The 56,763-nt window shown below is 60.1% G+C and carries 55 protein-coding genes and 1 pseudogene (1 of these 56 only partly in view); 31 read left to right on the top strand and 25 right to left on the bottom strand.

Going from position 1 to position 56,763, the window contains the following annotated elements; all coding sequences use genetic code 11:
* Positions 1–875, top strand: the 3' portion of a protein-coding gene (locus tag GR212_RS25270; protein WP_163990699.1) for an APC family permease. Its footprint begins 586 nt before the window's first position; 875 of the gene's 1,461 nt are visible here — the last part of the coding sequence; its start codon lies beyond the left edge, outside the window; it ends in the stop codon at positions 873–875.
* A 281-nt stretch (positions 876–1,156) separates the two neighbouring features.
* On the opposite strand, the gene GR212_RS25265 is transcribed toward GR212_RS25270, so the two are convergent.
* The 9 genes from GR212_RS25265 to GR212_RS25225 all read right to left on the bottom strand — a co-directional run bounded on the left by GR212_RS25265 (position 1,157) and on the right by GR212_RS25225 (position 10,613).
* Complete coding sequence (locus GR212_RS25265) at positions 1,157–1,690, bottom strand: NADH-quinone oxidoreductase subunit B family protein (protein WP_163990697.1); 534 nt, start codon at positions 1,688–1,690, stop codon at positions 1,157–1,159.
* A 12-nt stretch (positions 1,691–1,702) separates the two neighbouring features.
* Positions 1,703–3,217, bottom strand: coding sequence for an NADH-quinone oxidoreductase subunit C (locus tag GR212_RS25260; RefSeq protein WP_163990695.1), 1,515 nt, complete (start codon positions 3,215–3,217; stop codon positions 1,703–1,705).
* Positions 3,218–3,229: 12 nt separating this feature from the next.
* Entirely contained in the window at positions 3,230–4,693 is a 1,464-nt protein-coding gene (locus tag GR212_RS25255; RefSeq protein ID WP_163990692.1) for a hydrogenase 4 subunit F, read from the bottom strand.
* Entirely contained in the window at positions 4,690–5,355 is a 666-nt protein-coding gene (locus GR212_RS25250; protein ID WP_163990690.1) for a hydrogenase-4 component E, read from the bottom strand. Before GR212_RS25250 ends, GR212_RS25255 begins: the two co-directional genes overlap by 4 nt.
* Complete coding sequence (locus GR212_RS25245; RefSeq protein WP_163990688.1) at positions 5,355–6,311, bottom strand: respiratory chain complex I subunit 1 family protein; 957 nt, start codon at positions 6,309–6,311, stop codon at positions 5,355–5,357. The genes GR212_RS25250 and GR212_RS25245 overlap by 1 nt, the downstream gene beginning before the upstream one ends.
* Positions 6,302–8,323: a hydrogenase 4 subunit B gene (hyfB, locus tag GR212_RS25240; protein ID WP_163990686.1), complete on the bottom strand. Its 2,022-nt coding sequence runs from the start codon at positions 8,321–8,323 to the stop codon at positions 6,302–6,304. The genes GR212_RS25245 and hyfB overlap by 10 nt, the downstream gene beginning before the upstream one ends.
* Positions 8,320–8,634 carry a helix-turn-helix domain-containing protein gene (locus GR212_RS25235; protein WP_348643531.1) on the bottom strand — a complete coding sequence of 105 codons (315 nt, stop codon included), beginning with the start codon at positions 8,632–8,634 and terminating at the stop codon, positions 8,320–8,322. Before GR212_RS25235 ends, hyfB begins: the two co-directional genes overlap by 4 nt.
* A gap of 651 nt (positions 8,635–9,285) precedes the next feature.
* The gene (locus GR212_RS25230; RefSeq protein WP_163990682.1) at positions 9,286–9,549 is read right to left on the bottom strand and encodes a hypothetical protein; all 264 of its coding nucleotides are present in this window, start codon (positions 9,547–9,549) and stop codon (positions 9,286–9,288) included.
* A 767-nt stretch (positions 9,550–10,316) separates the two neighbouring features.
* Positions 10,317–10,613 (bottom strand): hypothetical protein, encoded by a 297-nt coding sequence (locus tag GR212_RS25225; RefSeq protein WP_163990680.1) that lies wholly within the window; start codon positions 10,611–10,613, stop codon positions 10,317–10,319.
* 381 nt (positions 10,614–10,994) lie between these two features.
* Here GR212_RS25225 and GR212_RS25220 point away from each other — a divergent pair, with 381 nt between their 5' ends.
* The 11 genes from GR212_RS25220 (at position 10,995) to GR212_RS25175 (ending at position 19,271) form a co-directional block, all read left to right on the top strand.
* Entirely contained in the window at positions 10,995–11,204 is a 210-nt protein-coding gene (locus GR212_RS25220) for a cold-shock protein (protein ID WP_163990678.1), read from the top strand.
* A 146-nt stretch (positions 11,205–11,350) separates the two neighbouring features.
* The gene (locus tag GR212_RS25215; RefSeq protein ID WP_163990676.1) at positions 11,351–11,536 is read left to right on the top strand and encodes a hypothetical protein; all 186 of its coding nucleotides are present in this window, start codon (positions 11,351–11,353) and stop codon (positions 11,534–11,536) included.
* Between the two features lie 221 nt (positions 11,537–11,757).
* Positions 11,758–12,015, top strand: coding sequence for a hypothetical protein (locus GR212_RS25210; RefSeq protein ID WP_163990674.1), 258 nt, complete (start codon positions 11,758–11,760; stop codon positions 12,013–12,015).
* Between the two features lie 79 nt (positions 12,016–12,094).
* Positions 12,095–12,235, top strand: a complete 141-nt coding sequence (locus GR212_RS36925; RefSeq protein ID WP_204326745.1) for a hypothetical protein — start codon at positions 12,095–12,097, stop codon at positions 12,233–12,235.
* A 313-nt stretch (positions 12,236–12,548) separates the two neighbouring features.
* Entirely contained in the window at positions 12,549–12,794 is a 246-nt protein-coding gene (locus GR212_RS25205; RefSeq protein WP_163990672.1) for a hypothetical protein, read from the top strand.
* 59 nt (positions 12,795–12,853) lie between these two features.
* Positions 12,854–13,753, top strand: coding sequence for a transglutaminase family protein (locus GR212_RS25200; protein WP_163990670.1), 900 nt, complete (start codon positions 12,854–12,856; stop codon positions 13,751–13,753).
* 67 nt (positions 13,754–13,820) lie between these two features.
* Positions 13,821–14,636, top strand: a complete 816-nt coding sequence (locus GR212_RS25195; RefSeq protein ID WP_163990667.1) for a transglutaminase-like domain-containing protein — start codon at positions 13,821–13,823, stop codon at positions 14,634–14,636.
* Between the two features lie 192 nt (positions 14,637–14,828).
* Complete coding sequence (locus GR212_RS37560; RefSeq protein WP_163990665.1) at positions 14,829–15,065, top strand: DUF4167 domain-containing protein; 237 nt, start codon at positions 14,829–14,831, stop codon at positions 15,063–15,065.
* On the top strand, positions 15,062–16,099 hold the full coding sequence (locus GR212_RS25185) for a fatty acid desaturase (protein ID WP_163990663.1): 1,038 nt from the start codon (positions 15,062–15,064) through the stop codon (positions 16,097–16,099). Before GR212_RS37560 ends, GR212_RS25185 begins: the two co-directional genes overlap by 4 nt.
* Before the next feature lie 232 nt (positions 16,100–16,331).
* Positions 16,332–18,689 carry an Orn/Lys/Arg decarboxylase N-terminal domain-containing protein gene (locus GR212_RS25180; RefSeq protein ID WP_163990662.1) on the top strand — a complete coding sequence of 786 codons (2,358 nt, stop codon included), beginning with the start codon at positions 16,332–16,334 and terminating at the stop codon, positions 18,687–18,689.
* Positions 18,690–18,710: 21 nt separating this feature from the next.
* Positions 18,711–19,271, top strand: a complete 561-nt coding sequence (locus GR212_RS25175; protein ID WP_163990661.1) for a GNAT family N-acetyltransferase — start codon at positions 18,711–18,713, stop codon at positions 19,269–19,271.
* A gap of 76 nt (positions 19,272–19,347) precedes the next feature.
* Here the strand turns inward: GR212_RS25175 and GR212_RS25170 are convergent, their stop codons facing one another.
* The 7 genes from GR212_RS25170 to GR212_RS25140 all read right to left on the bottom strand — a co-directional run bounded on the left by GR212_RS25170 (position 19,348) and on the right by GR212_RS25140 (position 27,665).
* The gene (locus GR212_RS25170) at positions 19,348–20,382 is read right to left on the bottom strand and encodes a DUF1254 domain-containing protein (protein WP_163990660.1); all 1,035 of its coding nucleotides are present in this window, start codon (positions 20,380–20,382) and stop codon (positions 19,348–19,350) included.
* Positions 20,383–20,393: 11 nt separating this feature from the next.
* Entirely contained in the window at positions 20,394–21,791 is a 1,398-nt protein-coding gene (locus GR212_RS25165) for a DUF1254 domain-containing protein (protein ID WP_163990659.1), read from the bottom strand.
* Between the two features lie 20 nt (positions 21,792–21,811).
* Entirely contained in the window at positions 21,812–22,642 is an 831-nt protein-coding gene (locus GR212_RS25160; protein WP_246725946.1) for a hypothetical protein, read from the bottom strand.
* 432 nt (positions 22,643–23,074) lie between these two features.
* Positions 23,075–24,586, bottom strand: coding sequence for a sugar ABC transporter ATP-binding protein (locus GR212_RS25155; RefSeq protein WP_163990658.1), 1,512 nt, complete (start codon positions 24,584–24,586; stop codon positions 23,075–23,077).
* A gap of 1 nt (position 24,587) precedes the next feature.
* Entirely contained in the window at positions 24,588–25,544 is a 957-nt protein-coding gene (locus GR212_RS25150) for an ABC transporter permease (protein WP_163990657.1), read from the bottom strand.
* On the bottom strand, positions 25,541–26,554 hold the full coding sequence (locus GR212_RS25145; protein ID WP_163990656.1) for an ABC transporter permease: 1,014 nt from the start codon (positions 26,552–26,554) through the stop codon (positions 25,541–25,543). Before GR212_RS25145 ends, GR212_RS25150 begins: the two co-directional genes overlap by 4 nt.
* A gap of 76 nt (positions 26,555–26,630) precedes the next feature.
* Positions 26,631–27,665 (bottom strand): sugar ABC transporter substrate-binding protein, encoded by a 1,035-nt coding sequence (locus tag GR212_RS25140; RefSeq protein ID WP_163990655.1) that lies wholly within the window; start codon positions 27,663–27,665, stop codon positions 26,631–26,633.
* A gap of 175 nt (positions 27,666–27,840) precedes the next feature.
* On the opposite strand from GR212_RS25140, the gene GR212_RS25135 reads away from it, so the two are divergent.
* The 7 genes from GR212_RS25135 to GR212_RS25105 all read left to right on the top strand — a co-directional run bounded on the left by GR212_RS25135 (position 27,841) and on the right by GR212_RS25105 (position 35,178).
* Positions 27,841–28,806 (top strand): alpha/beta hydrolase, encoded by a 966-nt coding sequence (locus GR212_RS25135; RefSeq protein WP_163990653.1) that lies wholly within the window; start codon positions 27,841–27,843, stop codon positions 28,804–28,806.
* Position 28,807: 1 nt separating this feature from the next.
* The gene (locus GR212_RS25130) at positions 28,808–29,824 is read left to right on the top strand and encodes a GntR family transcriptional regulator (protein ID WP_163990652.1); all 1,017 of its coding nucleotides are present in this window, start codon (positions 28,808–28,810) and stop codon (positions 29,822–29,824) included.
* 502 nt (positions 29,825–30,326) lie between these two features.
* Positions 30,327–31,622 (top strand): hypothetical protein, encoded by a 1,296-nt coding sequence (locus GR212_RS25125; protein ID WP_163990651.1) that lies wholly within the window; start codon positions 30,327–30,329, stop codon positions 31,620–31,622.
* 723 nt (positions 31,623–32,345) lie between these two features.
* Positions 32,346–33,470, top strand: a complete 1,125-nt coding sequence (locus GR212_RS25120; protein WP_163990650.1) for a helix-turn-helix transcriptional regulator — start codon at positions 32,346–32,348, stop codon at positions 33,468–33,470.
* Positions 33,471–33,663: 193 nt separating this feature from the next.
* On the top strand, positions 33,664–34,023 hold the full coding sequence (locus GR212_RS25115; RefSeq protein ID WP_163990649.1) for a hypothetical protein: 360 nt from the start codon (positions 33,664–33,666) through the stop codon (positions 34,021–34,023).
* A gap of 61 nt (positions 34,024–34,084) precedes the next feature.
* Positions 34,085–34,399, top strand: coding sequence for a curli-like amyloid fiber formation chaperone CsgH (gene csgH / locus GR212_RS25110; RefSeq protein WP_163990648.1), 315 nt, complete (start codon positions 34,085–34,087; stop codon positions 34,397–34,399).
* A 365-nt stretch (positions 34,400–34,764) separates the two neighbouring features.
* Positions 34,765–35,178 carry a hypothetical protein gene (locus tag GR212_RS25105; protein ID WP_163990647.1) on the top strand — a complete coding sequence of 138 codons (414 nt, stop codon included), beginning with the start codon at positions 34,765–34,767 and terminating at the stop codon, positions 35,176–35,178.
* A gap of 111 nt (positions 35,179–35,289) precedes the next feature.
* Here the strand turns inward: GR212_RS25105 and GR212_RS25100 are convergent, their stop codons facing one another.
* Entirely contained in the window at positions 35,290–35,463 is a 174-nt protein-coding gene (locus tag GR212_RS25100; protein ID WP_163990646.1) for a hypothetical protein, read from the bottom strand.
* Positions 35,441–35,635: pseudogene (locus GR212_RS25095) on the bottom strand (hypothetical protein); the annotation flags it as partial. The gene GR212_RS25100 and the pseudogene GR212_RS25095, both read right to left, overlap by 23 nt.
* Positions 35,636–35,903: 268 nt before the next feature.
* Between GR212_RS25095 and GR212_RS25090 the strand changes: the two are divergent.
* Genes GR212_RS25090 through GR212_RS25065 form a run of 6 tightly spaced genes read left to right on the top strand, consistent with a single transcriptional unit; the run spans position 35,904 to position 41,224 of the window.
* On the top strand, positions 35,904–37,469 hold the full coding sequence (locus GR212_RS25090) for an FAD-dependent oxidoreductase (RefSeq protein WP_163990645.1): 1,566 nt from the start codon (positions 35,904–35,906) through the stop codon (positions 37,467–37,469).
* Entirely contained in the window at positions 37,466–37,804 is a 339-nt protein-coding gene (locus GR212_RS25085) for a 4Fe-4S dicluster domain-containing protein (RefSeq protein ID WP_163990644.1), read from the top strand. The genes GR212_RS25090 and GR212_RS25085 overlap by 4 nt, the downstream gene beginning before the upstream one ends.
* A 12-nt stretch (positions 37,805–37,816) precedes the next feature.
* Entirely contained in the window at positions 37,817–38,869 is a 1,053-nt protein-coding gene (locus GR212_RS25080) for an ABC transporter substrate-binding protein (protein ID WP_163990642.1), read from the top strand.
* Between the two features lie 12 nt (positions 38,870–38,881).
* The gene (locus tag GR212_RS25075) at positions 38,882–39,724 is read left to right on the top strand and encodes an ABC transporter permease (RefSeq protein ID WP_163990640.1); all 843 of its coding nucleotides are present in this window, start codon (positions 38,882–38,884) and stop codon (positions 39,722–39,724) included.
* Positions 39,717–40,493 carry an ABC transporter permease gene (locus GR212_RS25070; RefSeq protein WP_163990638.1) on the top strand — a complete coding sequence of 259 codons (777 nt, stop codon included), beginning with the start codon at positions 39,717–39,719 and terminating at the stop codon, positions 40,491–40,493. Before GR212_RS25075 ends, GR212_RS25070 begins: the two co-directional genes overlap by 8 nt.
* Complete coding sequence (locus tag GR212_RS25065) at positions 40,490–41,224, top strand: ABC transporter ATP-binding protein (RefSeq protein ID WP_163990636.1); 735 nt, start codon at positions 40,490–40,492, stop codon at positions 41,222–41,224. The genes GR212_RS25070 and GR212_RS25065 overlap by 4 nt, the downstream gene beginning before the upstream one ends.
* A 100-nt stretch (positions 41,225–41,324) precedes the next feature.
* On the opposite strand, the gene GR212_RS25060 is transcribed toward GR212_RS25065, so the two are convergent.
* Entirely contained in the window at positions 41,325–42,038 is a 714-nt protein-coding gene (locus GR212_RS25060; RefSeq protein ID WP_163990635.1) for an SDR family NAD(P)-dependent oxidoreductase, read from the bottom strand.
* A 135-nt stretch (positions 42,039–42,173) separates the two neighbouring features.
* Here GR212_RS25060 and GR212_RS25055 point away from each other — a divergent pair, with 135 nt between their 5' ends.
* Positions 42,174–43,097, top strand: coding sequence for a LysR family transcriptional regulator (locus GR212_RS25055; RefSeq protein ID WP_163990829.1), 924 nt, complete (start codon positions 42,174–42,176; stop codon positions 43,095–43,097).
* 127 nt (positions 43,098–43,224) lie between these two features.
* Positions 43,225–43,875 (top strand): glutathione S-transferase family protein, encoded by a 651-nt coding sequence (locus tag GR212_RS25050; RefSeq protein WP_163990633.1) that lies wholly within the window; start codon positions 43,225–43,227, stop codon positions 43,873–43,875.
* Positions 43,876–43,890: 15 nt separating this feature from the next.
* On the opposite strand, the gene GR212_RS25045 is transcribed toward GR212_RS25050, so the two are convergent.
* Entirely contained in the window at positions 43,891–44,493 is a 603-nt protein-coding gene (locus tag GR212_RS25045) for a TetR/AcrR family transcriptional regulator (protein ID WP_163990631.1), read from the bottom strand.
* A gap of 135 nt (positions 44,494–44,628) precedes the next feature.
* Here GR212_RS25045 and GR212_RS25040 point away from each other — a divergent pair, with 135 nt between their 5' ends.
* On the top strand, positions 44,629–45,852 hold the full coding sequence (locus GR212_RS25040; RefSeq protein ID WP_163990629.1) for an MFS transporter: 1,224 nt from the start codon (positions 44,629–44,631) through the stop codon (positions 45,850–45,852).
* Between the two features lie 60 nt (positions 45,853–45,912).
* Here the strand turns inward: GR212_RS25040 and GR212_RS25035 are convergent, their stop codons facing one another.
* The 3 genes from GR212_RS25035 to GR212_RS25025 form a co-directional block, all read right to left on the bottom strand.
* Positions 45,913–46,698 carry a class I SAM-dependent methyltransferase gene (locus tag GR212_RS25035; RefSeq protein ID WP_163990627.1) on the bottom strand — a complete coding sequence of 262 codons (786 nt, stop codon included), beginning with the start codon at positions 46,696–46,698 and terminating at the stop codon, positions 45,913–45,915.
* Between the two features lie 149 nt (positions 46,699–46,847).
* Positions 46,848–49,922, bottom strand: coding sequence for an efflux RND transporter permease subunit (locus tag GR212_RS25030; RefSeq protein WP_163990625.1), 3,075 nt, complete (start codon positions 49,920–49,922; stop codon positions 46,848–46,850).
* Positions 49,923–49,931: 9 nt separating this feature from the next.
* A complete protein-coding gene (locus GR212_RS25025; protein ID WP_432444404.1) occupies positions 49,932–51,053 on the bottom strand; it encodes an efflux RND transporter periplasmic adaptor subunit in 1,122 nt (373 codons plus the stop codon).
* Here GR212_RS25025 and GR212_RS25020 point away from each other — a divergent pair.
* Positions 51,031–51,261: a hypothetical protein gene (locus GR212_RS25020; RefSeq protein ID WP_163990531.1), complete on the top strand. Its 231-nt coding sequence runs from the start codon at positions 51,031–51,033 to the stop codon at positions 51,259–51,261. The two genes, GR212_RS25025 and GR212_RS25020, sit on opposite strands and share 23 nt — an antisense overlap.
* 363 nt (positions 51,262–51,624) lie before the next feature.
* On the opposite strand, the gene GR212_RS25015 is transcribed toward GR212_RS25020, so the two are convergent.
* Entirely contained in the window at positions 51,625–52,098 is a 474-nt protein-coding gene (locus GR212_RS25015; RefSeq protein ID WP_163990621.1) for a VOC family protein, read from the bottom strand.
* Positions 52,099–52,298: 200 nt separating this feature from the next.
* Between GR212_RS25015 and GR212_RS25010 the strand changes: the two genes are divergently transcribed.
* The gene (locus GR212_RS25010) at positions 52,299–52,997 is read left to right on the top strand and encodes a GntR family transcriptional regulator (RefSeq protein WP_163990619.1); all 699 of its coding nucleotides are present in this window, start codon (positions 52,299–52,301) and stop codon (positions 52,995–52,997) included.
* A 103-nt stretch (positions 52,998–53,100) separates the two neighbouring features.
* Here GR212_RS25010 and GR212_RS25005 read toward each other — a convergent pair whose 3' ends face one another.
* Complete coding sequence (locus GR212_RS25005; RefSeq protein WP_204326753.1) at positions 53,101–54,573, bottom strand: amidohydrolase family protein; 1,473 nt, start codon at positions 54,571–54,573, stop codon at positions 53,101–53,103.
* A 160-nt stretch (positions 54,574–54,733) separates the two neighbouring features.
* On the opposite strand from GR212_RS25005, the gene GR212_RS25000 reads away from it, so the two are divergent.
* Complete coding sequence (locus GR212_RS25000; RefSeq protein WP_163990617.1) at positions 54,734–56,299, top strand: ABC transporter substrate-binding protein; 1,566 nt, start codon at positions 54,734–54,736, stop codon at positions 56,297–56,299.
* Positions 56,300–56,763 lie beyond the last annotated feature (464 nt).

The raw sequence follows: 56,763 nt of genomic DNA, 5'->3' as shown, positions 1-56,763 counted from the left end.
GGCCAACGGATTTCCTGGCACCGGGCATTGGCGTCGTGATCGTCTTCGTCGTCGGGGCCTTCATCGGTTTCGAAGCGACGGCAATTTTCGGCGAGGAAGCCAAAGATCCCGCAAGAACCATTCCCCGCGCAACCTATCTGGCAGTCGGCATTATCACCGTATTCTACGCGTTTTGCAGCTGGGCTATCGTGCAGTATTACGGCGCAGAGAAGATCATGTCCATTGCGGGAGCCAATCTCGATACATTCTACATGACGGCCTTGCAGGACATTCTCGGAAACTGGGCCGGGTATGCGATGAATATCCTTCTTCTCACCAGTTATTTTGCCGCGCTGCTTTCGTTTCACAATACGTTGAACCGGTATTTCTTCGCCTTCGGCCGCGACGGGCTGGTTTGGAAAGGTCTGGCAAAGGTGCACGAGAAGCACAAGTCGCCCTATGTCGCCGGGGCGGTTCAAGTCATCATCGTGACTTCGGTGATTGCCATTTTCGCTTTGATCAAGGCCGACCCCTATACGACGGTGTTTTCAGGAATGGTTACCGTCTGCGGATTGAGCATTCTTCTTGTGCAGGTGCTCGTGGCCGTTGCGATCTTCGGCCTGTTCAGCAACGGCCGCCAGGGCAAGTCGATATTCCGGGTGCGTGTGGCGCCGTTACTTTCCGGAATAGCGCTCGCAGGGGCGTTCCTGCTGGTATCCGTCAATGTCGACCTGATGACCGGGAGCACGAACCCGCTCGTATACGGGCTTCCGGCGCTCGTCATCTTGCTTGCCGCTGGGGCGGTTGCCATGGGGCTGCGTATCCGCACGCGCAATCCGGCTCTCTACAAGACGCTCAGCGCCGCTTTCGATGATGCCGAACAGGCGGCGCAATGAGCATATGGTCGTAACGACCCCATGCTGAGCCGGCACGGCGCCGATTGCTTTGTCGTGCCGGCTCGACCTCGGAGATTGGGCGCCTCGCCTTCATCGAGCCGGTCGCCGGCGATGCATTCACTCCTCTTGCCGCCCAGCGCAATGTCACGCCTCCGGCGTGGCGGTGGTCTCGATGGTGCGATCCGGTGCCGAATGGCCGCAAGCAGCCTCGCTGCTGCCCCGGTCAGCGTGGCAATGGCTACGATTCCAGCCCGCAGAAGTTGAACCATCGAACCTGCCCGTCACGGAACGCGGCCCTCCTTACTCACATCTTCTAGCAGCCCGAGCAAACCCTTGAGGATTTCCATCGGTGAAGGCGGGCATCCGGGAATATGCAGATCGACGGGCACGACTTTCGAAACCCCGCCGAGGACGGCATAGCTGCCCGCGAAGCAACCTCCATCACGACCACAATCGCCGAGGGCTACGACCCATTTGGGGTCGGGTGTGGCAATGTAGGTCCGTTCGAGCGCCTGTGCCATGTTTCTCGTCACGGGGCCGGTCACCAGCAGAACATCGGCATGGCGCGGCGAAGCGACGAAACGAAGCCCGAAGCGCTCGATATCGTAGAAAGCGTTGCTGAGGGCGTGCATTTCGAGCTCGCAGCCGTTGCATGACCCGGCGTCGATGGCACGGATCGACAGGCTGCGCCCGAGCCATCGTCGCGCGCTCCTTTCGATGGCGGCGGCAAGCTCTGTCATCGCAGCGTCGGAAACCGCCGGCCTAGCTTCGGTCAGTGGCGGCCGGATGAGACTTTCGAAGAGAAGCTTGCGCATGACGGGTCGCCTTCAGAGATCGTGACCGGAATAGGAGCAATTGAAAGACTTGTTGCAGAGTGGAAAGTCCGCGACGATATTGCCTTCGATCACGACCTCCAGCAGCGGCCATTGAAACCAGGATGGATCGCGTAAATGGCAGCGTTCGATCCCGCCATTTCGTGCCAGCCGCAGCCAGACCAGCACATCGCCACGAAAGCCTTCGACGAGCGCCATGCCCTCCCGGTTCTCATCGATGACGGGAATATCCTTCAGGATCGGACCGTCCGGCAATCTGTCGAGGATCTGGCCCAGCAGCGAGAGGCTTTGCTCGACCTCGCGAATGCGGATCCAGACGCGAGCGTTGACATCGCCCTCGTTCAGCACGGGAACCTCGAAGGAAAGCTGGTCATAGGGCGGGTAGCGCCGGATATGCCGCGCATCGAAGCCGCGCCCGGAGGCCCGCCCGACATAGCCGCCGGCTCCATATTGCCTGGCCAATTCGCCTCGCAGCCTGCCGGTTCCGACCGTCCGGTCCTGAAGCGAGGCCGTGTTGTCGTAAAGTTCCACCAAGGCCGACAATTTCCGGTGAATTTCATCCAGCAGGATCTTCAAGCCGGCACGCCCCTCTTCTCCGAGGTCGGTGGCAACGCCGCCGGGAAGGATACGGTCGCGCAGCAACCGGTGGCCGAAGGCGGTGTCGGCGGCGCGAAGCACACGTTCGCGCAGCACGCCGCAATGGGCCAGCATCAGCGGGAACGCGGCGTCGTTGCAGATGGCGCCGATATCGCCGAGATGGTTGGCGAGCCGTTCCAGCTCGGCCATCAGGGCTCGCAACCACACGGCACGGGGCGGAATATCAAGCCCGACTGCTGCCTCCGCCGCCCGCGCAAAGGCATAGGCATAGGCAACCGCGCTGTCGCCGGATGTGCGCCCGGCGAGTTGCATTCCGCGCAACAGATCCGCGCCGGCCATCAGCGCCTCGATGCCCTTGTGGACATAGCCGAGACGTTCTTCGAGACGGACGACCGTTTCGCCGTTGGCCGTGAAACGAAAATGTCCCGGTTCGATGATGCCGGCATGCACGGGGCCAACCGGGATCTGATGCAGCCCCTCGCCCTCCGCACGCAGAAAGGTGTAGGGACGAGGCTCGGCCAGGGGAGCCGCCTGCTGGCCAAGCGGGTGGCGCAGATCCCAGCGTCCATGATCGAGCCATGGACGGATGTCCGGCAGACCCTGCGGCTCCAACCCGGTAAGGTCGCGGATTGCCCGCTCCAGCCGCAGCGCCGGCGGATGATGCCGCGCAACGGAGGGATAGCCATCCGCCAGCCCCTCAAGGCTGATGACCGCGATCGCATCGGCGGCTTCATCGAGGAGAGCCATATGAACCGCGCGCGCCTCTCCCCAAAGTCCGAGCAAGGTCAAGCGCCCTTGCGCAAGCTCCAGGGCAGCCGACGTCCATACCGCCGGATCGACGACAGCACGCAGCCACGGCGCATGATGTGGAACCGACACACCCTTTTCAATCAGATCGCTCAGCGCCGACATCTTTCCCTCGCATCATCGAAGAAGGTTGGCGATATGCTGGAACCAGGCGACCAGCGGCGGCGGCAGGTAGATGCCGGCGGCGAGCACCAGCGCGAGATGGGCGTACATCGGCAGATACGACGCTTGGGCCGGCGCCGTGCTGCCGCGTGGCTGGCCGAAGACCGCGCCCGTCAGCCTGAGCATCAGAGCGCCGAAAGCGATCAGCAATCCGAAGACCAGCGGGATGGCGAGCAGCGGCTGCTTGGCGAAGGTCGAGCTGACGATCAGGAACTCGCTCATGAATACGCCCGCCGGCGGCAGGCCGGCGATGGCGATGACGCCGGTGAGCAGGCCCCAGCCAAGCCCCGGATGCGTTTCGCTCAGGCCGCGAATGGCCGAGAGCCTCTGCGTTCCCTTGACCTGGGCGATATGGCCGACGGCGAAGAAGATCGCCGACTTGGTCAGCGAATGCATCACCATATGCAGCAATCCGGCGAAATTGGCGAGCGGCCCGCCCAGACCGAAGGCAAAGACGATGATGCCCATGTGCTCGATCGAGGAATAGGCGAACAGGCGCTTTATGTCGCGACGACGATAGAGCATGAAGGCTGCGAAGATCAGCGAGGTGAGACCCATCGTCATCATCAGCGGCCCCGGCGCGAGCGCCTCGGGACTGGCCGACAGCAGCATCTTGAAACGCAGCACTGCATAGAGCGCGACATTCAGGAGCAGGCCGGAAAGCACCGCCGAGATCGGCGTCGGCCCCTCGGCATGGGCGTCCGGCAACCATGCGTGCAGCGGAGCAAGGCCGACCTTGGTGCCATAGCCGAGCAGCAGAAAGATGAAGGCGACGTTGAGAAGCGCGGGATCGAAGGCGGCGGCATGGTTGATCAGGATGGTCCAGACCATGGCGTCGTAACCCTCGCCCACCACCGGCTGCGCCGCCAGATAGACCAGAATGGTGCCGAAGAGCGCGAAGGCGATGCCGACGCTTCCCAGAATGAAATATTTCCAGGCGGCCTCGAGCGCTTCATGCGTGCGGTAGAGGCCGACCATAAGCACGGTCGTCAGCGTCGCAAGTTCGACCGCAACCCACATCAGGCCGATATTGTTCGACACGAATGCGAGATTCATGCCGAACATCATGATCTGATACATGGCGTGGTAGAAGCGGATATTGGCCGGTGTCAGCCGCCCTGTCTCCAGCTCGTGGGCAATGTAGCTGGCGCTGAAGACGCTGGTGGTGAAGCCGACGAAGGTGTTGAGGACAATGAAGACGATGTTGAGATCGTCAACGAGCAGATATTGTCCGGGCGCCGGACGATCGGTCACGAACAGGCAAAGGGCGGCAAGCAGGGTCAGCAGGCTCGCGAGGACGTTCAGCCGGGCCGTCATCCGGTAGCCGGGCAGAAGCGCCAGCAGGGCCGCCGCGGCAATCGGTATCGCGAGAACGGCCGTGACCGCGTCGAACGCCAGGACCGGGGAGAAAACGCTCATTTTCGTCGCCTCCCCTTGAAGTCTTCCAGCGCGCGGATATCGACGGTGTCGAACCGCTCGCGAATGCGGAACAGGAAGACGCCGATGACGATGAAGGCGATGAGGATCGAGAAGGCCACGCTGATCTCGACCACCAGCGGCATGCCCTTGGCGCCGGTTGCGGCAAGCACCAGCCCGTTTTCCAGCGACATGAAGCCGACAACCTGGCTGACGGCGTTGCGGCGGGTGACCATGATCAGAAGCCCGAGCAACAGCACCGACAAGGCAAACGCGAGGTCCTCCCGCGCGAGCGGATCCGCCTCCGGCGTCACCCGCAGCATCACCACCGTCGCCAGAGCGACCAGTCCGATCCCGGCGAGCATGGTCGGGCCGATTCCGACGACCGTCTCTATCTCCCGATGGATGCCGAGCTGGCGGATCATGCGGTGGAGCACCACGGGAATGACGATGGCCTTGAAGACGAGAGCGATTGCCGCCGTTACGTAAAGATGCGGCGCATCCTGGATGAAGGCCTGCCAGGCGACCGACAGCGTCAGGATCAGCGAGTGCAGGGCAAAGACGTTGAGGAGCGCATAGAGACGATCCTGATAGAGCATCATCATGCTGACCAGCACCAGGCCGCCTGCGAGCATATGGGCAATATCGAAGACCGGCCCGTTCATCAAAGGCTCCTCGAGACGAACCGCAGAAGAGTGGCGAGCAGCGCGAGCATGAGTGCCGCGCCGAGGAATTCCGGCACGCGGAACACCCGCATCTTGGCGGTTGCGGTTTCGAACAATGCAAGCAGCGCACCGCCGGCCGCAAGCTTGACGAGATAGGCAAGCAGGCCGGCCAGATAGGCGGTGGCGCCGGCCCCTGGACCGGCCAGTTTCCACGGCACGAAGATGCAGGCGATCAACGAGATGTACAGCAATAGCTTGAGTGACGCCGCAAGCTCGATCATCGCAAGATGGCGTCCGGAATATTCGAGCACCATGGCTTCATGAACCATGGTGAGCTCCAGATGGGTCGCCGGGTTGTCGATCGGAATACGGGCATTTTCGGCGACCGCGACCATGACCAGGGCTATCAACGCGATCGCCAGGGAAACACGCAGCCCCACCTGCGAAGAGGTCATGAAAGCGGCGATGGACGAAAGCTGGGTGGAGCCGGCGATGAGGGCAAGGACGAAGATGATCAGCAGCATCGAAGGCTCGGCGAGCGTCGCGATCATCGCCTCGCGGCTCGATCCGATGCCGCCGAAGCTGGTGCCCACATCCATGCCGGCAAGCGTCAGAAAGAAGCGTGCGCTGCCCAGCAACGCAACAATGGCGATCAGATCCGCGGTCCAGCTGAAGATGAGACCGGTGGCGAAGGTGGGGATGATGGCGGCTGCGACCCATGTGACGGCGAAGATCAGATAAGGCGTCACCCTGAACAGCCAGGAGGCGTTTTCAGCCAGCACCACCTCCTTGCGCAAAAGCCGCAAAAGGTCGCGGTATGGCTGGATCACGGAAGGTCCCCGCCGGCGCAACAACCGCGCCTTGACCAGGCGTATGAAGCCCGTCAGCATCGGCGCAAGCAGTACGACGAGCGTCATTTGCAATGCCTGGACGAGAAGAGCCGCTATCAGGACCATAGCGCCAGCACCAGAAGCAGGAAGACGAGCGCCAGAAACACCAGGCTGAGATAGCGCCGGATCGTCAGAAACTGCAGGTAATTGAGCTTTTCCGCCACGAAGCCGACGGCCCCTGCGATCGGCAGGTACAGCCCTTCCCAGATCAGATCATGCGTCTCAACGGAAAAATGCGCCGGACGGAGATCGCCGGGCGCCGGCATGTCGACCCGTTCGCGTCCCCGGAAGATCAGCGTGCCGAAGACGCGCCGGACGGGCTGGGCGAAGCTGCTTCCGCCATATTGCGTCGTCGGGCCAACCTCGGGAAAGCCGCAATCCCAAGCCGGCGCCCGGCGGAGCCGCTGCGAAGCGAAGCGATGGATGAGATAGGCCGTGAGCGATGCCGAGAAGAGGGTGAACAGGAAAACCAGCAGACCGTTGTAGGAACTGCGGCTTTCGGCGATCGGCATGATCGATAGCCATGGAATATCGGCCTGCAGCGGCATCCGCTCACTGATCAGCGATAGCGTCACCGGCGCAAGGCCGTCGATCGCGATCCCCGGAAGGATGCCGACGAGGAGGCAGAGCATTGCCAATACGGACATGGCCGCATGCGAGAAGGGGTCGACCTCCCGCGCCTGATCGGCAACGGCGGTGCGAGGACGGCCGAGAAAGGTGACGCCGAATGCCTTGACGAAGCAGGCCGCAGCCAGCGCCGCCGACAAGGCCAACAGCCCGCCCACCGCCGGCACCAGGATCTTCAGGCCCCATTGCGGCAGAGCGGGGCTTTGCAGGATTGCCTGAAACGCCAGCCACTCGGAAACGAAGCCGTTGAGCGGCGGCAGGGCGGAGATCGCGACGCAACCGATGAGGAATAGAAAGCTGGTGACCGGCATTCGGTGGATGAGCCCGCCGAGCTTGTCCATGTCCCGCTCACCCGTTGCTGTCAGCACAGCGCCGGCGCCGAAGAAAAGCAGGCTCTTGAAGAAGGAATGATTGACAACGTGGAGCAGCGCGGCGGTCAGCGCCAGCGTCGCCGCCGGAGCCATGCCGTTCGCCTTGAAGGCGAGCGCCAGACCGAGGCCCACGAAGATCACGCCGATATTCTCGATCGTGCTATAGGCAAGCAGGCGTTTGAGATCGCTTTCCATCATCGCATGCAGGATGCCCAGTACAGCCGTGCCGCCGCCGAGCACGAGAACGATGACGCCCGACCACCATGCCGGCGCGCCGATCAGGTCGAACACCACGCGGACGAACGCGTAGACCGCGACCTTGGTCATGACGCCGCTCATCAGGGCTGAAACATGGCTCGGCGCAGCCGGATGTGCCAATGGCAGCCAGACATGCAACGGTACGAGACCGGCCTTGGACCCTGCGCCCAGCAGCAGCAGGACAAGCACGAGACCGGCCGTGAACGGCGTTTGCCCGGATACCCGCATCGCGGCGAAACCATAATTTCCGGCAGCTCCGGCAAGCAGCCCGAAAGCAAGCAGCAGCGCGAGCGTGCCGAAACTTGCCATGACGATATAGAGATAGCCGGCCTTGCGGTTGCCGGTGTCGCGATGATGGGCCATCACCATCGCCCAGGATGCGAGCGACATGAACTCCCAGGAAATGAGGAAGGTGAAGGCGTCGTCGGCCATGATCACAAGATTCATGCCGGCGAGAAACGCCGGGAAGAACGGCAATACCCGATGCGGTGCGTGTTCGTGACGGCCGTAGCCGAGGCCGTAGAGGCTGGAGAGCGCGCCACCGAGATTGACGACCACGAGGAACAGGGCCGCAAGCGCATCGATCCGGAAATGGCTCCCGAGCCACGGCAGCCCCAGAGGAAGAACAAGCGTCGGCGCCTCGGCGGCAGGCGGAGCCATGACGAGATAGGCAAGCGCAACGACAAAAGCGACGGCGGAGAAGACCAGGCTGGCAGCGTAGACGACAAGCGTGGACGAGGACAAACGGGCGATCGCCACGGCGAGCACAGCCGAAGCCAGCAGCGCGGCCACACATGACAACAGGATTGAAACCGATGTCATGAATCATCCCTCTCGGCAGGGAGGGGCTTTGACGGTTCCGCCGCCACGCTCTCGGATGGCTTCAGCTTCGTCCGGAGCCTGACGCCCCGCCCACCGTCCGAGCTGACGGCGCCCTCGTTGATCACCTCGATGCCGGCGCTTTCCAATGCCGCCAGCAAACGCATCAAGGTGTCGACATTGCCGCGCACCACATCGACGCTCGCTTCCATACGCTGAATTGTCGGGACAGAAACTCCCGCCAGTTCGGCCAGTTGGCGCTGGTCGATACCGAGAAGGGCCCGGGCGGCCCGCATCTGAGCGGCAGTAATCACGATTGAAACATCGCTTGTCTTGCACGAACTCTGATAATTGACACTTATGATGTGCCTATTGATGTCTAAAATCAATATTCTGATGTGCCAGCATCGTTTCGAGATGAACCTTTGCTTGTGAAGCCCGCTCGGCTGGGAGCAAGTTGGACCGTTCCCAAACTCTGGGCTGGCAGAGGATAGAGTTTTCTGGCTTCATTCTGTGAGGCGGGCTGGTTGCCCTCCCGATTTCATCAGATCCGCGAAATTATCGCTGGCCGTTTAGGCTATGGAGGTCTCCGAACCTTGTTCCGCTCCACAGCATTGCTGCCGCAATGGGCAACGAGTAGCCGCTATGCGGGAGGTTACTTCGCAATATCGGCCGCGTGGCGATCTGCCGGGTCATGATGGTTAGGTGAGCTACTTGACGCGTAGAGTACGGAAAGAGCCAGGCCGACAACCATGGCTGCCATCATCACTCGTCTAGCAAAGCGGGACTCCATTCTGGTTCTCCTTGGACGATCTATAGGCTTTCTGTGGTAATCGGCCCCAGGGTGCGCGGCTCTTGCCCGGCCATTCCCAAGCGGTGCCACCACCTATTTTGTCAGGCACGGAAAAACTAGATCTCGAACATGCCGCCTTGATCGCGGGACGGCCGGTGAGTTGCTCGTCGCGTCAATCTCCGGCTCTCGAGTCCTTGGCCAAGGCGGCTTCAATTTCTTGCGAAGACACTTGCAGGCGCTGCCGGGTGCCGATGGCTGTTGATATCGACGGTATCTCAAGCTGGGTGGACGTTCTTTTGAATGCCGAGAAAGACAGCCCTTCGATTTCCTCCTCATCGACAATCAGCCGATAAGTTCCGGCTTCGAGCGGCATCTTGAACGAGCTCAGCACGAAGGGGTGGATGAAGGTGATCTCTGTTTCAATCGTGCGTTCCATGGTGGATAACCTCGAATGCGGTGAGAAATTCTATCTGTTACCGTCAGCGCAACGAAAGACAGGGCAATTGCGTGACACGAGCATCAACCGCCCGGTGTCACCAAAGTATACCCTTCAGAAGCACGTAGACGATAAACGCGATGCTGATGACCGGGGTGGATTTGATTAGAAATTCAACGTACCGGAACCGACGAGCGGATTGCAGCAGACTTTCCCAGGAGTAGATGCCTTGAACGGAAGACATGCTGTCCTCCTTCTTTGGGGCTGAGGCACGTTATGCGCCCGCACTCGGCTGCGCCCGTTTCAGATGCCGCCGGTGAATGTTAAATGGCGCGCGCGCCCGTCAACTTCAATGGAAAATCGGCCGAGGCGGATTTTTGTTTTCCGACATTGCAAAGGCGGCTTCTTTCACGCGGCCCCTACCCTTCGGGTTTGCCATGTCTTCCAACCGGCTGCGTTCGCCGAGGTCATGACTGACAAGCGGCCGGAGCATTGTCGCAATTCCGGCCTAACGACGTCCTCAGCACAGCGCGACCCGCAGAATTCAACGTTATTTCATGAGGATAGCATATGATTTCGAATATGAGACGTGAACTCGAAAGCGGCCCCTTATCGTCCCACTTATCGAAGGACCGCTCCTATCTCAAGATTGGCACAAGCGAGCCACCATGCAAAACGGCACAGGGAGGCACCGCAATTCGTAAGCCCGCAGATACATATGCACCGGCACTCGATCGGTCTGAATAGCGGTGACGACCTTGGACTGTCTATTCTGAAAGCCGGCCGATCAAAAATCCGGCAAACAGACCGAGAAGAACGCCACCAACAAATATGGAGCTCGTTGCTGCTGGGTTTTCTTTGGCGGCTCGAACGAGATTTCTGCCTTCCGTGCGCGCCTGGTCCGAAACATGAGAAGCCTTGGCCTTCGCAGACGAAAGCATCTCGTTGGCACCTTGCGAAGCAGCTTCAATCCTACCGGACAGTTGTGCTGAAAGATCGCCGATCTGACTTCTAAGCTCCTCGATTTGAGCATTGATGTCTTTATCCAGCGTCGTGTCAGCCATAATATCTCTCCTAGCGGATTGCCAAAGCTCTTGTCAGAAACGATCGTGAACGGTTTCGGTTCCGGGTAAGACAGGCATTTCTACCGAAAGCGGATGGGCCACTGATATGCAGGTGAGAAGTACAGGCTGGGTGCGGTGACCTGCGTTGGGTTATCGGGCCCCTGCCCACGCGTGCTCCATTTCTGAATTCGCCTTCTGAATCGCTATATTTCGAACAGCGCCCTTGCAAAATCAGAAATTGAGCATAAATTACTCTTATCGACCATTGCTTGTGATGTCGGCCAGAGCCTGACGGCTCCCCACGGATTTCCTCTCAAATAATCGATCAAATCCCGCAATGTATTGCGGGAGCAACAACGATTGCTTTGAAAGGAAATCGTTATGAATACCGGCACTGTAAAGTGGTTCAACGCGAGCAAGGGCTTCGGCTTCATTCAACCCGACAACGGCAGCACGGATGTGTTCGTGCACATCTCCGCAGTAGAGCGGGCTGGCCTTCGGTCGCTCAATGACGGCCAGAAGATCACTTTCGACATCATCCAAGACCGCAAGACCGGCAAGAACTCCGCCGACAATCTTCAGGCGGCTTGAATTTGTCATTCGCTCGGCTGACCACGGATGTACTGGCAGCAGAGTTGAGTGACTGTGAGAGGTCGGGTTAGCGCCCGGCCTTTTGTTCTCTGGGAGCTGAGGAGGGTCCGGTGTCCGAAATCCGATATTTTCCCGGGGATACAATCGTGCTCAAAAAACGCGAGCCGGGAAGCATCCAGCCAAATGGCTCCGGGCAGATCATTGCCGTTCTGCCGGATATTCAACGGTCGGCGCGCTACAGGGTGCGCCTTCTCAACGAGAATTTCGACCGCAGCATCGGCGAGGACGATATCGATACGGCCTCCTCCTCCGCGAGCAACCAGAACGGATAGAAGGCCCGATCCCGGACGCTCGTAAAGGGCTATCCACCTCACCTCAATCGGCTCATTGCACCATCCCGAAAGGAAGCCGCCATGATGATTAGAAAGAGGAAATGACGCCAAGCACTTGTCGGGAGGGCGATATAGGCGCACACTTCTCGCATCAGCAACTCTTTCAAGGGCATTGCTGCAGGAGGGTGGCGACACCCCGACCACAACGAAAGGAGGGCGCGATGTCTTCCAACATTTACCCACCATGCGTTTCACGAAATCTGGTCCAGACGGGCTCGTTCGGATATCGGGAAAATACAACCCTTCGCCTCGCCGTAGACACTGCAATTCCTGCTGGCGCCCGGATCAATCCGTCGATGGTGAATTTCACCGTCTTTCCCGATTTCGGCATGAACGCAGAGGGAAAAAGCGCGCGTCTTTTGAAACGGCATCCTTGTCCGCGTGACGACGTAGCCGCGAAGAATTCGACCAGCGTTTGACATACTGATTTCGGTCGCACCATCCGACAGCGCCGGCGTCAGGCTTCACACTTCATCAAGACACATCCTGGAGGGTCCCATGGCCAAAGGCCAAGTACGCGGCAACCGCGAAGTCCGCAAACCGAAGAAAGACAAGACCGCAGTGACACCGCCGCCGTTGGCGGGTTCACAGGTCAAGCGATTGGACAACGGCGCGGCAAGTTTCGGCAAAAAGGGATAGACCCCGGATTGCCCCGATCCCTAGCAGAGCGATGGACAAACATCTTACCCATCGCCTATGAATACCGTCATGATTGCTTGATATCACCAGCATTGCTGCAGAAAGCCTCCCTCGCAAAGTTGGCGAGGAAACAGGCTCCGATATCAAAAATGCCTGTATTTGCAGAAGCAGTTGCAGGCGAACAGGCGTGGCCTCCGACCAACGGAGCGGAAAGTCCGGCGCAAGAAGCGAGTTCCGCAAGGGCGCTTCTCGGCCCGCCGTCCCCTCTCCTCGCGCGGGCGACTGATCGTTCAGGAAACCGAAAGATAATCGCGTGACCAAATTCGACTATACGAGCGAAGCCGGGCTTTACGCCGGCAAGAAGCTCCGGGGGAGCAGCGGCCTTCGCTACAGGCGCTTCGAAACGGTCGCTGAGGCCCTGCGCTTTGCAATGGAGACCGTGCCGCGCTCACAGCAACAAGGATCCATACTGGAAGTCGACGAGGTGCGCTTCGACCATAAACAAATCAGAACACTTTATGAAGCACACGACTACCCTCTCCCCCGCGAGGCCAAATGACGAAGGGGCGCTCGTGTCAATCGCAAACGTCGCCTGTGTCTGCCATCCAGTGAGGGCGAATGACGATTTTTTCGGTTCGGCACAAAACCACCTACCGCTACGTGCGGCCGGTCAAATTCGGCCGGCACAGGCTGCTGTTCCGGCCACGCGACAGTTTCGATCAGACACTTTTGGGCTGCTCGTTGGATGTCTTCCCCGAGGCGCATACAGTCCGCTGGATTCATGACGTCTTCGGCAACTGCATCGCGCTGATCGACATACCCACAGCATCGCGCGAATTGCGTTTCGAGACGGCCATCCGCCTCGACCATAATGCGCAAATACCCCTCGACCTCGAAATGGACAGGCAAGCGTTCGATTTCCCGTTCGCTTACGATCCCGATGAATCACCGGATCTCGAGCAAACCATATTGCGGCACTATCCCGACCCTGATGACGACGTGGGAAAATGGGCAAGACAGTTCGTAGCCAAAGGAAAAGTAGCGCGCACCGGCCATGTTCTCATGACGCTTTGCTACGCGGTTCGCGAGAGCTTCAGCTATGTCAGGCGCACCGAACACGGTACGCAGGTGCCCTGTGATACGCTTCGACTGCGCAGCGGCACCTGCCGCGATTTCGCATTGTTCATGATGGAAGCGACCCGCTCGCTCGGCTTCGCCTCCCGCTTCGTCACCGGTTATGTCTATGTTCCCGATCGTGACGGATCGACCACGCTCGGCGGCGGCTCGACCCATGCGTGGTGCCAGGTCTATCTGCCGGGCGCCGGCTGGGTGGAGTTCGATCCCACGAATGGCATTGTCGGAAATCGCGATCTGATCCGCGTCGGCGTCGGCCGCGATCCGCATCAGGTGGTGCCGCTTTCCGGCAGCTATGCCGGCGGATCGCGCGACTTTGACAGCTTGCAGGTGCAGGTCAACGTTACATCGGAGCCGGAATTGGATACCGCAAACAGGGGATAAACGGAACGACCCACGCGCCCATGCGTTCGCTTGCACGATCATCACTGAATTCAAAGGATCAAGATCCATGAAAATACGCGCAGGCTTTCACATTGGCTATGAATGCGAATACGAAACACCCATGCTGCTGGTCCTCAACATCCACCCTTCCCGCCGCGTGGATCTTCTGACCGAACAGGTGCTCAGTTTTGACCAGCCGATCGAGGCCTGGGGCTACACCGATAGCTTCGGCAATGCCTGCAGCCGCATCGTCGCTCCGCCTGGCCTGACGACGATTTCCAGTGGATTCGAGGTCTATGACGGCGGTTTGCCCGACCCTGTGCCCGGCGACGCCGTCCAGCACGACATCAACCACCTGCCCGACGACGTGCTCGTCTACCTGCTCGGCAGCCGGTATTGCGACACCGACCGGCTGGCGGACTTCGCCTGGAAGACCTTCTTCGCTACACAGCCCGGCTGGCCGCGTGTCCAGGCCATCCTCGATTTCACGCACAACCATATCGCTTTCGACTATAGCAAAGCCGACCCGCTCAGAACCGCCTTCGGCGGTTTCATGGAGCGCACGGGCGTGTGTCGCGATTTCGCCCACCTCGCCATCACGCTCTGCCGCTGCATGAACGTTCCCGCACGTTACTGCACGGGCTATCTCGGCGATATCGGCGTGCCAAAAAGTCCCAGTCCCATGGATTTCAGCGCCTGGTTCGAAGTCTATCTGAGTGGCCGCTGGTATACGGTCGACGCTCGTCATAATACGCCGCGCATCGGACGCATTCTCATGGCGACCGGCCGTGACGCCACCGATGTCGCCATGTCGACGGCGTTCGGGCCGGCGATCTTGAAACGTTTCCAGGTGGTGACCGAGGAGATTCTCGACGCTGCCTAGGCGTTGCACATCGACATTGAGGCCTTCGAGGTAGCGGAGCCTTCTTGCCCAACATGAAACGGCCGCAATGGGAGTATAGAGGTTGTATCAGGCTGCAATGCCGCGCCACAAGCGTCAGCACATTTGACACAAGCAATCCCAGCCGCGTCAGTCATTCCCCATATTACCGATAAGGAGCAAGCCGTATAAGGCTTGAATTGTCAGTTGGTTTCACCACGACGACCCCAGCTATCGACCAACAAGGCCACCTTCGACACCGCCGCATCAGGGCAGACGTTCGAGAGCCTGAGGCGTCGATACGAACACTATATACTGCTGGCGCGCGAAAGCGCTCAGGCCGGAGACCGCATCGAGGCGGAAAACCTCTATCAGCACGCCGAGCATTATTACCGCAGCGCGGCCATGCGGAAAGTAGGCCAACCACAATGATCGCAAAGGGTGTCTCTCAATCTCCCGACAGCCCGGATGAAGGAAACTGGCTAAAGATCCTCTCGAAATACCGTACGCCCAATACGGGCCGTAGCATCTTCGAACTCGCGGTAAGCGCCATTCCCTTTGCCGCCTTCTGGGTCCTGACCTGGCTGGCGGTGCATTACGGTTTCTGGTGGGGCCTTATTCTTGTTGTTCCCGCTGCGGCATTTCTACTGCGCTTGTTCATGATTCAACATGATTGTGGCCACGGCTCGTTTTTCGCCCATCGCCGCTCCGACGATTGGACAGGACGCATTCTTGGCGTCCTGACGCTGACCCCTTATGATTACTGGCGTCGCGCGCATGCGGCACATCATGCTTCCGCCGGCAATCTCGATGAGCGCGGCGTCGGCGACATAACCACTCTTACGGTACGCGAATATTATTCCCGATCCCGATGGGGACAGATCAGATATCGTCTCTATCGGCATCCGCTCGTGATGTTCGGGATCGGGCCGGCATGGCTCTTCCTGTTCAAGCAGCGCCTGCCAGTTGGCATGATGCGTGGCGGCACCCTTCCCTGGCTGTCGACGATGGCAACCAACCTGGCGGTCGCGCTGATCGCGGGGCTTCTGATCTGGGCAGTCGGTTTTCCGGCTTTTCTCATCATCCATCTGCCCATCGTTCTCCTGGCCGGAGCCGGCGGCATCTGGCTTTTTTACGTACAGCATCAATTCGAGGAGACGCACTGGTCGAAGGAGCCGGAATGGCAATTCCCAAAGGCGGCCTTACATGGCGCCTCGCACTACGACCTGCCACTTGTCTTGCGTTGGATAACCGGAAACATCGGCATTCACCATGTGCATCATCTCTCCAGCCGCATTCCCTATTACCGGCTGCCGGAGGTCCTACGAAATCATCCGGAGCTTGGCAAAATAGGCCGGCTGACACTGTGGCAGAGCCTTCGCTGCGTAAAGTTGGTGCTCTGGGATGAGCATGGCGGGAAGCTAGTTTCGTTTCGCGATGCTGTCCGTATCGCGCGAGCTGCCTGAGGCGCCCTCATGCGCGAGAACCTCGGCCTATCACCCTCGTTCGATTTTGCCTCGGCGGCAAATTCGTCCGCTGCGCGCTGAAACTGCCCCCGAAAATATCGTAAGAAAGGGTCGGCAAGATAATCAGCGCGTAGCTGGCTGATAGCACAGAGCGATCCCACGAATGGACGTTGTCACATCCATGTCATGAGATGCGTCGACACCTCGTACCAGATCAAGAGCGGGTACCCAGATGGACTATTTCAGACGTTTCAACTTTCTGTTCGCAACACCGGCCTTCGACAGCGAGGATCTGGAAGGCGCCCGCTACAACCAGATCGTCGAGGAGATCGAACGTTCGGGCTTCGAGGTGGTGCGGGCCCGCAATCTCGAAGACGCGGAAATTGCCGTACAGACGGACGCAGCCATCGGCTGCATGCTGGTCGACTGGGGTAAAAAGGGTCTCGAGGGCAAGACGGCCTCCCTCATCAATCTGATGCGCCGGCGCGGCCTCGAATTTCCGATCATCCTGCTGATCCGCCGCAAGCGCTTCGAGGATGTACCGGTCGAGGTCCTCGATTTTATCGACGGCTACGTCTTCCTGTCCGAAGAAACGCCCGCCTTCATTGCCAAGAGCCTTATCAGCCGGCTCAAACAATATGCCGAGACGCTGAAGACACCATTTTTCGGCGCGCTGGTCGACTACGCCGAAGAAGGCAACCACCTCTGGACCTGCCCCGGCCACAATGGCGGCATCTTCTACAGCCGCAGCCCGATCGGCCGCGTCTTCATGGAGCATCTGGGCGAAGCGGTGTTCCGCGACGATCTCGACAACTCCGTGCTCGACCTCGGCGACCTTCTGACCCACGAGGGGCCTGCGCTTGCCGCACAGAAGGAAGCAGCCAAGATCTTCGGCGCCGAGAAAACCTATTTCGTCCTGAACGGCACCTCCACCTCCAACAAGGTCGCGCTCTCTGCGCTCGTCACCGACGGCGATCTCGTGCTGTTCGACCGCAACAACCACAAGGCCGCGCATCACGGCGCCTTGATGATTTCCGGCGGCATTCCGGTCTACTTGCCCACTATACGCAACCCTTATGGCCTGATCGGTCCCATCGATTTTTCGGCCATGGACGAGGAAGCACTGCGCGAGCGCATCCGCACTCATCCCCTGGTGAAAGACCCGGAGGCCTACAAGAAGCCCCGCCCCTTCCGCGTCGCGGTGGTGGAGCAGTGCACCTATGACGGCACGATCCACAATGCCGAGATGATCCTGAAGCGCATCGGGCACCTGTGCGACTACATCCTTTTCGACGAGGCCTGGGCGGGCTTCATGAAATTTCATCCGCTCTATGCCGGCCGTTTTGCCATGGGTCTTTCCGACCTAGGCCCCGATGCACCGGGCATCATCGCCACGCAATCCACCCACAAGCAGCTCGCGAGCTTCTCGCAGGCCTCGCAGATCCACATGAAGGACCGGCACATCACCGGCCAGAAACGCCGCGTGGAACATCGGCGCTTCAACGAAAGCTTCATGCAGCACGCCTCCACCTCGCCTTTCTATCCGCTGTTTGCCTCCCTCGACGTTGGAGCGCAGATGATGAAGGGCCGCTCGGGCGAAGTGCTTTGGGACGACACGATCCGCCTCGGCATCGAGCTGCGCAAAAAGATCCGCGCCGTGCGCCGCGAATTCGAGGAGAAGGAGCATCGCCCGGAACGCCGCTGGTTCTTCGAGCCCTTCGTGCCCGACCGGGTGGCGATCCCGGACGTGTCCAGCCCCGGCGCGGTGCATGACGTGCCGTGGGAAAGCGTCGCCACCGATCAGCTCGCCACCAATCCCACCTTTTGGCACCTGACACCCGGCGCGTCATGGCACGGCTTTTCGGACATGGAACCGGGTTTTGCCATGACCGATCCGAACAAGCTGACCCTGCTCACCCCCGGATTTGACCGGGCGAGCGGCAAATACACCGAGCATGGCATACCGGCGCCCGTGGTTGCCCAATACCTGCGCGAAAATCGCATCGTCGCAGAAAAGAACGACCTTAATTCGCTGCTGTTCCTCCTCACCCCGGGCGTGGAGGCGAGCAAAGCCGGCACCTTGATCAGCGGCCTCGTCGCCTTCAAAAAGCTCTATGACGACAATGCGCTGCTGGAAGAGGCTATCCCGGAATTCTATCGCCGCCGTCCGGCACGCTACGCGGGCGTGCGATTGCGCGATCTCTGCACGCAAATGCACGACTTCTTCCGGCAGGCCAATGTCAGTGCGCTGCAGACGATGCAGTTTTCCGCCGACCATCTGCCACCGATCGCCCTGTCGCCGCATGATGCCGCGCGTTGCCTGGTTCGCAACGACGTAGAGTATCTGCCGATCGATGCCATCGCAGGCCGCATCGCCACGACACCGTTCGTGGTCTATCCTCCGGGGATCGCGACCATCGTGCCAGGCGAGCGGCTGACGGATGAGGCAAAGCCGATGATCGATTATCTCAAGATGTTTGAGACCTGCTTCAACATGTTCCCCGGTTTCGAGGTGGAGATCCAGGGGCTCTATCGCGAGACGGATGCGTCCGGTCGCATCCGGCTTCATACATACGTTGTCGCGGAATAGGTTGGAAACGCAGGTTCAGGCATGAAGCAGGACAAAACGATCGTCATCCGCCCCTCCCGGGAAACGGACGTCGATGCCATGTTGACGATCTATCGTCGCCATATTCGCCACGGCATCGAGGATGGAGTGGACGATGGCGACACACCACAGCCCGACGATCTGCGGGAACGGCGCAAGAATTTAAAGGACCGCCGCTTCCCGCACGTCGTTGCGATCGAAGGCGACAAAGTCGTCGGCTACGCCTATGCGGTACTGTTCCGTAAACGCCCGGCCTATCGCTATACTGTCAAGCACTCGATCTATGTGCATCACGACCATGTCGGCCAGGGCGTCGGGAGCTTGCTCATGCGCGGGCTGATCGATGCCTGTGCCGCCGCCGGCTTCCGGCAGATGATCGGCTATATCGACGCCGATAACGCTGCTTCGCTTGCGCTGCACGAACGCTTCGGCTTCGTTCGAGTCGGCCTCTTGCCGGCAGTTGCCTACCGTTACGGCCGCTGGGCCGATACTGTGATGGTCCAGCGTTCGCTCGGTCCCGGCTCGACCACGCAACCGCCGCAGCCGCCGCTTTCCAGACGTTGAAAGCCGGACTGCTGACCCGATAGGTATCTTCGGATGCGACCTTGTCAGGCAGTGCAAAATTGCCGCTGCGAAGCGGTCATTGTGCTAGTGGCTCAGCCTTGGGAAATGTCCAGCTTCCATCGAGCACCTGGTCGCGAGGCCGGTAGAGGCGCACCGTGTAATTCCAGCCTGCCATGGTTGGAATGCAGTTCTTGGCCGTCTTCTTGTCACAGCCGCCGAATTGCACGTTAATGGAGCCGTCCGCAGCCTTGGCAGCCGTAACGTCGTTCAGCGTATAGGCGTTCAACCTGTTCTTCTCGAAATAGCCCTTGGCGTTATAGACGCTGATCGACCAGAAGCCGTCGACCGGCACGTCCTTGACGGAGAGTTTATAGACAGTCTTGCCGTCGTTCCTGGCCGGGGTGACATTCAGATAGGTCGCGTCCCGTTCGGGATTGCCACCCCATGCTGCGGCAGTGCCGATCAGATGGCGGATCGGATCGACCTTGTCTTTAGCGCCGAACGCACCTTTGAAGTCCGGTATGGTCGAGCCGAGCACCAGCAGAGCGTCGCGCACCTTCTTCTGGCTCGCCTCGTTCCAGTGCGGGGCCTCGAATTTCCCGGCGCTGGCCTGGCTGACCTTCGAGGCATCCTGCAGGCTGTGAACCTGCGCAATATCATCCGGGCTGTTGGGATCGACCAGCGTGCGCAGTCCGATCAGGACGTAGCGCGTTCCGGCCTGGTCGCGATTATAGGTGTAGCTGCCGGCGTCGTATTTTTCGTCGCCCACCAGATAGTGGTCTTCGTTGATGACCTGCAGCGAGCGAAAGCGCTTGCCGGCGTCAGGAAGAGTGACGGTAACGGGTCCGGCGTCGAGATCGATAAGGGCGACCGAATACAGCGTATCACGGTTGGGTCGGACAACTGTCTGATGATCGATCGACATTGGTTCGCGATGGTGGCCGAATTTGCCGGTCGCGCCGCCCGCATCCTTCAATGCGTTGTTGAAATAAAGATCGGTTTCGGCACGCACAAAATTGTCGACGGTGACGGGCGTGTCCGCAGCCTGCGCTGCTTGCATTCCCGCACCGGCACACAGAGTAACAACGGAGGCAAGATATAAAAACCGCATGGATGCTTCTCCTATTGAACCGCTTCGATGTCGGGCAGAACCCAGCTCTTGTCGAACAGAGGTTTCTCCGGTCCGTAGAGCCGGAAAAGCACCTCGAAACGCTGACCGGTCATCGTCGGAATCCAGTTGGTCTCGCCGTCCGGCGGGGCGACCGGGCCGAAGTTGATATCGACGGACCCATCGCCATTGCGCTTCAGACCCGGTGTGTTGGAGGCGCGGCTGAAGCGTTCCAGATTTCGAATAAAGCCGTGCGTATTTGCGTCGTAAACGGTCGCCGACCAGTATTGTCGGGCGGGGGCGTTGGCAGGGACCGTCAGGCGGTATCGTCGAGTGCCGTCGAGCAGATCTCCCGCCTTGTCTCGTACCGACATTATGTAGAATTGTCCGGCACCGAGATGCTTGATCCCGACATAGCCCATTGAATAGGTGATCGCCCGTGAGTCCGTGGTGTAGCTGTCCGCTTTCGCGAAGTTATCGGACTGGGCCTGAATACCTTCCGGCAACGCCGGAACGAACCATCTGCTGCTTTCGAAATAGGGCGCGAAGATATGCTGGCGCTGGTATTCCAGCCAGACTTGCGCCGCTCGCGCACCCGCTGAGAGCGCTTCATTGACATCGCCATCCGGTTTGAAGGCTTTGCCTTTTTCGATGCCAAGCGACTTCAGCGGATCGATCATCGCGCGGTCGCGCTGAAGCCAAGGTTCGCTCTGCACGACCCTGTCCAGCGAAACGAAATATGCCGCGTCATACGGAATGGTCGCGTCGAACAGGTCGTCGACGACATCCACGAAGATCGTCTTCTGCGGCTTCGACGCCGTTGAAAGCGGATAGAGCTTGACCCGTTTGCCGTAGGCGACGGCCTTGGCCACGTCCTCCTCGCTTCCGGTCTTGGGCGTCGACCGTATCAGCGCATAGCCGGTAAAAGTATCCGATCGCAGGGGTATGTATCCGGCCGGAACCTTCTTCGAGTATCCCGGCGGAAGGATGAGGTATTTACCGCCGGCGCCCTTATCAGCTCCGGCCGGCCCGGCATCCTCAAGGGCAACCTGCCATACATTGTCGATATTGGCGGTAATCGAACCGGTATCCGCCGGTGGAAATTCGAGCACCATCGGCCCGGTCGATTTCGTATCGAAGAAGGGGATCAGGTAAACGGTGTCCGGGTTGGGTGTGAGCGTCTGGTTCTTCCAGGAGGGCAAGCGCGACCAGAGCGCTATCTGGTTGGCCTCGCCGCCCGCCTTGCGAAAGGCCTGGAACATAAGGTCCGTATTGACGGCGGGCATACCCCAGATGACCGCCTCGGTTGCCCTGCGCTCGATCTGTTGCCTTACGATATCGTCGAGGGCAAGGCTGTCGCTGACGGCAAGGAGCGAGATCAAACCAGCGCCCAACAAAGCAACCGACTTCATGTCATGCTTCCTCTTCGTGATCAGAAATGGACGACGAGCCCCAGAATCGGACCTTGTTCGACAATGTCGTTGGTCAAGCGACCATTCGAGTAGTTCACGCCAAGGGCGCGGTAGCCGATGACGGCGGAGACGGATTCCTTGAACTTGTAGCCGACGCCACCCATGACATCCCAGTCGATGTCGGCACCACCTGCACCGACAAGGCCCCAGCCCGTAAGATAGACGTTCGGCGTGATCGAATAGACGCCCCTGAAGCCCGCCAATCCGTCAACCCAGGTTGCCTCCTCGCGCCCCGAGGCACCGCCAAGCGGACCGCCCCGGAAGGAGATCGTGGTTTCGGTCCACCAGAGCTTCGCTCCAGCGACGGCATCGAGGTGGCTTTGTTCATCTCCGAGGATGGTATAGCCAAAGCCGAGCATCCCGGTGAAGGTCTCCTGCTTCAGTGCAACGCTGTCTGCAAACACGCCTCTTGGCGTTGCAGAATCGCTGGTGACACGCGCATAGGAAAGATCCGTGAGAACGGAGAACTTGCCGTATCTAATTTCGCCGGCGCCCGTAAAGCCGAAGTCGACATCCTTTAAAAGGTCAGCGAAACTCTCCTGACTATGCACTTCGGGAAGGCCGAAGACAGCGGTGTCGCCACTGATACCCGCGGCCCATAAATACGGCGAGAATGAAAAGGTCGGATGATCGGGCTGTTGCTCGCCCGGTTGTGCCGCTATGACCGGCATGACATCGGCGGCCCGCGCTGATGTGGACACCAGCAAGAGAGCTGCGACACCCCAAAGCCATTTCCCGACAATATCGCGGCGAATGCTCCGCGCTGCTCGACGACCTTCGCTGCACTTCATCGCACATCCCCCTCAATGGTCGCGATTACAGCCCGCAGCCGTGACGATACACGACATTGGGTTGAATACAAAGCAACTAATGGAAGGCGCAGCCTGGTATTCCAGCAAGCAAGGATAATACTCCGTGGACGACGAGAACGGTTCGTCCTGAACCGAAACGTTCGGCGCCAGTTACCATGTCACCGAAGGGACGACTGCCGCTACGGGTGAAAACTACCTTGCGCGACCAGATGGTTGCATGGCCGCAGCATCATCCGGGTCTGTTAATGACCCTTGACGTTGCGATGAATATGGCGGGCAGATACGCTTCGCGCCTTTGTCAGCAGTCGACGAGAGGCATCACGACTGCAAGCACCATTGCGGCGGCTTTGTGGGGACTACGCTATTTTTCGCGAAGCCTACGCCACAAGGAAGTTCTCCTGTCGATCCGCATTATTTGACGGTCAGTTCAGCCGCCTGTATCGCCGACATGATGGCTCTGCTGGCGGTATCGTAGCGGCGGTCGTTTTCGAATTCGTGGACTATCGCGAAACCATGCATGACGAGTATGCGATCCGCGAGCGCGATCATCTCCGGCATATCGCTGGAAATCAGCAGGATCGCCATGCCCTTATCGGCCAAACCGTTTAGAAGCTCGTGAATGCTGGCCTTTGCCTTGATATCGATACCCACCGTCGGTTCGTCAACGATAAGAATGTCGACGTCGGCGGCGAGCCATTTGGCGAGCGAGACCTTTTGCTGGTTGCCTCCCGACAGATTGCCGACGAGCTGCTCCAGATCAGGTGTACGAATCTCCAGGCGATGGGCAAGCGGCTCGCCGATGGCCCGTTCCTTTGCCGCAGTCAGCAGGCCAAGGCCTTTTGCGATACGCGACCAGACCGTCATCGCGATGTTGGATCGGATCGAATGGGTGAGGATGACGCCCTCGTGCTTTCTGTCCTCGCTGACATAGCCCATGCGAAAGCGCCTGATCGCCTCTTGCACCGAACGAATTCTTGCCGTCTTGCCATCGATCAGCAGATCGCCATCAGTAACCATTTCCTTACCGACAAGGGCGCGCGCAAGCTCCGTGCGACCGGCTCCGACAAGACCGTAGAGACCGAGGATTTCGCCGCGTTGCAACGCAAAATTGATATTGCGATGGCCTGAAGCCGTCGCCAATTGCCGAGCCTCAAGCTTCGGCGTCCCCTGTCGCGGGCCGCCAGCACGGACCATCACCGGCCGTTCCGCGCGGCCGATCATGGCTTCGATCAGCGTGTGCCGGGTCATGCCGGTCATGGCCGCTCCGGCGAGTGTCGTTTCTCCGTCGCGCAGCACGGTTACGCGATCACAAAGCGACAGCACCTCCTCAAGCTTGTGACTGACGAAGAGAATGGCCGTGCCACGATCGCGCAGCTGCCTCACGAGACGAAACAGGATCTCGCTTTCCGCATCGGTGATCGATGCCGTGGGCTCGTCGAGCAACAGAACCTTCGCTTCGTGGCTGAGAGCCTTGGCGATTTCGACCATCTGCATCTGCGCGACGCTCAAGCGCCGCACCTCCGTGGATGGATCGATATCAAGCCCGACCATGCGTAGATGACGGCGTGCTTCGGTGTTGGTCCGTTCGAAGTCAATGAGGCCGTTCTTAACCGGAAGCGTCTCAAGGAGGATGTTCTCGGCGACGGAAAACCGCGGAATGAGATTGCGTTCCTGATGAACGGCGGAAATTCCAAGCTTGATGGCGTCGCGAGGCGAGGAAAGGGAGAGCGCCTGGCCATCGAAGGTCACCACGCCGGCATCGGGTCGATGGACGCCGGTCATGATCTTGATAAGGGTCGATTTGCCCGCGCCGTTTTCACCCATGAGGGCGTGAATTTCGCCGGCCGCGAGCGTCAGCGAAGCGTCCTTGAGGGCACGCACGCCAGGGAAGGATTTCTCCACATGGTCGAGCACGAGGGTCATGTCAGTCCTCCCCGACGCGCACGGCGCGGAAACGATTGATCCAGACAGCAATCAGGATCAGTCCACCGAGCAGGAACGTGACCCAGTAGGGATCGACGGCCAGCAGCACCATTGCATTCTGAATGAGGCCGACGAGCAGCACCGCGATCAACGTGCCGACGATCGAGATGGAGCCGCCAAGAAGGCTGGCGCCGCCGATAATAGGGGCTGCGAACGAGATCACCAGCCAATCCGCGCCGATCGTCGGCTGGGCCGAGCCCAGCTGCGCGACGGCAAGCACGCCCGCGGCCGCTGCAAGAACGCCGGAAAGAACATGCGCGACGAGGATTGCTCGCCCCGCCGAGACGCCGGACAGTTCAGCGGCATGGCTATTGCCGCCGACGGCCAACAGATAGCGCCCCTGCACCGTCCTCGAAAAGAAGACCGCCAACAAAACGGTCACGACCAGCGGCACGATGAGCAGAGACGGAAACAGGCCGAACCGGCCGTTACCGAAGGCGACGAATGATGCGGGAAGATTGTAGAACGGCACCGCCTTGGTAATGCCGAGATTGATGCCCGAGAAGGCGGAGGCGGTGGCAAGCGTGACGATGAAACCATTGATACCGGTGCGCACCGTCAGCCAGCCATTCATGAGCCCGGCCGCTCCGCCGACGACCAGCGCGGCCAGCACCGCCGGAATCGTCGGCCATCCCCAGGCTTCCATCAGGCCGCCGACGATGATTGCGACCAGGCCGCCGAGCGCGCCCACGGACAAATTCATCTGTCCGACCGCCAGCATCACCATCTGGCTGAAGGCGACCAGCAGTGAGACGCAGATGCTGCGCAGCATGACGAACCAATTGAATTCCGTCAGGAACGCCGGCGCGGCAAAGCTCAATGCGGTGCCCCCGAGGATCACGGCCGCCAGGATGCCGGACCATTGAGTCCGCGCGGCAAAGGAAACGATCCGCTTCATGCCCGCCTCGTCTGGTGGCGCAGGGCAAGCAGCGCCCGATAGCGTTCTATGAGGATCGCCCCCAGGAGAAAGATGCCCAGGAAGAGCTGAAGCCAGAAATTGCCGATCTGCAGCACCAAAAGACCGCTGCGAATGGTGGCCACGAGCAAAGCGCCGAGGATCGTGCCAATGACCGATACCATGCCGCCCGAAAGCGCGGTTCCGCCGATGACCGGCGCCAGGAAAGACGGCAGAAGCCAGTCGTCGCCGGCCACGGCGGGCATGGCCGCTCCAAGCCGCGCGGTCAGCATCAAGGCGGCCGCGGCCGCCAGCACGCCCGACAGTCCGTGGACGAAGACGATGACGCGATCGACGGGAATGCCCGACATCTCCGCCGCCCGCGCATTGGCCCCCACGGCCAGAATTTGTCGGCCAAGTACGGTATGGACGAAGAGAATGTAGAGCACGATGCCAATGGCGATCGCCACGAATGCAAGACCGGGGACAGGACCGAAACTGACGCGGCCGAAGGCGCTGAAGGCTGGCGGCAGCGCATTCAGCGGCACTCCCTTCGTCAGGATCAGCATGCCGCCGGAAAACAGGCTGGCGCTGGCAAGCGTGACCACGAAACTGCTGACGCCCGTTCTGGTGATGGCAAATCCGTTCAACCATCCAAGCAGCCCCCCCATCGCCAGGGTCGCGACCAGCGCCACGGGCACCGGCAGGCCGAGCACCTGCAGGAGATAACCGGCAGTCATGACCGCACAGACGCCAATCGCGCCGACCGCAAGGTTCATCCCGCCGGTGGCGAGAACCACCATCTGCGCAAAGCCCACGACGACATCGACGGCAACGGAGCGACCAAGTGAGTTGAGATTGAAGCGGGAAAGGAAGCCAGGTGCAAGGCTGGAAAACACCACCCACATCGCGATGAGTATCAGAAGCAGGCCGAGTTGCGTCGAGCCGCGTATCAGGAGGCTGACCGGACGGACGCCGGGCGGCTGGGTTGGAACGGCTTGTTGGGTGGGCATCTTCGCGCCTGTTCTTGAAACACTTGGCTTCGGAGGTCGCGTGCGCATGTTTTTCGGTCAGCGCACGCGGCATCCGCTACTTGCAGGACAGATAGGTGTCCTTGAACGTCGCCTGTATCTTGTGACTCAGCGCCTTCAGATCGTCCTTGTAGCTGTCGATGTTCGATGAGGAGATCAACACCGTGCCGGAATCGATGAAATGCGCGGTCTGTGGTGTCTTCGTCCACGGCGCGTCGGGCTTGGCGGTGCAGCCGCTTGCGAGAAGATCGAGAGCGTAGGTGCCGATATAGGCTTGACCATAGGGATTTTGCCCGATGGTCCCGGCGACGAAACCGTCGCGGATACCGTCCAGGACGATCTTGTCATCGTCAATGCCGATCATCTTGATGCGTTTGTCGCCGAGATTTCGAAGGGCTTTGGCGGTGACGACGGAAGAAATATAAGCCGTCGCTATGATTCCGCTGATCTGGTCCTTCTGCGAAGCGAGCAGCGCGTTGATCTTCTGGTCGCCTTTCTCCTGATCGTCGGTATCGCCGACCGTCTGCAGCAGTGTCACCGCGCCGTTCGTCTCCGCTACGGCCTTTTCGACCGCCTGTTCGCGTAGCGTCGTATTCGGATCGATCAGCAGCCCGGCAAGATGCACGATCGCGCCCTTGCCGCCGATTGCCGTGATCAACGCTTTCGTGCCGAGATAAGCGGCCTGATAGACGTCGGTTGCGAGGCAAAAATTGGCATCCGTCGGATCCTGAGCACAGCCGCCGATCGCAACCGCGGGAATGTTGCTGCCCTTGAACTCGGAAAGCGTCGAATTGATGCCGACGGGATCACCGGGGAAAATGCCGAAGGCGTTGACGCCCTGCGCGGCCAGGCTCTCCAGCAACTCCGTCTGAGCCTCGAGCTTCCACTCCGCCGGAACGTTATACTGCGCCGAGCCGATGCCGAAATCCTTTGCAGCGTCATTTCCCGCCTGCTCCCAGCTGGCAAAGTACGGGTGGGGGCCGCCGGGCACCAGCGCGATCTTGTTGCTCGAGGCTGATGCCGCGACCGGCGAAAAGGCGACCGAACAGGCGAAAGCGGCAGCAAACATGCCGCGCCCGACGCGAATAGTCATTGAATTACCTCCCGTTAAGGGCCGGCTGCTTCCTCTTCAACGCGCCGCGCCACGGTCATCGGTAACACAAGCGTATAACGCATGCAATATTCGATTATTGACTTTCACGGGGGAGCGGCGCATCTAGTGATTGGCCGGCATGAAGGGACAAGCGGGCCTCGGGGAGGAAGCATCAATGGTGGACATATCTGAGCGGCGCCCAGCGGACCGCTCGCGGCTATTGCCGGAATTGCGATCGATGCTGGAGGCGGCGGACGCTGAAAAGGCGGCGCCAATGCACGAACTCTCCGCAGCCGAGGCCCGCCGGCAAGCCGAGATACAGATACCCGCGCTATGGGGTGACAGCGATGAGGTGCAGGCTACCGAGGATCTGGCGATCCCGGTCGCTGCCGGCGACATCAAGGCGCGGCTTTACCGCTGGCGGGACAGCGCCGATATCATTCTCTTCTTCCATGGCGGCGGCTGGGTCCTGGGAAGCGTCGAGACGCATGACGGTGCCGTGCGGGCACTGGCGCGTTCGGCGGCGGCAAACGTGTTGTCGGTGGAATATCGCAAGGCTCCCGAAGCCCCCTACCCGGCCGCTATCGACGACGCGGAGGCGGCGCTTCGGTGGCTTTGCGCGATCGGTCCATCCAAGGGCTTGTCGGTGGATCGGATCATCGTTGCCGGCGACAGTGCGGGCGCGACCATATCCGCGGTCCTTGCTCTTCGCGCCCGTGAAAAGCAGATAAGCCTTGCGGGTCAGGTGCTCATCTATCCGGCGACCGATCTCGGGGGACGGAGTGAAAGCCGCGCACTGTTCGCGAGCGGCTTCTTCCTCGACCAGAAGACCATGGATTGGTATGTCGGGCACTACCTGTCCGGAGGGGCGAACCCGAATGACCCCGGCGTGTCGCCTTTGCATGCAGCCGACCTGTCCGGCCTCGCGCCGGCTCTCCTCGTCACAGCCGATCACGACCCGCTTCGTGACGAAGGGCGTGCCTATGCGCAGCGCTTGATTGCCGCTGGCAATGACGTCTGTTACGAGGAGTGGCGGGGCGTTACGCATGGCTTCTTCAACATGGACCGAAACACGCCGCAGGCGCGCTTGCTGAGCGCGCGCATAGGAAGCTGGGTCAACCAGATTTGGAGCCGACGATAGAATGAGCTTGGGCGGGGCAATCAGCGGGAATGTTTCACCTGGTTCCGGCGGCCGCACCCAGCCTGCTTATTCGACGATCTATTCAGTGCTTCGGGATCATCTCGATCGCAACGCGCTTCGTGCCGGTCTTGTTCTCGGCCAGGCCAATATCGGCCGTGCTTTCAATGTCAGCCGCGTGCCGGCCGGTATCGCGCTCAACCAACTTCTGCAGGAAGGCCTGATCGAAACGTTCCAAGGCCGCGGCTATATCGTACCCGGTGGCGAGCCGTTGCGTATCGATCTGACGGACGGTGGCCTGAATATTCCCGCCGATGCCGCAGCGCCGGCCGCAAACCGTCGCGAGCAGATCTATCCGGAGGTCGAGCATGCGGTTGCGGTCTGCCTGGCCTATGGTCGGTTCGTGCTCAACGAAACGGCGCTCGCGGCGCATTACGACGTCAGCCGAACGATTGCGCATGAGGTCCTGACGCAACTGGAGCGCGCCGGCGTCATCGAGCAGGACAACAACAACAGGTGGTATGCCGGGCCGCTGACGGCGACCGAATTCAAATATCATTTCGAGATGCGCATCCTTCTGGAACCGCAGGCGCTTCGCCAGGCTTTCCCGCATCTGAAAAGGAACGAGGTGCAGATGCGCTTGCGGCGAGTGCAGGCGGCCGAGCGCGATGCCGTGGTCCCCGCCAAACTCGAAGAGCTGGAAGCGGATCTGCATATCCACACGCTTCAATCCTGTACCAATACCATCTTGTTGAATACTTTGCGCCGCAGTCAGCGGTTGCTCATTGCCACGCATTCGACGTTTGCCGAATACCGCCAGCTGGATGATATTGCATTCATGGCATCGGAACATGCACAGGTCTACGAAGCGCTTCTCAATCAGGATGTTGCGCTTGCAGCATCGGCGCTGGAAGCGCATTTGGAGCGGTCTGTCGATGTGAATGTCGCGATATTCGACCGGCTTGGCAGCCTGCCGTCGCATCTTTGTCCACCTTATCTGGCGCTGGCAAAGGCTGCCTGAGTAGTTTGAAGATGCGCTATGTGCTGCCATGGTCACATGGTTTGTGCAAGAAGTTGTCGACGTTTGGCGATGCACTTCATGCTTCTCTCCCGTCGTCAGATAGGCGGATGGAATATTTAAGGCATGCCAACCAGTGCTTGGTGTCTCTGGCATAGCTGCAACCTTGTGCAGGTCGAGCGGATCGCGGTCATGTACGGTCATGGCGCTCGTTCCGATATCTTTTCGGAAAGCCAGTCGAGTTCGCAGTGTAGCCGTAACGACGGCATCATCGGCAGATCAACCTGCTGATGCATTGTGGCTGATGACGTCTCCCCTCCCCCAGCTTCGGCGCCGGCAGGAAATCATCCAAGGCTTGCATGGTCGAGATGTGCTTCCTGACGATGCAAGTGCCACGGCATAGGCCGGACAGATGAAAGCAACCGATCACAGGATCGACAAACAGCCCTTGCCATAGGAAGCGCCCGCAATTGTCAGGGATTTAACCTATCTGCCGGGAAATATTATGACCTGTCTCGCGATCATGTTAGAATGCGATTCGAAGAATTTGTGTTCTTCGAATGAAGGGCGGGGACATAAGCCTATTCCTACCTTGAGATGGACAGTTTTCTTACCTTGTCTGTCGATGCTCGCGGCATTTTGCGCAAGCCAGGCGGTTGCCCAGGAGCCAGCGAGTATAACCGGTCAGATCAATTTCGACTGGCAGCAGTTCTCGTTCCCCACAGTGACGATGGCAACGCCGTCGATCAGGCAACAGAGCTTGACCGCGTCTGGCGCGGAAGTGGGCATTTCTGCAACCATGCCTCTATCGCAACAGCCGGACGCCTTCACATTTACCTGGAGTGGAACGCGTTACGATCTTTCGGGACATTCCGCCTCGACTGCCTCCCTTGCCGACAATCCATTCAACATCGCGGTCGGCTCTCCAAGTCTCGGAGAGATCGATCTCGAGGCCCTGACCGACACATCCGGGGCGGCCGCCTTGGCCAATGTGAGCTTCACGGACAGGACGGGCAGCTCTGCGGCAATCTTCGCATCGGCGTCTTCTCCGACAGGTCCGAATTCGGTTACTCAATATGCGGTCAGCCAAACGGCCGCTGGCGCTGCTTTTACAGCCCTTGCGACGAACGGCTCGATACCGGGCGCGGCGGCTTACGGTGCCTATGCGGACAGCAATGGCTTGCTTTTTTCAGGGGTGAATGAGTCTAGCCCGGGCACAGTGCACGCATGGAGTTTCGTTCACGCCACCGGCTATACCCAGACCGTCTGGCTGGCGAAGCCGTTGACCTCGGAAACCGACCTCGCGTTCAAAGTGGGAGCTACCTACCGTAGCGGTCGCGAACACTTCGGAAACGGCCTGACCTTCGATCTAGCAGACGACGCCGCGGGCGCCGGAATACCGCCTATCAGCCTGAGCGAAACCGGCAGCTTTCGCGTCGAGTCAGGTGGCCCGATGCTCGGCTTTGAAGCACATTTCCAGCCGCATGCTCCTTTCAGTGTCGAGCTGACGGGAACGGCCGGCGTTGCTATGTTCGGGGCGCGATCGCGAACGAGCCAGGAGATCGTCCTGCCAGTGGCGGGCAGCATCGAAGAGGCGGGAAGCACCCATCATGCCAACGGCGCGATGGGATTGGCAGGCCTCCAGCTCAGCCTTGTCTTCCCCTTGCAAGAGCAGATCGAACTGCGCGTATCGGGCGGCATCGATGCCACGCTGTGGGGACCACGCCCGACTGCCACGGGAATTGGCCGGACGACCTCGAGCCAATATGACCTCGGTCTCTCTTTGGCGGCCCATTTCTGAGATGCGGGCGGCAGCGATCAGCAGCCGTCAGTCTCCAGCCATGGTTCTGCGGTTTCGCAGCCGGTAGCGGCCATTGCGGGCGCGCAGCAAAACCTTTGCTTCGTCAGAACAATACTGGCGATAAAGCTTGCTCCCGGCTTTCGCAAACTCCGTTTCATCACCGAAGGAAAAGCAGATCCGCGATAATATACATTATTAATACTTTTACATCGATAAAAATACTTAAAATAAATTCAAAATACAATTAGAGGTAACACCAATTGATTCAAGTTATGATGGGTTGAAAAATGTTCTTTATTGATTCAACCGTTGAATATAGATATTATTTTCCCCAGAAAAATCATGCCTTTGACCGAAGACTACTCAGAAAATCTGAAAATTATTAAGATTTTATATTTGTGTGTCCCTTGATGAAATTTTGCATGTCGCCCAATGGCTGCGAATTCTATCAGTCTTATCTGCCATCCATTCCAGGGGATCATCATGAACAGTGGGGAGGAACAAATGGCCGGGTTTGAATATGTTACGTGCGGTGGCTCAAGCAGAGCTGCATGCAAATGCTCATCACCAAAAAGGGGGTATGCGTCCTTTCGCGTCTCAGCCCCAGCCTGTCCGTCGGCCCTCCATCAGATCCAAAAATACACCAACTTCGCATAGTAATCCGCCCTGCCACGAGTGGCTCGCTCCGGAACCTTGCGCGAAAATAGGATAGGGGAGGGAAAAATGCCGACTGATTTCGATCAGGAAATGCAATCTTACGTCGTCCAGACGATCTATCAGGTTATCAACAACCCTGAAGGTTGGAGCGAAGTTCTGGTCGAAATAAGAAAGATGACCGGCGCAACGAGCGCTTTCTTCATGGGTTTATGCTCCGGCACCGAGCGGAGCGCCAGTGTCGTTTGCAAGTGCGTGGACAAGGCGCTGCTCGTCCAACCGGATGTTATCGACATTGTGCACGCTATGACTGCGAGCCTCGGCCCGGGAAGCAGCCTCATGCTTGACGTGCGGCGAGACGGACTGCCGTGGCAGTCTCGCCTGGCGGATATGTTTAGCTTCGAAGGGCAATTGTTTATCGCGGTCATTTCCAAGGAAGGGTATCGACGTTTCAATCTCGGCCTGATTTTCAGCCGCGACGATCAAACCGACATGAAGCTGGCCAATCAGCTGCTTTTGGCAATAACGCCTCATCTCCAAATCGCCGTTGGCATTCACCGGCAGATGTGGAGAGACCGGGAAAAAGCCGTGCAACTTGACCGGCTGTTCTCGCTCTCGATCACGCCTCGCGCCATTGTTCGCAGCGACCTCAGAATTATTGACGGCAACCGGGCGTTTGAGCGTTTGACGGAGAAAAGCGGCTCGCTTCTCAAAATCTCGGAAGGGTCGCTGATCGTCGGCAATCCCACCCTGCGGAAGGAGGTCGACCGGCTTTTGGAGCAAGCGGCCAGTGGCCAGGACATCGCGCATGTCGCTTGGGTCAAAGATCCCGCGCAGTCCTTGGGCTGGCTGCTGAAAGCCGATCTCGTCGGGCTGAAATCGCTCTCCACGACACCATTCGTGAATCTCTACCTCGATGGCGAGCTGAAATTCATGTTGAGCTTTTACAAGATCGGAGATCACAACGGGCTGACGCCGGCCCTGGTCAGTTCTGTGCTGGGCTTGACGACCGCTGAAGCGAACCTTGCCTGTGCCCTTGCCGTCGGAAGAGCGCCGGCAGAAATCGCCCAGGCTCGAGGCGTCGCCAAGAACACCGTTCACAATCAACTAACATCAATTATGGCGCGCAGCGGCTTTCACAGACAAGGACAGCTGCTCACTCTCTTGTCGACGCTCGCATTCTTCGTTGGATAGTCCATTTAGACTAGAAGGCCGGGCTGATTTGGGGTCCCAAATAGACATTTGGCATGGTCACGGGTGAATGACGGTCCATTCAATGGCTCGAAACTGACTAGATACGTGGTGAGGTTGAGTAACTGCGAGCAGGTACGGAAAACGCTACTCTCCGACGACCGTCAATAAGGACGGCAACCTGGAGGAGAAATATATGTCCACAAGAACCCTTCTTTTTTCCGCCGCCTTCGCGCTTGTCTCAACGGCTGCTTTCGCCGGCGGAAACGTCTCGGTCACCTCGCAGTCGGGCAACGGCAACGTCTCGGCTATCGGACAGGTCGGCCACGGGAATTTTGCCGGCATCGGCCAGGTCGGCAAGGGCAACTACGGTCAATCGATTCAGACCGGACGAGACAATATCTCGGCGACCGCACAGTTCGGCAAGAACAACCAAAGCTACACGACCCAGGCAGGTAGGGACAACCTGTCGGCAACCGTGCAGTTCAGCCACGGCAACTATTCGGAAACAACACAATCCGGCAAGAACAATACGTCCGTGACAGTCCAACACTGAACGGATCGGGAGGGTCGATCCACCATATCGACCCTCCAAAACCTCAGGAGCTTGATAGAAGATGGTTACCACCTTACCCCCTGCGGACATTTGCAAGATCGAATATCATGAGGCTGGTGGCATGGCGCATCTTTCCGCGGTCTTGATTCCAGTGGCCGCCCGCGAGGGTACGTACCAGTTCAGAGTGCGCTCAATGTCGGAAGGCGGAATGTCCTCCAACTCTCAAGGCGGCGAGTTCTCGATCAAAGGAGGGCATCAAGAAGATCTCTCAAAGGTTGTCGTCAACGGCGCTCCTGGTAAATGGGCTGCAGAATTGCAGGTGTTTGATACATCCGGCAACCTGATCTGCCACTCCACCTTGCCTGAGACCAAGTAAACAGCAGCAAGCTACGACAACAACGCCAAGCATAAAAAGGGACATGCGGCTAGACTGATGATCTGGCGAAAGCCCTTGACGAAGACAGAGCGACGTTATGCGTTTCTATGCAGATAGAGTTAAGAATGACGTCTTTCCCGAGCGGGTATCGTGCGACTATGCAAGCCCTACCCGCTCCAGTCCATGCTACGCCGGACTAGCCATTTCGGATCTGGTCCTTGTGGCAAGTGATGTCCGCTGGATGCCTCGCCCATTTTTGGTTCGATCGGTAATAATGCTGAAATGTTTGCTGTAGCTGCTCGCCAGCTAACAATAGATTCACAGAATCTGCCTAAGAAGGATCCCGCTATTTGGGAGAATTCAAAATGCATAATATCACGAAAGTCTTACGAGCGATTACTTTTGCCGCAGCTCTCAGCTCAACTTCAGTAGCTTGGGCGTCGGGATTCGAGAATATCATCATCTCGAACACCAAGGATGCCGATGAGACGCAGACGACACTTCCGGCAGACAGTGCTGCGATTTATCTGTCGGCGGAGGTTACGGATGACATTGGTTCTGGTTCGAAAATCACCGTTTCCTGGATCGCGGTTGATACTAACGGCGTAGCGCCGGCAAATTACAAGATAGACGAAGCCAGCTTCGATATCGGCTCCCTGGAGGACCACGTCGACTCGTCGCTCAGCAAGCCCAATGCAGGTTTTCCCGTCGGCAAGTACGAGGCCGTCCTGTCCGTAGACGGCAAGGTGATGGAAACCGTCGATTTTTCCATTAAGTAGGATCGTCAGGACGCTTCATGTTCTTCCTGAAGCGTCGCCAGCGTTGATCAGATAAATTGCGCACTCGTCCGGAGCAATAATCTGGACGAGTGCGTTGCCTCAGTCGAGGTTTTAGACATGGCCCGTCCGCCAGGCCGGCCAATCGCGCTCGAAGAAGGACTTGGCGCGCTTGTCGAGCGTCCTGTTTGGACGAGTCCGGATCTTCATGACGTTGTCATCCAGCCGCACGACAATCTGCTCCTGACGCTCGGCGTCACGCTCCTTGCGGACGCGGCAATCCGACATATTGCAGCAACGCCATCATGCGCGGGGATCCCGCTGCCTCGACATAGGCGGTGTCCTCATCCATGGCCTTGAAGTTGTCGCCCTGGTCTGCCGTGTTTGCCGTACGGAGCGTCTGCTTGTCCGAACCGGAACAGGCCGACGCTCCGCCCCAGGCACTCCGGCTGATGACGACGCCCTTCTCCTTTGCGACGTCCGCCAGCAGTTTTTCCCAATAGACATGCTTGCCCGCCGGGAGAGCCGCCCAGGCCGCCTCATGGTGACGCTTGTCGAGAAGACTCGTCAGGCTTGAACCGTCATGCGCGCGGCCAATCCCGCGGCATCGCGCCAACGATTTGGCCCGGTTCTTAGAAGGAAATTTCAAACTTGAACCAATCAAAGGCAGTTCAATTCTCGATAATGTCCATTAATTTAGTAGTCTTTTTTCGAAAAGTGAGAGGACCATGAGCGAAACAGCGATACTGGAGTGCGACGTTCTTGTCGTCGGCGGGGGACCGGCTGGCTGTTGGGCCGCATGGAACGCCTGTGCGAACGGCATGAAGGTCGTTCTGATCGACAAGGGATATGTCGGGACAAGCGGCGCCACGGCGGCGGGCAACACGACGACCATCTACACCAAGCGCGGCACGGTCGAGAGGGAGGCGACGGTCAATCAAAGGCTGAGGCTGGGTCTCGGCTTTGCCGAGGCCGAACGCATCGAGCGCGTATTGGATCGGACCTACGAGAACCTCAACCTTCTGGCGGAATGGGGCTATGACTTCCCTTCCTATGAGGACGGCCGACCCTACAGGGGCATGCTGCGCGGACCGGACTACCTTCGCTTCATGCGCCAGAAGCTCATCAAGGCGCGCGTGAAGGTCATCGACCATTGTCCCGTCGAGGAACTGCTTTTGGCGGATGGGGTTGTCGCAGGCGCCGTCGCACGCTTCCGCAGAACGGAAGAGCGTCTCGAAATCCATGCCGGCGCTGTCGTGATCGCCACCGGCGGCTGTGCCTTTTTGAGCGGAGCGATTGGGACGAACAATCTCACCGGCGACGGGTATCTCATGGCGGCAGAGGCTGGCGCCCAACTTTCCGGAATGGAATTCTCGGCCCAGTACGGAATTTCACCCGCCTATTCCAGCGTCACCAAGGGTGTCGTCTATTTCTGGGGCACCTTTTCGGATGCGCAGGGCAATGCGCTTGAATCCGCCGGCGATCGCCAAAGCGTCGTGGCCGCAGAGCTGCTCAAGGGCCCCGTCTATGCCATCCTGGACAAAGCGCCTCCGCGACTTCAGGAGGGATTCCGGCGCGGGCAGCCGAACATCTTCGTGCCGTTCGATCGCATGGGCATCGATCCCTTCACCGAGAGATTTCCGATCACGCTTCGCCATGAAGGAACCGTCCGCGGAACGGGCGGTCTTGCGATCGACAATCGAGCGGCAACCACGGTGCCCGGCCTGTTCGCAGCCGGCGACGCGGCGACCCGGCAAGGCATGTCCGGGGCAACGACAGGCGGCGGCGGGCCGAATTCAAGCTGGGCCATGGCCTCCGGATCATGGGCCGGCGAAGATGCTGCCCGGTTCGCGCGCAGCCTCGGCGCGCACGCGCGGACGAGGCCTACGGTCGCGGCAAACCGCCATCAGCCTTCTGCTCCGACAGCTCATGGTCGTCGCGACGTCGTGGATGTCCTCGCAACGGCAAAGCAACAGATATTGCCGCTCGACAGAGGTTATTTCCGAAGCACGGAAACACTCGAAGCCGCCTCGGCGAATCTGGAAACGCTATGGCGCGACGATGGCTGGCGCACGGCGCGCAGCACCAAGGTGCGCGAGGCTGAAGCGTTGATCGCCACAGCCCGGTGGGTCACCGCCAGCGCCCTTCTGCGCCGGGAAAGTCGCGGCCTCCAGCGAAGATCGGACTATCCCGACCAGAGCCCGGCGCTTGTCCAATCGATCGTTGCCGGCGGCACAGACGAGCCGTGGGCGCGTTATGCCGAAAACACCTCCTCAATAAGCAGAGCATCATGATCGAGATCATCAGCGCGGAGCGCTGCATCAAATGTGACCTTTGCGTCGAAGCATGTCCCGACAATGTCTTCGATGCCGTGCCGGATGGCATACCGCTGATCGGCCGGCAGTCGGATTGCCAAACCTGCTTTCTCTGCGAGCTCTTCTGCCCCGTCGATGCGCTTTACGTTTCGCCTTTGTCCGAGGCGATCGAAGGATCGGCGGAAGAGGACCTCGTCGCGCGCGGGATCATGGGCAGCTTCCGGCGGGAGATGGGATGGAAAAATGCCAAGCCGCGCGGAACCGCCGGCGACATGAGTTACCGGATCTTCGAGACCGGCAAGATTATTCCCTGATTGGAGAAGACCATGCGAAAGATGATTTCAACCCTGCTCCTGGCAGCGGCTGTCGCGCTTGCGGCGATGCCGTCGAAGGCAGAAGACGCGCCAGCGGTGATCCGGTTCGGCGATGTCGGTTTCGGTTTCGGCACCCCCTTCGGTGTCGGCCTCCAGGCTATCGCCGATGCAAAGGGTTTCGTTGCCGACGAGTTCAAGGGCACGTCCACCAAGGTCGAATTTACCTACTACACGGGCACGGGTCCGGCCATCAACGAGGCGCTGTCCAACGGGCAGCTCGATTTTGCCTCCTACGGCGCAGTTCCCAATATCATCGGCAAGGCCAATGGCCTCGATACGATCATCCTCGCCTCCTATGGCGGCACGACCATCTTCGGCGCGGCACGCCCGGATCTTGACATCAAGTCGATCGCCGACCTGAAGGGCAAGAAGGTCGCCATCCAGAAAGCCACGATCATCCACTGGGGCCTCGTCACCGCGCTGAAGAACGCCGGCCTGTCCGAAAAGGACATTACCATCGTGGATCTCAAGAATGCGGACCAGCTCGCCGCCATCGCCGCCAAGAGTGTCGATGCCGTGTTCGGGGCGGACTTCCTGCTTCCGCTGCAAGACAAGGGTATTGCGAAGATCTTCTACAAGTCCTCCGATGCGGGCGCGACCGGCGACGGGTTTGGTGCATTTCTGGTCACCGACAAATTCAGGAAAGCCTATCCCGAGGCAACGCAGAAAGTGGTGAACGGATTCGTCAAGGCAGCCCAGTGGCTGGCTGACGACAAGAATCGCGAGGAAGCGTTTCAGATCTGGTCGCGGGCGGGAACGCCGGTCGATGTCATCCGCAAATCCAACACCGGCTCGCTTGGCGAGAAATATAACCCCCGCCTCGATAACTTCTTCGTTGCCCGCTACAAGAGCGGCATCGCATTCGATCGTGAGCAGAAGCTGATCCGCCGTGATGTCGATCTCGATGCCTGGGTGGATCGCAGCTTTGTCGACAAGGCCGTCGCGTCGCTGAAACTGCAGTCGCTCTGGCCCGATCGTGCGGCGAGCGGCGATCTGCAGAACTAGTCGGGGACGGAGATGGCCGCCTTCGAGGCTCAATCCGACAATGTCATTCCCGCCGCTTCCGCGACGGGATCGGCCCGTCGTGGAACGAGGTGGCAAACCCTTGCCGTCAACGTCGTTCTGCTGCTTGCCGGACCGGCGGCGATCCTGTCGGCGTGGTGGATCAGCGCAACGTTCGGCTGGGTCTCTCCGCAGGTCTTGCCCAGTCCGCCCTGGGTTCTGCAGACATTTCTGGATCTGATTGCCAGCGGCGACATTCTCGCCGCTGGGGTCGTCAGCTTTCAGCGCATCGCGGAAGGGTTCTTCATCGGCGCCTCGCTCGGCTTTCTCTTCGGCCTCCTTATCGGCCGGTCGGCAACGGCCGAGGCATATCTCGGACCATCGTTCAGAGCTCTGGCCGCAGTCCCGTCGCTCGGCTGGCTGCCGATCCTGATCCTGCTGCTCGGGATCGATGAAAGCCTCAAGATCGTCATCCTTGCCAAGGCTTGCTTCGTCCCGATGGCCATCAGCACGGCCGAAGGTGCCAGGAACATACCGGTACGGCTGAGCGAAGTTGCCGATGTTCTCGGACTGCGGCCCAGAACCCGCTTTTTCAAGCTGGCTCTGCCGGCGATGGCGCCTTTCGTCGCAAGCGGCGTCAGGCTCTCGTTGAGCCAGGCATTCGTATCCCTGATCGTGGTCGAGATGCTCGCCGGAACGGATGGCCTGGGCTACATGATGGTCTGGGGCAGAACCCTCTTCCAGCTCGATATCGTCATCGTCGGGATGATCGTCGTCGGATCGGTGGGTTTCCTGCTCGACCTGCTCTTGAGACGCGCCGAAGCAATGGTTCGCAACGGGTTGGGCGCCAATGGCTGAGCGCGGCAAGATTTCCGCAAGGTTTCCGCGCGGGGCCGTCGTGCCATTGGCCGCCGCCCTTGTCTGGTGGCTTTCCATAAAAACCGGCGTGTTGTCCGGCCCCATGGCGGTCGCGCCATTGCAGGTCGTGACAGTCCCCTTCCTCGATCCCTCCGGCCGCGAGCTTTGGCCAGCCCTTCTTGAAAGCCTGCTGCGCGTGCTGGCGGGAAGCCTGATCGGAGGTCTGTGCGGCATCGTCCTTGGCTATCTGGCCGGGACGTATCGGGTCGTCGTCCTTGGTGTCGCGCCAAGTATCCATGCGGTTCGGCAGGTCGCGCTCTTTGCATGGATCCCGCTCCTGACCGCATGGTTCGGCAATGGCGAAGCGACGAAGATCGTGTTTACGGCGCTTTCGGCCTTCTTTCCGCTCTTCCTTGCCACCGAGCAGGGAATACGGCAAACCCCGATAGAGCTCGTCGAGGCTGCGCATGTGCTGAAGCTCCGCTATCGCACCTGCATTTGCCGCCTGTATTTTCCAGCGGCGCTGCCCAGCATCTATCTGGGTCTGCAAATCGGCATTCTTTCGGCATGGATAGGCACGATCGGCGCGGAGTATGCCATCGGAAACGGGCGCGGCCTTGGAAGCTATCTTGCCAGCGCCCGTGACCAGTTTAGGATGGACATCGTTCTCGTCTGCGTGTTCGCGCTCGCTTTCGGCGGTGTCCTGCTCACCCACATCGTCCGCCTGATAGCGGCATCCCTCTCTCCATGGACAAGTCAACAGCGATGAGCGCCCTCTCGATCGAACATGTCAGCAAAGCCTATGCGTTGGACGGCGCTCAACGCCCGGTTCTCAAGGATATCAACTTTGCCGTCGGTCAAAACGAGATCCTTGCGATCGTCGGTGCCTCGGGCTGCGGAAAATCGACCTTGCTGAGGCTCATTGTCGGGCTCGATGGCGACTATCGCGGGTCCATCGTGCGCGGTGATGGGGATACGGTTCCGGCGAAGATCGGTATGGTCTTTCAGGACCACCGTCTCTATCCGTGGCTGACCGTCGAGGCAAATGTCGACCTTGCCTTCGACACAAGCCCGCTTCCGGCCCGCGAACGCCGGGAGAAGGTTCAGCACTATATCGATCTCGTCGGGCTCAGCGACTATTCGAAGGCCTATCCGCGCCAGCTGTCGGGCGGCATGGCGCAGCGGGCGGCCATCGCGCGAGCGCTTGCCCAGGAGCCGGGTATTCTTCTTATGGACGAACCGTTCGGAGCGCTCGATTCCATTCTCAGGATGCGGCTGCAGGAGGAGCTCCTGGCGATCTGGGAGAAGAACCGGCTCTCCATCGTCATCGTGACGCATGATGTCGAGGAGGCGCTCTATCTCGCGGATCGGGTGATCGTCATGGAGCCGAACCCGGGTCGCATTCGCGACGTAATTCCGGTCGACCTTCCCCGTCCGCGCAACCGGAGCAGCATGCTTCTGACGCAGCTCAAGAAGCGTTGCCTTTCGATGCTCGTCTAGCAGCGCATCGACGTTGGCGGCCGTAAAGCCAGGACTGCCGCCCTCACCCGGAAGGATGCACCTGCGGACATCGATGAAGGCGACGCGTCTCGTGGACCGGTTACCATGGAACCGTTCGGCCCAGATAGTCCAGATATTGCAGGCCGGTGCTTCCCCGCTGACCGAGAAGCACGTTCACCAGGTTCGGAACGCTCTCCTCGATGGTAAGCTTGCCATCCGGGCCGCCCATATCGGTCTTCACCCAGCCCGGAGCCATGAGCACCAGCGCACGCGCATCCCCGGCATGCCGGGCGGCATAGCTGCGCATCAGCGTGTTCAGGGCGGCCTTGCTGCCGCGATAGACTTCCCTCATGCCCGTCGTATTGTTGGCGACACTGCCCTGCCCCGACGACATGACGCCGATCAGACCTGTCGGCGAGACGAGGTCCTGCAGCCCCTCGACGGTTCGCATCGGACTGAGCGCGTTCGTCACCATCACGCGGATAAACTCATCGGTCGTCACCTCGGCGATCGTCTCGGTCGGAACGTTCGTTGTTCCGGCATTGACGAACAGGATATCGAAGACCCGGCCAGCCAGACGCTCGCGCAGCGATGCAAGCTGCGCGGGCTCATTGATATCCAGTGTTTCGATCGTGACCTGCCCATCGGAATCGTCGGCCAGTTCGTGCAGCTTCGTCCGCGCTGACGAGGCCCGCACCGTGCCGACGACGGACCAGCCTTTCTTGAAGAATTCTTCCGCCATGGCATGGCCGAGCCCTCGGGATGCGCCGATGATCAATATGCTGCCGGCGGTGGTGGAATTCGGTGACGGCATGCTGGATGCCTCCTCTGCTTGTTTGCTGTGTGGTGAATATGAAAGCTGTACGCGGATTTCGCCAGACGCACAGAATGCAAAGAATAGTTGCGTCTGACGCTAGGCGCATCGGCTGATTTGATCTACCAACTCACCATGGAAGACATCGATCTCAATCTTCTCGTCGCGCTTGACGTTCTTCTTGCCGAAGAGAGCGTGACGGAAGCGGCAAAGCGGCTGGGGCTCAGCCCCTCCGCCATGAGCCGCACCCTGTCGCGGCTGCGGTCCGTGACGGGCGACCCGCTTCTCGTCAGGGCCGGCCGCTCGCTGGTGCCGACACGTTTTGCCGAGAGCCTGCGGGAGCGTGTGCATGCCGTGACCGAGGATGCGCGGGCTCTCTTGCGGCCCGCTGCGAGCGAACTCGATATCGCCACGCTGGAAACGACCTTTTCGATCCGCGTCAGCGAGGCGTTTCTCGAGCTGTTGTCGGCACCCCTCGTATCGGCCGTGACCAGGGCCGCACCGCATGTTCGCCTTCGCTTCGCTCTCAAGCCGGACAAGGAACCCCACATGCTTCGGGAGGGGTTGATCGATCTGGAAATCGGCGTCCTCGGTGTTCCCGCGCCCGAATTGAGAACGCGGCTTCTGTTTCGCGATCGATTGGTGGGAGTGGCGCGGGAGGGGCATCCGCTGCTGTCCGGCAAGGCGGTGACGACCGAGCGCTATGCTGCCTGCAGCCATGTCGTCGCGTCCAGAAGGGGAGAGTTTGCCGAAGCGATCGACGACACATTGGAGACGATGGGTCTGAAGCGGGAAATCCGTGTCGTGGTGCCGGGGTTCCCGGATGCGATGAGAATTGCCGCCTCGACGGATCTGGTCGCGGCCGTCCCCATCTCCTGCCTCGGAAAGAACAAGGTGAACGAGCCGGTGGCGGAATTCGGCATTCGCAGTTTCGAACTGCCGTTCAAGACGCCGGAAATACAGGTTGCCGCAATATGGCATCCGCGCGCCGACGCCGATCCGGCTCATCGCTGGCTGCGCAGCATCGTCGCGCAGGTGTGCCGGGCCACCTATCCATGACGTGATCGGGCACATGGCCGCCATGTATCCGGGCTGGCCGTTGCCGAGCGCAGGAATATTCGAGCGGGCGTGTCGGAATCTCGTTTCGCCGGCCGTCTTCAGGATAGACCAGCCATGGAGAGCGACGATGACGATTACTCTGACTGCCTTTGAACAGTCGCCTGATCGCGGCAGGGGCCTGGCGCGCGACATGCGCGTTCGTTGGGCGCTGGAAGAGGTCGGGCAGCCTTATGACGTTCGTCTGCTTTCGTTCAAGGCGATGAAAGAGCCTGCACATCTTGCGCTTCATCCCTTCGGGCAGATTCCAACCTATGAAGAGGGCGATCTTGCCCTGTTCGAGTCCGGAGCCATCGTGCTTCATATCGCCGAGCACCATGCAGGCCTGTTGCCGGATGATGTGAGTGCCCGGGCGCGTGCGATCATGTGGATGTTTGCCGCACTTACCACGGTGGAGCAGCCGATCGTCGATCTCGCAATCGCCAAGCTCGTCGAGGGTGTCGAGAGTTGGTACGAGCAGCGCCGGCCCCTCGTCGAGGAGCGCGTCCGCACGCGGCTGGGCGAGCTTTCCAATCGTCTCGGCGATGCCGAGTGGCTGGACGGCTGGTTCAGTGCCGGCGACCTTCTGATGGTATCGGTGCTGCTTCGATTGAAAGCATCCGGGATATTGGACGAATACCGGAACCTCTCCGCCTATGTCGCCCGGGGTGAAGCCCGGCCCGCATACAAACGCGCTTTCGCCGCTCAGCTGGCGGTTTTCGTTGCTGCATCGACCGAATGATCGCCGCTGTCGGCCTCAACCGCGATCGGGCTTCCCGACCAGAAGCCCTTCAAGGAAGGTACGGAACGTCTCGACTGCCCGTTTCGACGTCGCTTCCGGATCGTCTGAATTGGCGATCCACTGCGCGGCGATGCTGCTTGCCGCATTGATGAGGCGGGCGCCGGCCTCCGGGTCTATGTCGACAATGGTGCCCTCCTCACGAAGGTCGCGAAGGCTTTGCGCCACCGTGGAGATGCAGCCATTGGCGCTCGGCCATCCTGAAGGGTCGCCAAGCACGGCCGGTCCGTCGCGAAACATGATGCGCTGGATTTCCGGTTCGAGGGCCATCTGCACATAGCCGACATTTTCGTCGACGAAACCCTGCCAGCGCGACGGTGCCCGGGACGAGATCGAACAAAGCCTTGCGGCCATCTCCGCATCGATCTCGCTGACCACAGCTTGAAGGAGCCCCTTCTTATCGCCAAAGTGATGATAAAGTGCACCGCGTGTCAGCCCGGCGGTGGCAGTAAAGTCATCCATGGACGCTTCGGCATAGCCGACGCTTCCGAATGCCTTGCGGCCGGCAGTCAGCAGCTTGGCTCGTGTTTCGGCAATCATTTCACTGCGAGGTTTGCGCATCGTTCGTCCGTTAGCGGCATCCGTCAATTCACATGCACCCGGCATACTAGTTGACATACGCGACGTATGCAATTATCTCATTCACATACGTCTCGTATGCATATGGTGATCCTACCCAATCCAGGGAATATTCCGATGCCCAATCCATACAGTGAGATTTTCCGTGCTCCGGGTGCCAAAGGCTTTTCGGCCGCCGCGTTTTTCGCCCGTCTCCCTATTGCGATGGCCCCTATCGGCATCGTCGCCATGTTGTCCCAGACACGCGGCGAATATTGGCTTGCGGGCGCCGTCTCGGCGACCTTCGCCTTGGCCAATGCCGTTGTTTCGCCGCAGATATCACGGCTCGTAGACCGGTTTGGCCAACGTGCGGTCGTGGCGCCCGCCACCTTCGTCTCGGTCATCGCCTTCGCCGTCCTCGTCATCGCTGCCAACCAGGGCTGGCCGGCCTGGACGCTGTTTGCCTCCGCCCTCCTCTCCGCCGCAATGCCGAGCATACCGGCGATGGTACGCGCTCGCTGGACGGAGATCTTCCGCAACAGGCCTGAATTGAACACCGCCTTCGCGTTCGAATCCGCGGCCGACGAACTCGTCTACATCGCCGGCGCTTCCCTTTCGGTCGGCCTTGCCGTCTCCCTCTTTCCGGAAGCAGGTATGATCGTGAGCACGATCTTCCTCGCGCTCGGGACAACCGCTTTCCTGCTGCAACGGTCGACGGAGCCCGAGGTGCGCGCATTCGATTCCGACGTTCCCCAGCGCTCAGCGATCCGCCTTCGCCCGGTGCAGATCATCACGCTTGCCCTGATCTTTGTTGGCGCCACCTTCGCCACGGCGGAAGTCAGTGCCGTTGCCATCACCAAGCAGCTCGGCCAGCCGGGGGCAGCAAGCTTCGTCATCGGCGTCTATGCTCTTGGCTCCTTCGTCGTCGGTCTGGTCATCGGAGCGCTGAACCCGAAACTGCCGCTGCAGCGGCAGCTGCTGATTGCCGTCAGCATCCTTGCCCTCACCGCTCTGCCGCTTCTTGTGGCGGGCACATCGGTCGCGCTGCTGGCCTTTGCCGTTTTCCTCAGCGGCGTCGCGATCTCACCGACCTTCATTACCGCCTTCGGGCTGATCGAGCGTCGTGTGCCGGAAACGATGCTGACCGAGGGCGTGACCTGGGTCATGACCGGCATCGGTATCGGCATGGCGCTCGGCGCCTTCGCCTCCGGCTGGGTGGTCGACAATTTCGGCCCGGCGAATGGTTTCTGGGTCTCCGTCATGGCAAGCCTAGCGACGGTCCTGATCGTCGCTCTGGGGCAGGCAAGCCTGTCCGGCGAGCGCGCATCGGATAAGGCATCCCTCACGCAGGCTGCGGAATGAACCGGCCGGTCTGCAGCCTTTTCATCCGCATCGAAAAGCAATGAGGAATGACACTTTACGTCAGGGCTTGCGGGCCCTGATGTGCAGAAAGATCGGGGCGATGCGGGTATCGGCGACCACCGGCTCGGCAAGGGCCACTTCGCTGCTTGCCATCGGCTCGCCAAAGGCCTCGATGGCGAGACCGGCGCCGACGATCATGCTTACCCAGCTGGTCAGCGTTCTATGGAAACGCGGAATGGAGAATGGCGTCAGCCCTGCGCGCTGCTCGGCCGGAATGGTCGAAAACAGCCAGCGCTCGATCCGTCCGTCCGTTTCGTCGAAATAGTCGGCGATTTGAACCGCGACCGCTTCGCCGGTCTCGTTGCGTATGTTCTTGCGCGTCGGCGGCACGAAGCAGGGATGCAGAATGGAAAACTGCAGGAAGCCCCGGGGCCGGAGAATGCGCTCTACGCCCTTCAGCACCCCTTGCTGATCCGCCATATCCATCAGCGACATGAAGGCGGTGACGAAGTCGAAACTGGCATCGGGAAAATCGATGAACTGGCCGTCCCCCAGAACATAGTCGATGCCGAGCGGATCCTGCGCTTCCGTATCGCGGGCGTGGCGGACGAAAGTCGGCGCGATATCGAGCCCGGTCATGCGAGCACCGAGGCGCGCCACGGCCCGGGTATTGGTGCCCTCGCCGCAGCCGAGGTCAAGCCCCTTCAGGCCGGCGACCGGCGGCAGCATTTCGAGAAACGCCGGCGTGTTCAAGGCATCGCGATATCTGTCGTAGCCCGCACGGCTGTAAATCGTCCAGGTTTCGGCATTGCTTTCCCAATGAGCGGCGACGTTACTCGCGTCCATGACCATCCTCCTGCCTGTATCATCGAACGAAGAGCTATAGAGAGGGTGAAGCAGGATTGAAAGGCCGTGTCGGGATGACGGGCCGGCGAGCGCTGGCCTGTCGCGCCGTCGACCGGCTTGTGCAGCAATATTTTCAAAACCGGCTCCACTCAATGCGCGGGCGCCGGTTCCGCTTCGGGCGCAGCCTGCTTGTGATGGTCCGCCGCGAGCAACATGTAGACTGCGGGCACGACGAAGAGCGTAAACAACGTACCGATGGCGAGCCCGGCGGCGATCACCAGACCCATGTTGAAACGCGCGGCCGCGCCGGCACCCGTCGCCAGGATCAGCGGCACCACACCCAGGACCATGGCCCCGGTCGTCATCAGGATCGGGCGCAGGCGGATGCCGCAGGCGCCCTCGATCGCCTCGCGCTTGGACTTTCCGGATGCCTGCAGCGTATTCGCCACCTCGACGATCAGGATGCCGTGCTTGCTGATCAGCCCCATCAGCGTCACCAGACCGACCTGCGTATAAATGTTCATCGTCGCGCCGCCGACGCCGAGGCTGATGAAGGCGAGCGCGCCTGCGATCGACATCGGCACGGAGACGAGGATGATCAGCGGGTCGCGGAAGCTGTTGAACTGGGCGGACAGCGCCAGGAAGACGATAATCAAGGCAAGCGCGAAGGTGGTGGCCATGCCGCTCGATTCCTGCACGAACTGGCGCGACTGGCCGCCGTAATCGACCGTATAGCCCTGCGGCAGCGTGCGCGCCGCGATCGATTTCAGTGTCTCCAGGGCATCGCCAACCGCAACGCCCGGCGCTGGCACGCCAGAGATGGTCGCGGAGTTCAATTGCTGGAAATGCGCGACGGAGCGCGGGGTCGCCTCGAGTTTCGCCGTCGCGATCGCCGAAAGCGGGATCTTCGAGCCGTTCACGCTTGCGATCGGATAATTCATGATCTGATCGATCGTCTGGCGCGAGCGCTGCTCCACCTGCGGGATGACCTGGTAGGAGCGGTTGTCGATACTGAAATAATTGACGTAGCCGCCCCCCAGCATCGCGGCGAGCGCCCCGCCGACATTGTTCATGGACAGGCCCAGCATCGATGCCTTGCTGCGGTCGATCGCTATCGAATATTGCGGATTGTCGACGTAGAGATCCTTCGTCAGGAAAATGAACTCGCCGGATTTCTGCGCTTCCTGCAGGAAGGTATTGGAGACGTCGTTGAGCTGGCCGAAGCCGCCGGTGCTGCCGATGGCGAACTGCACCGGCAAGCCGCTGGCGCCGGGCAACGGCGGTATCTGGAAGACCACCGCCTGCCCGCCGGCGATCTTGGCCAGATCCGCCTGCACCAATGGCTGCAGATCGTTGGCCGTCCTCGTGCGCTCGTTCCACGGCTTCAGCACCATGCCTTCGAACGATGTGCCGGGCGCCTCGACCTGCAGGGTCTTGTCGGCCTCGGGGAAGCTGCGGAAGGTCTTGGTGACCTGATCGGAATTGAGCAGCTTCTGCTCAAGTGTCGCGTTGGGAGCGTTGGTGACCTGCGCGGCGAGAAAGCCCTGGTCCTCATTCGGAGCCAGCTCGTTCTTGGCGCTCGTATAGAGGAAATAGATGCTGCCGAGAACGATTGCGGCAAACACTAGTGTCACCGGCACGGTGTTCAGGCTGCCATGCAGCATGCGCACATAGGGTCGGTGAATCTCCGAGAAGCGGCGATCGATGAAATCCGAGACGCGCTCCTCCCAGCCGCTGCGATCGGTCAGATGCGGCTTCAGGATGCGCGAGCACATCATCGGCGTCAGCGTGAGCGCAATGATCATGGAAACGGTCACGGCGCCGACGAGCGTAAAGGCGAACTCCGTGAATAGAGCGCCGGTCAAACCGCCCTGGAAGCCGATCGGGACATAGACGGCGATAAGCACAACCGTCATGGCGAGGATCGGCCCGACCAGCTCATGCGCGGCCGCCAAAGCCGCTTGCATCGGCGGCGACCCTTCCTCGATGTGACGGTTGACGTTTTCCACCACGATGATGGCGTCGTCGACCACGAGGCCGATCGCCAGCACCAAGGCGAGCAAGGTCAGAAGATTGATGGAGAAGCCGAGGATCAACATCATGGCGAACGTGCCGACCAGCGACAGCGGTATGGCGACGATGGGGATGGCCACCGAGCGAGGCGAGCCGAGAAACGCGAACACCACGAAGATCACGATCGCCAGAGCCTCGACCAGGCTCTTCACGACCTCGTCGATCGACGTCGTGACGAAGGTGCTGGAATCGTAGACGATATAGCCCTCGAGCCCCTGCGGCAGCTGCGCCTGAATATCCGGGAATACCGCACGCACGCCGGCGATCACGTCGAGAAGATTGGCCGTCGGCGCGATCTGGATGCCGATGAAGACGCCGGTCTGCGCATCGAACCCGACCTGGACGTCATTGTTCTGCGAACCGAGTGCAACGCTGGCGACGTCCTTCAAGCGAACGATGGTGGTGCCGATCTGCTTGACCACCAGCTCCTTGAACTCGTCGGCCGAATGCAGGTCGGTCCGCGCCGTCAGGACCGTCTGGGTCATCTGGCCGCGTGTCGTGCCGATACCCGAAATGTAGTTGTTGTTGCCGAGTGCCGTCCACACGTCGCCCGCGGTCAATCCATAGGCGGCAAGCTTGTCGGGTTTCAGCCAGGCTCTCAATGCGAAGGTTCTGCCGCCGAGGATTTCGGCCGTCTGGACACCGGTGACGGCCTGCAATTTGGGCTGGACCACACGGGTCAGGTAGTCGGTGATCTGGTTGCCGGCCAGAACGTCGCTGCGGAAGCCGATATACATCGCATCGATCGTCTGGCCGATGGAAACCGACATGATCGGCTGTTGCGTGCCCGTCGGCAATTGATTGAGAACTGAAGAGACCTTGGCGTTGATCTCCGTCATCGCCGCGTCCGCACTATAGTTGAGGCGCAGGTTGACTGTGATCGTCGATGTGCCGCTGGTGCTCGACGAGGTCATGTAGTCGATGCCGTTGGCCTGGGCGATGGCGTTTTCGAGCGGCGTCGTGATGAAGCCGGCGATGACGTCGGGGGCCGCGCCCGGATAGGTCGTCGTCACCGTGACGACGGCATTCTGGGTCTGCGGATATTGGCGCACCGTCAGCGTGCGGAACGACTGGTAGCCGATGACGATAATCAACGCGCTGACCACGAGGGCCAGGACGGGGCGCCGGATGAAGATGTCGGTGATGTTCATCGCCACACCTCAGTTGGGGTTTGCCGGATTTGCATTGGGATCGTTCGACGGCTGCGCGTCATTGTTGATGATGACCGGCGAGCCGTTGTTCAGTTTCAGTTGACCCGAGGTCACCACCACCTCCCCGACGTTCAATCCCTTGGTGACGGCGATCTGATCACCCCGCGCCTCGCCGGTGGTCACGAATTTCTGGCTGGCGACGAGCTGCGGCTTTCCGTCCGATCCGCCGCCCTTGTCGGTCACCACATAGACGACATTGCCATAGGGATTGATGGTGACGGCGGTTTGCGGCAGGGCGATATAGTCTTTCGGCTCGCCGACCACGACGGAGACATTGCCGAACATGCCGGGCAGGAGCTTGCGGTCGGGATTTTCGAATGTTGCCCGTATCGTGATATTGCGGCTCTCGGTGTCCACCAGCGGGCTGATTGCCGTAATCTTGCCGCTGAAAGTCTGGCTTCCATAGGCATCGACCGTGGCCGTGACCGCCTGCCCGACCTTCAGTTGCGACAGGGCCTGCTGCGGCAGCGAGAAATCGAACTGGATCGGGTCGAGCGACTGCAGGGTGACCACCGCGGTTCCGGCCGCCAGATATTGGCCGAGGCTGACCAGCCTGATGCCGAGGTGCCCATCGAAAGGCGCGCGGATCGAATACTGGTCGATCAATGCCTGTTGCGATGCGACCTGCGCCTGCGCGGCTTTCCACGCGGCGAGATCGCTGTCGACCTGGCTCTGCGCGATGGTGTTGGCCTTGATCAGCCTGGAATCGCGTTCGTAAGCGATCTGCGCGTTCGCTGCCGATGCCTGATACTGCTGCAGCGTCGCGACCTGCTGATCGGCGAGCAACTGCACGATGAGATCGCCCTTCTTGACATCCTGACCGTCCTCAAAGCCGATCTTCTGGACGATGCCCTGAACCTGGGCCGAGAGGTTCGACCCCTCGACTGCATTGAAGCTGCCGACGGACAACAGCGTCGTCTGCCACGGACTGGTCGCCGCGGTCATGGTCGAGACCGTCTGCGGTGGCGCCTTGAGGTTAGCCAGATAAGCGGCGATCATACGGTTCTTGAATGCCTGGAAGCCGAAAATCCCGCCCAGGATCAGGCCTATGACGATCAGCATGATGATCATGCGTTTTATCATGACTGGTAACTCTACTCTTCGGGAACAGGTCGTTGGGAATTCTGATGCCACCGGCTCCGGCTGGGATCACGGAACCCTCGTCGTGCTGACCCGGCCGCAAACACAGCGGCGCCTGCAACCAAAGCCAGCACGGAAATCGATCGGGATAGGGATTGTCAGCGCGAGCGCTTTCGTCCTGGAGGCCGGTATGGAATAAAGCTTTCCGTCCGCCGAAAGCGGCGTTGACTTCGCCATGAATAAAGCTGGCGGCGTCCAGGGCGGCCATCTTCTACAAACCGGACCAGTCAAACGTCATTCGCGCGCCTCTACTTCTGATAAGCACGAGTTGTAAGATCCGACCCAAGATAGCAGCTTTGCTATGTCCGAGCCATATTTAATAAAGTCCTGAATCAAGGCAACAATAGTACCGAAACGGCCGTGATCCCAAATTCGCGGCGGTGTGCTGCCGGGCCTGGCGATCTTCGGGGGCGGTCAACCTCGCTTCGAGGTTCCGGCGGTTTCCTCGACCTCCGGATGTTGTTCGGCCGCTCTGTAAAATCGTGGCGATAATGACGCCGCCTCAACCGCGCCGGGCGGCTTCGATCGCTGCGACATCGATCTTCTTCATGGTCATCATCGCATCGAAGGCACGCTTGGCCTCGTCTCCACCGATTGCAAGCGCTTCCATCAGTATGCGTGGCGTGATCTGCCAGGACACGCCCCATCTGTCCTTGCACCAGCCGCACTCGCTTTCCTGGCCGCCATTGCCGACAACGGCGTTCCAGTAGCGGTCGGTCTCTTCCTGGTCTTCGGTCGAGATCTGAAACGAAAAGGCTTCGTTGTGCTTGAATACGGGGCCGCCGTTCAGGCCGACGCAGGGAACGCCCGCAACGGTGAATTCGACGACCAGAACGTCACCCTGCTTCCCTTCCGGATAGTTTCCCGGCGCGCGAATGACGGCACCCATCGCGCTGTCCGGAAAGGTTTCGACATAGAATTTGGCGGCCGCCTCGGCATCCTTGTCGTACCACAGGCAGATCGTGTTCTTTGCCATCGCGCGGCTCCTCTTCCTCTCCAACTCCGATCTCCTAGCTGACATAGGAGACGATTCGCCTTTCTCCACCCCGGGGGGAGCCATTTCCGACATCAACCGCGAGCGTGGATTTCTTCGCCTATGATCCAGGGCTGGACAGTCGCAGGTGGAAAAGGTACGTCCTCGGTCAAGGCATGACTTTCAAAAGCTAGGGGATGGACATGGCTGCAGGCTCCGACCCGGTTTCGAGCACGGCGAGCGCGTTGGGGAGCGAAACCGGCCCGATTGCCCGCATGTCCCTTCATGACGCCGTCGTCAACCGCTTGCGCGACATGATTATCGAGGGAGAGCTGCCGCCGGGTTCGCGCATTCATGAAACCCAGATGGGCCAACGGCTCGGCGTGTCGCGCACCCCGTTGCGCGAGGCGATCAAATTCCTCGCAAGCGAAGGCTTGGTGGAACTCATTCCGACCCGCGGTGCGGTCGTACGCCAGTTTCATGCCAAGGACATCAAGGACATGTTGCTCGTCCTCAAGACCCTTGAGAGTCTGGCGGGCCGCATTGCCTGCGAGCGTGCGACCGACGGGCAAATTGCCCATATTCGCTCCCTCCACGACCAGATGCTGGCCTATTATCGCGAGCGCCGACGCATGGAATATTACAAGCTGAACCAGAACATTCACTCAGCCATCGTGGCGCTTTCCGACAACGAGCCGCTGGCCTACACCCACGGCATGCTGCAGGGCCGCCTGAAGCGGGTGCGTTTCGTCGGGCACGAGGGCGAAGAGAACTGGGCCAAGGCGATCGTGGAGCATGAAGAGATGATCGCCGCGCTCGAAGCACGAGATGCGGAACGCCTTTCGAACATTATCGAACTGCACCTGTCGGCGGCCTGGGAGCGGGTCAAAGCCTTCCTCTGAAAACCACATCCCGGCTGGGTGGAACGAGAGGCCGACAAGGGCCTCTCCCAATTCTACAATCAATATTGGATGCCCCCGCTCCGGGAGCCCCGGTCGGCCGTATTCAGCAGTCCGGCGGTTGCGGGGGATGCACCGGTTCGGCGAAGGTGCGCTGCAGCTTTCCCCAGCCCGGATCATGCATATGGGCTTGCAGTCCGGCGCGTTCGACGAGGGCAAGCGCTTCGCGCTGGCCGAAAGCGAGCGCCGCTTCGACGTCCGCGGTCAGCACCTTGCCGGCCTCCATCAGCACTTTGCCGTCAACGATCACGGTATCGACGTCGCTTCCCAGGACCTGGTGGATGAGGCGGTGGATCGGCATCCAATTGGGCATCAGATGCGGCTTGCGCATGTCGATGATCGCTATGTCCGCCTTCTTGCCGACCTCGAGCGATCCGATTTCATGCTCCATGCCGATAACCTTCGCCGCATCGATGGTAATCATCTCGAAGATCTTGCCCGGCGGCAGCAGATAGCGATCGTGGTTGTGCAGGATGTGCTGTGTCGATTGGGCGAGCCTGGCGGTCTGGAACATGTCGAAATGCCGGCTTGGAGAAACGCCATCCGAGGTGATGGCCAACGGAATGCCTCTCGACATCATCTCCAGGATCGGGGTGGAGCGACCGGGTGGCGCATGGGTGACATGCGTTCCGGTCTCGGCCAGGATATCCATCTCCTCGTGCGAGATTCCCCAGCAATGCTGCAGATGGACGTCGGGCCCGAGAAGAGCGTTCTCCTTGTCCTGAAACGCCATGCGGATCTGCCCGGCAAACGCGTCGGAATGGATGCGGACATTCCATTTGCGGGCGGTTTCCCGAACGCGACGCGCCTGCATGCGATCATCGTCCGTCAGATTGACCGCCTGATCCGGCGTCGAGGCATTGGACGGCTCGACCGAAGGGACGATGGTGAACGGGGTCAGGAACACGCTGATGCGGCCTTCAGCGCTGCCGTGCAGCGCATCGATGACGGCTTCGGAACCTTCGATCATCTCTTCGAAAGCGATATGGCGGCGTTCGGGCTTGCCGCTTTCCCATCGGGTGACAGGATGCGGCCATGGCAGGCCCGATGGACCGACGCAGACGATCTCGCGCAGGCCAAGCTCGTTGTAGGCGCGCGCATGATTGATGGCAAAGACGGGGTCGTCGCTGCGGGGCATCGAGGTGATGATGCTCGCTCCCGTCGTCACGCCGGCGCGCAGCCGCTCGAGCCCGGATACCAGCCCGTCGGCATACCAGAAATCGCGCGTGACGTAGTGATAATAGGTCGGCGTGACCACGCGCATCCACATGGCATTGGTGTCGGCGGCGATGCTGCGGATCAACGTGTGGCCGGCGTGACCATGGGCGTCGATCAGGCCGGGGATAATCATCTTTCCGCGGCAATCGATCACTTTCTTGTCCGAATGACGCGGCATCAGTTCCGCGGCAGTGCCGATGTCGACGATGCGATCGGCCGATATCGCCAGCGCTCCGTCTTCGATGATACGACGCTCTTTGTCGACGGTGACGATCGTTCCATGCACCAGCAGTAAACCCATCACACTTCCCTCCTCTGTGTCCGCAGTTCGAAGTGGCGCCGATCTGCGCGAATTTTGGGTACGATAATTGTCAACAATTTATTTGACAATAGGATGCGTCACATCGATACTCCCGACCAAATTGGGGCGAGCCCCATCGAATAACGGAGGGAGGGGCACAATGCTTCATTTCAGAAAGATCATCATTGCCGCGCTGGCCGCGGCCGCCATTGCGGCGCCGGCCGATGCCGCCACGTTGCGCTGGGGCAGCCGGTCCGACATCTATTCGCTGGATCCCGATTCGGTCCCGTCGACGTCGAACCTCGCCTTCCTCAACCATATCTACGAGGGGCTGGTTCGCTATGATCCGAACTTCAAGATCGAGCCGGCGCTCGCCACCGAATGGAAGCTGATCGACAACAAGCACTGGCGCTTCACCCTGCGCAAGGGCGTGAAGTTCCACGACGGCGCGGACTTCACCGCCGACGACGTGGTGGCGTCCTTCAAGCGTGCATCGGATCCGACCTCGCCGCTGCGCGGCAACATTCCGCTCTATGTCGGCATTCAGAAAGTCGACGACTACACCGTCGATATCGAGGTGTCCGCGCCCACGTCGTTGTTCCTGAACGACATCACCAATATTTTCGTGTTCAATGCCAAATGGCTGAAGGACAACAACAGCGAAAAGCCCACCGACATCGCCTCGAAGGTCGAGGGCTATACGACGATGCATACCAACGGCACCGGGCCGTTCAAGCTTGAGAGCCGCGTGCCCGACAGCAAGACGGTGCTGGTTGCCAATCCCGGATGGTGGGATCAGAAAAAGCACAATCTCGACCGGATCGAATTCGTGCCGATCGCCTCGGCCGCCACCCGTGTCGCCGCGCTGCTCTCCGGCGAGATCGACTTCATCGATTCCGCACCCGTTCAGGATCTGCCGCGCCTGGAATCCACGCCCAACGTGACCGTGAAGAAGCGCACGGAACTGCGGACCGTGTTCATCGCCTTCAACCGCAAGGAAAAACTGGAGGATGGACGCCCCAATCCTTTCAATGACTTGCGCGTGCGCCAGGCCGTCGAGGCCTCCCTCGATCGCGATCTGATCAACAAGAAGGTGATGCGTGGCCTGGCACGGCCGTCCGGCTCGCTGATCGCGCCGGAACTGCCCGGCTACGACAAGGCCCTCGATACCTACCAGCAGGCCGATCCCAAGTTGGCCCAGAAGCTGTTGGATGAAGCCGGCCAGAAGAACCTCGCCTTCACCTACATGTGCATGAACGACGAGAGCGTCAACGAGGAGGATATCTGCTCGGGCGTCGCCAATATGCTGAAGCGCGGCGGCTTCCAGCCGAGCATCGACATCGCTCCCCGCGCCGTTCAGACATCCAAGCGCAGCAACGGCAAGGCCGATGTCTTCAATCTCAGCTGGGCCAACGAGCCGACGCTCGATGCCTATTCGCTGCTCTCGCAGGTCCTGTCGACGCGCAACGGCGCCATGGGCGTCTCCAACTACGGCAGCTGGTCGAATCCCGACCTCGACAAGCTGGTGGCGCAGGCGGCCCAGGAACCGGACAACGACAAGCGCCTGGCCCTGGAAGGGCAGGCGCTCAAGATCGCCAAGGACCAGGTCATGCTCGTTCCCCTGCATCAGCAGCCCATCGCCTGGGCGGTGCTGAACAAGGTCAAGAGCATCGATTTTCGGGCCGACAACAAGCCGCGCCTCTGGTTGACGCAGATGGCTGAATAACAGCTGTCCGCCAGCAACATCGAAGGAAGACGGAGCGCTTTGCAAGGCTTGCGAAGCGCTCTTTTTCGTGAGGTGCCCTCCTCCGCTCCGGCACGATCTTCGCAGTCACGAGCACTCGGGATTCCTCGCCGCGGCCGTACGCCCCGAGTTCATAAGTCGCGCGCGATGACAGGTGATCGACCCACCGGTGGAAAACCCGATCATAGGGTCTCGGCAATCAATATTGTCGACAATCGCGTTGACAACTTCGAGATATCTGCGTTAATGGCGGCACAGGGAGCGAGGGAGGTTTGCCTGCAGCGAGCGATGCTCGTGTCGCAGTGGCTGCCGGCTTTGGCAGTTTGAAGCGACATGGAATGCGCCATTTGCGCGCGCGCCGCTGCAGCCGTTCTTCTTCATTCCATCGAATGAATTCCGCCGGGTCCTTCGCGCAGTTGCCGAATGACCGGACGAAGCCGAGAGGG

The organism is Martinezella lusitana, from assembly GCF_010668395.1.
In the GTDB taxonomy this organism is placed as follows: Bacteria; Pseudomonadota; Alphaproteobacteria; order Rhizobiales; family Rhizobiaceae; genus Rhizobium; species Rhizobium lusitanum_A.
This window is presented reverse-complemented; position numbering and strand designations above follow the sequence as displayed.

Coding starts and splice junctions, on each gene's coding strand:
- GR212_RS25265 (WP_163990697.1), bottom strand. CDS start 1,690: ATGCGCAAGCTTCTCTTCGAAAGTCTCATCCGGCCGCCACTGACCGAA.
- GR212_RS25260 (WP_163990695.1), bottom strand. CDS start 3,217: ATGTCGGCGCTGAGCGATCTGATTGAAAAGGGTGTGTCGGTTCCACAT.
- GR212_RS25255 (WP_163990692.1), bottom strand. CDS start 4,693: ATGAGCGTTTTCTCCCCGGTCCTGGCGTTCGACGCGGTCACGGCCGTT.
- GR212_RS25250 (WP_163990690.1), bottom strand. CDS start 5,355: ATGAACGGGCCGGTCTTCGATATTGCCCATATGCTCGCAGGCGGCCTG.
- GR212_RS25245 (WP_163990688.1), bottom strand. CDS start 6,311: ATGGTCCTGATAGCGGCTCTTCTCGTCCAGGCATTGCAAATGACGCTC.
- hyfB (WP_163990686.1), bottom strand. CDS start 8,323: ATGACATCGGTTTCAATCCTGTTGTCATGTGTGGCCGCGCTGCTGGCT.
- GR212_RS25230 (WP_163990682.1), bottom strand. CDS start 9,549: ATGGAACGCACGATTGAAACAGAGATCACCTTCATCCACCCCTTCGTG.
- GR212_RS25225 (WP_163990680.1), bottom strand. CDS start 10,613: ATGGCTGACACGACGCTGGATAAAGACATCAATGCTCAAATCGAGGAG.
- GR212_RS25220 (WP_163990678.1), top strand. CDS start 10,995: ATGAATACCGGCACTGTAAAGTGGTTCAACGCGAGCAAGGGCTTCGGC.
- GR212_RS25210 (WP_163990674.1), top strand. CDS start 11,758: ATGTCTTCCAACATTTACCCACCATGCGTTTCACGAAATCTGGTCCAG.
- GR212_RS36925 (WP_204326745.1), top strand. CDS start 12,095: ATGGCCAAAGGCCAAGTACGCGGCAACCGCGAAGTCCGCAAACCGAAG.
- GR212_RS25200 (WP_163990670.1), top strand. CDS start 12,854: ATGACGATTTTTTCGGTTCGGCACAAAACCACCTACCGCTACGTGCGG.
- GR212_RS25195 (WP_163990667.1), top strand. CDS start 13,821: ATGAAAATACGCGCAGGCTTTCACATTGGCTATGAATGCGAATACGAA.
- GR212_RS25185 (WP_163990663.1), top strand. CDS start 15,062: ATGATCGCAAAGGGTGTCTCTCAATCTCCCGACAGCCCGGATGAAGGA.
- GR212_RS25180 (WP_163990662.1), top strand. CDS start 16,332: ATGGACTATTTCAGACGTTTCAACTTTCTGTTCGCAACACCGGCCTTC.
- GR212_RS25175 (WP_163990661.1), top strand. CDS start 18,711: ATGAAGCAGGACAAAACGATCGTCATCCGCCCCTCCCGGGAAACGGAC.
- GR212_RS25170 (WP_163990660.1), bottom strand. CDS start 20,382: ATGCGGTTTTTATATCTTGCCTCCGTTGTTACTCTGTGTGCCGGTGCG.
- GR212_RS25165 (WP_163990659.1), bottom strand. CDS start 21,791: ATGAAGTCGGTTGCTTTGTTGGGCGCTGGTTTGATCTCGCTCCTTGCC.
- GR212_RS25160 (WP_246725946.1), bottom strand. CDS start 22,642: ATGAAGTGCAGCGAAGGTCGTCGAGCAGCGCGGAGCATTCGCCGCGAT.
- GR212_RS25155 (WP_163990658.1), bottom strand. CDS start 24,586: ATGACCCTCGTGCTCGACCATGTGGAGAAATCCTTCCCTGGCGTGCGT.
- GR212_RS25150 (WP_163990657.1), bottom strand. CDS start 25,544: ATGAAGCGGATCGTTTCCTTTGCCGCGCGGACTCAATGGTCCGGCATC.
- GR212_RS25145 (WP_163990656.1), bottom strand. CDS start 26,554: ATGCCCACCCAACAAGCCGTTCCAACCCAGCCGCCCGGCGTCCGTCCG.
- GR212_RS25140 (WP_163990655.1), bottom strand. CDS start 27,665: ATGACTATTCGCGTCGGGCGCGGCATGTTTGCTGCCGCTTTCGCCTGT.
- GR212_RS25135 (WP_163990653.1), top strand. CDS start 27,841: ATGGTGGACATATCTGAGCGGCGCCCAGCGGACCGCTCGCGGCTATTG.
- GR212_RS25130 (WP_163990652.1), top strand. CDS start 28,808: ATGAGCTTGGGCGGGGCAATCAGCGGGAATGTTTCACCTGGTTCCGGC.
- GR212_RS25125 (WP_163990651.1), top strand. CDS start 30,327: ATGACCTGTCTCGCGATCATGTTAGAATGCGATTCGAAGAATTTGTGT.
- GR212_RS25120 (WP_163990650.1), top strand. CDS start 32,346: ATGCCGACTGATTTCGATCAGGAAATGCAATCTTACGTCGTCCAGACG.
- GR212_RS25115 (WP_163990649.1), top strand. CDS start 33,664: ATGTCCACAAGAACCCTTCTTTTTTCCGCCGCCTTCGCGCTTGTCTCA.
- csgH (WP_163990648.1), top strand. CDS start 34,085: ATGGTTACCACCTTACCCCCTGCGGACATTTGCAAGATCGAATATCAT.
- GR212_RS25105 (WP_163990647.1), top strand. CDS start 34,765: ATGCATAATATCACGAAAGTCTTACGAGCGATTACTTTTGCCGCAGCT.
- GR212_RS25100 (WP_163990646.1), bottom strand. CDS start 35,463: ATGTCGGATTGCCGCGTCCGCAAGGAGCGTGACGCCGAGCGTCAGGAG.
- GR212_RS25090 (WP_163990645.1), top strand. CDS start 35,904: ATGAGCGAAACAGCGATACTGGAGTGCGACGTTCTTGTCGTCGGCGGG.
- GR212_RS25085 (WP_163990644.1), top strand. CDS start 37,466: ATGATCGAGATCATCAGCGCGGAGCGCTGCATCAAATGTGACCTTTGC.
- GR212_RS25080 (WP_163990642.1), top strand. CDS start 37,817: ATGCGAAAGATGATTTCAACCCTGCTCCTGGCAGCGGCTGTCGCGCTT.
- GR212_RS25075 (WP_163990640.1), top strand. CDS start 38,882: ATGGCCGCCTTCGAGGCTCAATCCGACAATGTCATTCCCGCCGCTTCC.
- GR212_RS25070 (WP_163990638.1), top strand. CDS start 39,717: ATGGCTGAGCGCGGCAAGATTTCCGCAAGGTTTCCGCGCGGGGCCGTC.
- GR212_RS25065 (WP_163990636.1), top strand. CDS start 40,490: ATGAGCGCCCTCTCGATCGAACATGTCAGCAAAGCCTATGCGTTGGAC.
- GR212_RS25060 (WP_163990635.1), bottom strand. CDS start 42,038: ATGCCGTCACCGAATTCCACCACCGCCGGCAGCATATTGATCATCGGC.
- GR212_RS25055 (WP_163990829.1), top strand. CDS start 42,174: ATGGAAGACATCGATCTCAATCTTCTCGTCGCGCTTGACGTTCTTCTT.
- GR212_RS25050 (WP_163990633.1), top strand. CDS start 43,225: ATGACGATTACTCTGACTGCCTTTGAACAGTCGCCTGATCGCGGCAGG.
- GR212_RS25045 (WP_163990631.1), bottom strand. CDS start 44,493: ATGCGCAAACCTCGCAGTGAAATGATTGCCGAAACACGAGCCAAGCTG.
- GR212_RS25040 (WP_163990629.1), top strand. CDS start 44,629: ATGCCCAATCCATACAGTGAGATTTTCCGTGCTCCGGGTGCCAAAGGC.
- GR212_RS25035 (WP_163990627.1), bottom strand. CDS start 46,698: ATGGACGCGAGTAACGTCGCCGCTCATTGGGAAAGCAATGCCGAAACC.
- GR212_RS25030 (WP_163990625.1), bottom strand. CDS start 49,922: ATGAACATCACCGACATCTTCATCCGGCGCCCCGTCCTGGCCCTCGTG.
- GR212_RS25020 (WP_163990531.1), top strand. CDS start 51,031: ATGACGATCAGCATGATGATCATGCGTTTTATCATGACTGGTAACTCT.
- GR212_RS25025 (WP_432444404.1), bottom strand. CDS start 51,053: ATGATCATCATGCTGATCGTCATAGGCCTGATCCTGGGCGGGATTTTC.
- GR212_RS25015 (WP_163990621.1), bottom strand. CDS start 52,098: ATGGCAAAGAACACGATCTGCCTGTGGTACGACAAGGATGCCGAGGCG.
- GR212_RS25010 (WP_163990619.1), top strand. CDS start 52,299: ATGGCTGCAGGCTCCGACCCGGTTTCGAGCACGGCGAGCGCGTTGGGG.
- GR212_RS25005 (WP_204326753.1), bottom strand. CDS start 54,573: ATGGGTTTACTGCTGGTGCATGGAACGATCGTCACCGTCGACAAAGAG.
- GR212_RS25000 (WP_163990617.1), top strand. CDS start 54,734: ATGCTTCATTTCAGAAAGATCATCATTGCCGCGCTGGCCGCGGCCGCC.